The sequence below is a fragment of the Sphingomonas sp. BL-S-05 genome (assembly GCF_055521695.1).
The window spans coordinates 57672-113067 of sequence record NZ_JBVFVS010000003.1 but is presented as its reverse complement, the minus strand read 5'-3'; the positions used below and the strand labels follow the sequence as shown (position 1 = coordinate 113067).

At 62.8% G+C, this 55396-nt stretch carries 57 protein-coding genes and 2 pseudogenes (2 of these 59 only partly in view); 28 read left to right on the top strand and 31 right to left on the bottom strand.

Going from position 1 to position 55396, the window contains the following annotated elements:
* From argS to ACZ1JS_RS18770, 10 genes and pseudogenes are all read right to left on the bottom strand, one after another.
* Positions 1–306, bottom strand: partial view of an arginine--tRNA ligase gene (gene argS, locus ACZ1JS_RS18815; protein ID WP_293920477.1) — the 5' portion only. The gene continues 1440 nt to the left of window position 1, outside the view; the window shows 306 of its 1746 coding nt (coding positions 1–306); its start codon is at positions 304–306; its stop codon lies off the left edge, out of view.
* A gap of 27 nt (positions 307–333) precedes the next feature.
* Entirely contained in the window at positions 334–615 is a 282-nt protein-coding gene (locus ACZ1JS_RS18810) for a DUF427 domain-containing protein (protein WP_293920475.1), read from the bottom strand.
* A gap of 44 nt (positions 616–659) precedes the next feature.
* Positions 660–932 (bottom strand): glutaredoxin 3, encoded by a 273-nt coding sequence (gene grxC, locus ACZ1JS_RS18805; RefSeq protein WP_293920472.1) that lies wholly within the window; start codon positions 930–932, stop codon positions 660–662.
* A 58-nt stretch (positions 933–990) separates the two neighbouring features.
* Positions 991–2724, bottom strand: coding sequence for a cytochrome c biogenesis protein DipZ (locus ACZ1JS_RS18800; RefSeq protein WP_465168881.1), 1734 nt, complete (start codon positions 2722–2724; stop codon positions 991–993).
* A 118-nt stretch (positions 2725–2842) separates the two neighbouring features.
* Positions 2843–3202, bottom strand: a complete 360-nt coding sequence (locus ACZ1JS_RS18795) for a response regulator (RefSeq protein ID WP_293920467.1) — start codon at positions 3200–3202, stop codon at positions 2843–2845.
* A 16-nt stretch (positions 3203–3218) separates the two neighbouring features.
* Positions 3219–4823: a sensor histidine kinase gene (locus ACZ1JS_RS18790; RefSeq protein ID WP_293920464.1), complete on the bottom strand. Its 1605-nt coding sequence runs from the start codon at positions 4821–4823 to the stop codon at positions 3219–3221.
* A 129-nt stretch (positions 4824–4952) separates the two neighbouring features.
* Positions 4953–5429, bottom strand: a pseudogene (locus ACZ1JS_RS18785) (zinc-binding dehydrogenase); the annotation flags it as partial.
* Positions 5430–5614: 185 nt separating this feature from the next.
* Positions 5615–5941, bottom strand: coding sequence for a Rap1a/Tai family immunity protein (locus tag ACZ1JS_RS18780; RefSeq protein ID WP_223178489.1), 327 nt, complete (start codon positions 5939–5941; stop codon positions 5615–5617).
* Between the two features lie 75 nt (positions 5942–6016).
* The gene (locus ACZ1JS_RS18775) at positions 6017–6340 is read right to left on the bottom strand and encodes a PepSY domain-containing protein (RefSeq protein ID WP_202408384.1); all 324 of its coding nucleotides are present in this window, start codon (positions 6338–6340) and stop codon (positions 6017–6019) included.
* A gap of 77 nt (positions 6341–6417) precedes the next feature.
* A complete protein-coding gene (locus ACZ1JS_RS18770) occupies positions 6418–7308 on the bottom strand; it encodes a DUF1259 domain-containing protein (protein ID WP_465168880.1) in 891 nt (296 codons plus the stop codon).
* A 168-nt stretch (positions 7309–7476) separates the two neighbouring features.
* On the opposite strand from ACZ1JS_RS18770, the gene ACZ1JS_RS18765 reads away from it, so the two are divergent.
* The 4 genes from ACZ1JS_RS18765 to ACZ1JS_RS18750 all read left to right on the top strand — a co-directional run bounded on the left by ACZ1JS_RS18765 (position 7477) and on the right by ACZ1JS_RS18750 (position 11738).
* A complete protein-coding gene (locus ACZ1JS_RS18765; RefSeq protein ID WP_025160483.1) occupies positions 7477–8427 on the top strand; it encodes a chromate resistance protein ChrB domain-containing protein in 951 nt (316 codons plus the stop codon).
* A gap of 2 nt (positions 8428–8429) precedes the next feature.
* Complete coding sequence (gene chrA, locus ACZ1JS_RS18760) at positions 8430–9827, top strand: chromate efflux transporter (protein ID WP_008603799.1); 1398 nt, start codon at positions 8430–8432, stop codon at positions 9825–9827.
* A gap of 74 nt (positions 9828–9901) precedes the next feature.
* The gene (locus ACZ1JS_RS18755) at positions 9902–10570 is read left to right on the top strand and encodes a superoxide dismutase (protein WP_017184236.1); all 669 of its coding nucleotides are present in this window, start codon (positions 9902–9904) and stop codon (positions 10568–10570) included.
* 88 nt (positions 10571–10658) lie between these two features.
* Positions 10659–11738 (top strand): Cj0069 family protein, encoded by a 1080-nt coding sequence (locus ACZ1JS_RS18750; protein ID WP_157838154.1) that lies wholly within the window; start codon positions 10659–10661, stop codon positions 11736–11738.
* Positions 11739–11822: 84 nt separating this feature from the next.
* On the opposite strand, the gene ACZ1JS_RS18745 is transcribed toward ACZ1JS_RS18750, so the two are convergent.
* Complete coding sequence (locus tag ACZ1JS_RS18745; protein ID WP_017184234.1) at positions 11823–12383, bottom strand: recombinase family protein; 561 nt, start codon at positions 12381–12383, stop codon at positions 11823–11825.
* 173 nt (positions 12384–12556) lie between these two features.
* On the opposite strand from ACZ1JS_RS18745, the gene ACZ1JS_RS18740 reads away from it, so the two are divergent.
* Positions 12557–15526 (top strand): Tn3 family transposase, encoded by a 2970-nt coding sequence (locus tag ACZ1JS_RS18740; protein ID WP_008603805.1) that lies wholly within the window; start codon positions 12557–12559, stop codon positions 15524–15526.
* A gap of 57 nt (positions 15527–15583) precedes the next feature.
* Here the strand turns inward: ACZ1JS_RS18740 and ACZ1JS_RS18735 are convergent.
* From ACZ1JS_RS18735 to ACZ1JS_RS18715, 5 genes and pseudogenes are all read right to left on the bottom strand, one after another.
* Positions 15584–16174: pseudogene (locus ACZ1JS_RS18735) on the bottom strand (NADP-dependent oxidoreductase); the annotation flags it as partial.
* Positions 16175–16187: 13 nt separating this feature from the next.
* The gene (locus ACZ1JS_RS18730; RefSeq protein WP_465168879.1) at positions 16188–17453 is read right to left on the bottom strand and encodes a thiolase family protein; all 1266 of its coding nucleotides are present in this window, start codon (positions 17451–17453) and stop codon (positions 16188–16190) included.
* A 333-nt stretch (positions 17454–17786) separates the two neighbouring features.
* Positions 17787–18533 (bottom strand): ferredoxin reductase, encoded by a 747-nt coding sequence (locus ACZ1JS_RS18725; protein ID WP_465168878.1) that lies wholly within the window; start codon positions 18531–18533, stop codon positions 17787–17789.
* Positions 18526–19131 carry a sulfite oxidase-like oxidoreductase gene (locus tag ACZ1JS_RS18720; RefSeq protein ID WP_465168877.1) on the bottom strand — a complete coding sequence of 202 codons (606 nt, stop codon included), beginning with the start codon at positions 19129–19131 and terminating at the stop codon, positions 18526–18528. Before ACZ1JS_RS18720 ends, ACZ1JS_RS18725 begins: the two co-directional genes overlap by 8 nt.
* 474 nt (positions 19132–19605) lie before the next feature.
* Entirely contained in the window at positions 19606–20541 is a 936-nt protein-coding gene (locus ACZ1JS_RS18715; RefSeq protein ID WP_465168876.1) for a VPGUxxT family thioredoxin-like (seleno)protein, type 2, read from the bottom strand.
* Positions 20542–20802: 261 nt separating this feature from the next.
* Here ACZ1JS_RS18715 and ACZ1JS_RS18710 point away from each other — a divergent pair, with 261 nt between their 5' ends.
* The 3 genes from ACZ1JS_RS18710 to ACZ1JS_RS18700 all read left to right on the top strand — a co-directional run bounded on the left by ACZ1JS_RS18710 (position 20803) and on the right by ACZ1JS_RS18700 (position 23137).
* Positions 20803–21276: a peroxiredoxin family protein gene (locus tag ACZ1JS_RS18710; RefSeq protein ID WP_293921227.1), complete on the top strand. Its 474-nt coding sequence runs from the start codon at positions 20803–20805 to the stop codon at positions 21274–21276.
* Positions 21277–21279: 3 nt separating this feature from the next.
* Positions 21280–21768: a DM13 domain-containing protein gene (locus tag ACZ1JS_RS18705; RefSeq protein WP_293921225.1), complete on the top strand. Its 489-nt coding sequence runs from the start codon at positions 21280–21282 to the stop codon at positions 21766–21768.
* A 148-nt stretch (positions 21769–21916) separates the two neighbouring features.
* Positions 21917–23137 carry an MFS transporter gene (locus ACZ1JS_RS18700; RefSeq protein ID WP_465168875.1) on the top strand — a complete coding sequence of 407 codons (1221 nt, stop codon included), beginning with the start codon at positions 21917–21919 and terminating at the stop codon, positions 23135–23137.
* A 16-nt stretch (positions 23138–23153) separates the two neighbouring features.
* Here the strand turns inward: ACZ1JS_RS18700 and ACZ1JS_RS18695 are convergent, their stop codons facing one another.
* The 7 genes from ACZ1JS_RS18695 to ACZ1JS_RS18665 form a co-directional block, all read right to left on the bottom strand.
* Positions 23154–23603 (bottom strand): hypothetical protein, encoded by a 450-nt coding sequence (locus ACZ1JS_RS18695; RefSeq protein ID WP_465168904.1) that lies wholly within the window; start codon positions 23601–23603, stop codon positions 23154–23156.
* 76 nt (positions 23604–23679) lie between these two features.
* Positions 23680–24252, bottom strand: a complete 573-nt coding sequence (locus tag ACZ1JS_RS18690; protein ID WP_465168874.1) for a hypothetical protein — start codon at positions 24250–24252, stop codon at positions 23680–23682.
* Positions 24253–24346: 94 nt separating this feature from the next.
* The gene (locus tag ACZ1JS_RS18685; RefSeq protein WP_465168873.1) at positions 24347–25315 is read right to left on the bottom strand and encodes a magnesium and cobalt transport protein CorA; all 969 of its coding nucleotides are present in this window, start codon (positions 25313–25315) and stop codon (positions 24347–24349) included.
* Positions 25312–26016 (bottom strand): glutathione S-transferase N-terminal domain-containing protein, encoded by a 705-nt coding sequence (locus tag ACZ1JS_RS18680; RefSeq protein ID WP_465168872.1) that lies wholly within the window; start codon positions 26014–26016, stop codon positions 25312–25314. Before ACZ1JS_RS18680 ends, ACZ1JS_RS18685 begins: the two co-directional genes overlap by 4 nt.
* 166 nt (positions 26017–26182) lie before the next feature.
* A complete protein-coding gene (gene msrA, locus ACZ1JS_RS18675; protein WP_465168871.1) occupies positions 26183–26686 on the bottom strand; it encodes a peptide-methionine (S)-S-oxide reductase MsrA in 504 nt (167 codons plus the stop codon).
* Between the two features lies 1 nt (position 26687).
* Complete coding sequence (gene msrB, locus ACZ1JS_RS18670) at positions 26688–27131, bottom strand: peptide-methionine (R)-S-oxide reductase MsrB (RefSeq protein WP_465168870.1); 444 nt, start codon at positions 27129–27131, stop codon at positions 26688–26690.
* Positions 27132–27282: 151 nt separating this feature from the next.
* Entirely contained in the window at positions 27283–28158 is an 876-nt protein-coding gene (locus tag ACZ1JS_RS18665) for a LysR family transcriptional regulator (protein WP_465168869.1), read from the bottom strand.
* A 293-nt stretch (positions 28159–28451) separates the two neighbouring features.
* On the opposite strand from ACZ1JS_RS18665, the gene ACZ1JS_RS18660 reads away from it, so the two are divergent.
* From ACZ1JS_RS18660 to ACZ1JS_RS18650, 3 genes are all read left to right on the top strand, one after another.
* Positions 28452–29687: a bifunctional alpha/beta hydrolase/OsmC family protein gene (locus ACZ1JS_RS18660; protein WP_465168903.1), complete on the top strand. Its 1236-nt coding sequence runs from the start codon at positions 28452–28454 to the stop codon at positions 29685–29687.
* Positions 29688–29689: 2 nt separating this feature from the next.
* Complete coding sequence (msrA, locus tag ACZ1JS_RS18655; RefSeq protein ID WP_465168902.1) at positions 29690–30229, top strand: peptide-methionine (S)-S-oxide reductase MsrA; 540 nt, start codon at positions 29690–29692, stop codon at positions 30227–30229.
* Between the two features lie 101 nt (positions 30230–30330).
* Positions 30331–31110, top strand: a complete 780-nt coding sequence (locus tag ACZ1JS_RS18650) for a ZIP family metal transporter (RefSeq protein ID WP_465168868.1) — start codon at positions 30331–30333, stop codon at positions 31108–31110.
* A gap of 33 nt (positions 31111–31143) precedes the next feature.
* Here ACZ1JS_RS18650 and ACZ1JS_RS18645 read toward each other — a convergent pair whose 3' ends face one another.
* Both ACZ1JS_RS18645 and rpiA read right to left on the bottom strand, forming a co-directional pair.
* Positions 31144–31623, bottom strand: coding sequence for a MarR family winged helix-turn-helix transcriptional regulator (locus tag ACZ1JS_RS18645; RefSeq protein WP_465168867.1), 480 nt, complete (start codon positions 31621–31623; stop codon positions 31144–31146).
* Between the two features lie 307 nt (positions 31624–31930).
* The gene (gene rpiA / locus ACZ1JS_RS18640) at positions 31931–32617 is read right to left on the bottom strand and encodes a ribose-5-phosphate isomerase RpiA (RefSeq protein WP_465168901.1); all 687 of its coding nucleotides are present in this window, start codon (positions 32615–32617) and stop codon (positions 31931–31933) included.
* Positions 32618–32870: 253 nt separating this feature from the next.
* On the opposite strand from rpiA, the gene gap reads away from it, so the two are divergent.
* From gap to ACZ1JS_RS18615, 5 genes are all read left to right on the top strand, one after another.
* Positions 32871–33881 (top strand): type I glyceraldehyde-3-phosphate dehydrogenase, encoded by a 1011-nt coding sequence (gap, locus tag ACZ1JS_RS18635; protein ID WP_465168866.1) that lies wholly within the window; start codon positions 32871–32873, stop codon positions 33879–33881.
* Positions 33882–34072: 191 nt separating this feature from the next.
* Complete coding sequence (locus tag ACZ1JS_RS18630) at positions 34073–34591, top strand: MarR family winged helix-turn-helix transcriptional regulator (RefSeq protein WP_465168865.1); 519 nt, start codon at positions 34073–34075, stop codon at positions 34589–34591.
* A 46-nt stretch (positions 34592–34637) separates the two neighbouring features.
* Positions 34638–35114, top strand: a complete 477-nt coding sequence (locus ACZ1JS_RS18625; RefSeq protein ID WP_465168864.1) for a YkgB family protein — start codon at positions 34638–34640, stop codon at positions 35112–35114.
* Between the two features lie 310 nt (positions 35115–35424).
* Entirely contained in the window at positions 35425–35688 is a 264-nt protein-coding gene (locus ACZ1JS_RS18620; protein WP_465168863.1) for a hypothetical protein, read from the top strand.
* A gap of 558 nt (positions 35689–36246) precedes the next feature.
* Positions 36247–36516: a hypothetical protein gene (locus ACZ1JS_RS18615; RefSeq protein WP_465168862.1), complete on the top strand. Its 270-nt coding sequence runs from the start codon at positions 36247–36249 to the stop codon at positions 36514–36516.
* Between the two features lie 4 nt (positions 36517–36520).
* On the opposite strand, the gene ACZ1JS_RS18610 is transcribed toward ACZ1JS_RS18615, so the two are convergent.
* Together ACZ1JS_RS18610 and ACZ1JS_RS18605 are read right to left on the bottom strand one after the other, a co-directional pair.
* Positions 36521–36964, bottom strand: a complete 444-nt coding sequence (locus tag ACZ1JS_RS18610; protein ID WP_465168861.1) for a hypothetical protein — start codon at positions 36962–36964, stop codon at positions 36521–36523.
* A gap of 79 nt (positions 36965–37043) precedes the next feature.
* Entirely contained in the window at positions 37044–40010 is a 2967-nt protein-coding gene (locus ACZ1JS_RS18605) for a Tn3 family transposase (protein ID WP_018250482.1), read from the bottom strand.
* 164 nt (positions 40011–40174) lie between these two features.
* Here ACZ1JS_RS18605 and ACZ1JS_RS18600 point away from each other — a divergent pair, with 164 nt between their 5' ends.
* Both ACZ1JS_RS18600 and ACZ1JS_RS18595 read left to right on the top strand, forming a co-directional pair.
* Positions 40175–40756 (top strand): recombinase family protein, encoded by a 582-nt coding sequence (locus ACZ1JS_RS18600; RefSeq protein ID WP_007406331.1) that lies wholly within the window; start codon positions 40175–40177, stop codon positions 40754–40756.
* A 20-nt stretch (positions 40757–40776) separates the two neighbouring features.
* The gene (locus ACZ1JS_RS18595; RefSeq protein ID WP_465168860.1) at positions 40777–41601 is read left to right on the top strand and encodes a hypothetical protein; all 825 of its coding nucleotides are present in this window, start codon (positions 40777–40779) and stop codon (positions 41599–41601) included.
* A gap of 60 nt (positions 41602–41661) precedes the next feature.
* On the opposite strand, the gene ACZ1JS_RS18590 is transcribed toward ACZ1JS_RS18595, so the two are convergent.
* Together ACZ1JS_RS18590 and ACZ1JS_RS18585 are read right to left on the bottom strand one after the other, a co-directional pair.
* The gene (locus ACZ1JS_RS18590; protein ID WP_465168859.1) at positions 41662–43512 is read right to left on the bottom strand and encodes a cation-translocating P-type ATPase; all 1851 of its coding nucleotides are present in this window, start codon (positions 43510–43512) and stop codon (positions 41662–41664) included.
* On the bottom strand, positions 43506–44516 hold the full coding sequence (locus tag ACZ1JS_RS18585; RefSeq protein WP_465168858.1) for a P-loop nucleotide/nucleoside kinase family protein: 1011 nt from the start codon (positions 44514–44516) through the stop codon (positions 43506–43508). Before ACZ1JS_RS18585 ends, ACZ1JS_RS18590 begins: the two co-directional genes overlap by 7 nt.
* Before the next feature lie 140 nt (positions 44517–44656).
* On the opposite strand from ACZ1JS_RS18585, the gene traF reads away from it, so the two are divergent.
* Genes traF through ACZ1JS_RS18570 form a run of 3 tightly spaced genes read left to right on the top strand, consistent with a single transcriptional unit; the run spans position 44657 to position 50294 of the window.
* Positions 44657–45565 (top strand): conjugal transfer protein TraF, encoded by a 909-nt coding sequence (traF, locus tag ACZ1JS_RS18580; protein WP_066282994.1) that lies wholly within the window; start codon positions 44657–44659, stop codon positions 45563–45565.
* Positions 45565–47007: a conjugal transfer protein TraH gene (locus ACZ1JS_RS18575; protein ID WP_007406347.1), complete on the top strand. Its 1443-nt coding sequence runs from the start codon at positions 45565–45567 to the stop codon at positions 47005–47007. Before traF ends, ACZ1JS_RS18575 begins: the two co-directional genes overlap by 1 nt.
* Positions 47008–47030: 23 nt before the next feature.
* Positions 47031–50294, top strand: a complete 3264-nt coding sequence (locus ACZ1JS_RS18570; protein WP_064312071.1) for a conjugal transfer protein TraG N-terminal domain-containing protein — start codon at positions 47031–47033, stop codon at positions 50292–50294.
* Here ACZ1JS_RS18570 and ACZ1JS_RS18565 read toward each other — a convergent pair.
* Complete coding sequence (locus ACZ1JS_RS18565) at positions 50275–50529, bottom strand: hypothetical protein (RefSeq protein WP_029623254.1); 255 nt, start codon at positions 50527–50529, stop codon at positions 50275–50277. The two genes, ACZ1JS_RS18570 and ACZ1JS_RS18565, sit on opposite strands and share 20 nt — an antisense overlap.
* Positions 50530–50645: 116 nt before the next feature.
* Between ACZ1JS_RS18565 and ACZ1JS_RS18560 the strand changes: the two genes are divergently transcribed.
* From ACZ1JS_RS18560 to ACZ1JS_RS18545, 4 genes are all read left to right on the top strand, one after another.
* Positions 50646–51002 carry a hypothetical protein gene (locus ACZ1JS_RS18560; RefSeq protein WP_010409236.1) on the top strand — a complete coding sequence of 119 codons (357 nt, stop codon included), beginning with the start codon at positions 50646–50648 and terminating at the stop codon, positions 51000–51002.
* Between the two features lie 68 nt (positions 51003–51070).
* Positions 51071–51694 (top strand): SOS response-associated peptidase family protein, encoded by a 624-nt coding sequence (locus ACZ1JS_RS18555; RefSeq protein ID WP_010409235.1) that lies wholly within the window; start codon positions 51071–51073, stop codon positions 51692–51694.
* Between the two features lie 44 nt (positions 51695–51738).
* A complete protein-coding gene (locus tag ACZ1JS_RS18550) occupies positions 51739–52020 on the top strand; it encodes an HU family DNA-binding protein (protein ID WP_010409234.1) in 282 nt (93 codons plus the stop codon).
* A gap of 174 nt (positions 52021–52194) precedes the next feature.
* Positions 52195–52389: a hypothetical protein gene (locus ACZ1JS_RS18545; RefSeq protein ID WP_010409232.1), complete on the top strand. Its 195-nt coding sequence runs from the start codon at positions 52195–52197 to the stop codon at positions 52387–52389.
* A 382-nt stretch (positions 52390–52771) separates the two neighbouring features.
* On the opposite strand, the gene ACZ1JS_RS18540 is transcribed toward ACZ1JS_RS18545, so the two are convergent.
* On the bottom strand, positions 52772–53212 hold the full coding sequence (locus tag ACZ1JS_RS18540; RefSeq protein WP_465168900.1) for a hypothetical protein: 441 nt from the start codon (positions 53210–53212) through the stop codon (positions 52772–52774).
* A gap of 272 nt (positions 53213–53484) precedes the next feature.
* Here ACZ1JS_RS18540 and ACZ1JS_RS18535 point away from each other — a divergent pair, with 272 nt between their 5' ends.
* The 3 genes from ACZ1JS_RS18535 to ACZ1JS_RS18525 form a co-directional block, all read left to right on the top strand.
* The gene (locus tag ACZ1JS_RS18535; RefSeq protein ID WP_004213210.1) at positions 53485–54036 is read left to right on the top strand and encodes a recombinase family protein; all 552 of its coding nucleotides are present in this window, start codon (positions 53485–53487) and stop codon (positions 54034–54036) included.
* Positions 54033–54818, top strand: a complete 786-nt coding sequence (locus tag ACZ1JS_RS18530; RefSeq protein ID WP_465168899.1) for an SDR family NAD(P)-dependent oxidoreductase — start codon at positions 54033–54035, stop codon at positions 54816–54818. The genes ACZ1JS_RS18535 and ACZ1JS_RS18530 overlap by 4 nt, the downstream gene beginning before the upstream one ends.
* A gap of 324 nt (positions 54819–55142) precedes the next feature.
* Positions 55143–55396, top strand: the 5' end (the start) of a protein-coding gene (locus ACZ1JS_RS18525) for a recombinase family protein (protein WP_007015735.1). 316 nt of this gene lie beyond the right edge of the window; only the first 254 of its 570 coding nucleotides appear in the window; its start codon is at positions 55143–55145; its stop codon lies beyond the right edge, outside the window.

Genomic DNA, 55396 nt, shown 5'->3' with positions numbered 1-55396 from the left:
GCGCCACGCGTCGTCGGTCAGGTGCAGATTGATGAATCCCGGCCCAGCAACCTCGACGTCGGCCACCTCGTCGATCGCCGCCAGCCGCCGTGCCAAGGTCTCGGCGAGCCGCCGGGGGGAGACGCCTGCGACCTTGGCCAGCACCATAGCGGCATTGGTCGACAGATCGCCGTGAGCTGCGCTGTGCGGCGTTTCCAACGTCAAACCGGCCCGAGCGAGCCCAGCCGGAAGATTGCCAGACCCCTCCAGCGCATCGAGCGCAAGCTCAAGGCGCCGGTAGACGCGAGCGTGAAGCGTAGCCGGCATCAAATGCCACTCTCTGCGAAGAGCCCGCTACGCAACCTCGACGCCTTTCCAGAATGCGACGTGATCTCTGATCGCCTCGGCGTTCGCGGTCGGGTTTGGGTAAGCCCAAGCCGCGTTCAGGTTGCGCTCTCGGCCCACCCGAATGTGATAATACCGTGCACGGCCCTTTATCGGACAGACGGACGAATGATCGCTTTCCTCCAACCGGCTTTGATCGACCGTCTCAGGCGGGAAGTAGTGATTGCCCTCGACAATCACGGTCTTGTCGCTCGCTGCGATAGTGGCGTCGTTCCAAACTGCCGAGACCATTGTGTCCTCCTTCGCTCCCAGACATGGCTGAGCGGTCCCATGGATCAGGTGGCGGAGGCCTGGCCGGCGAGAAGCTTGTCGAGCCCGCCTCGGGCATCGAGCTCCAGGAGGTCATCCGAGCCCCCGATGTGCTCGCCGTTGATGAATATCTGCGGAACGCTGCTCCTGCCCGCCGCCTCAACCATTGCCTGCCGTTGAGCCGGGTCGTCCTCGATGTCGCGTTCAGTCCATTTGAGACCCTTCTCGGTGAGCAGTGCCTTCGCGCGCCTGCAGAAGGGGCACCAGCTGGTCGTGTAGAGGAGAATGTCGGGCGTCACGGCTATGTCTCCGATCGTTTGTGGTCGAGGTCGATTGCGATGCTTCCGGCACATCATCTCAGCCGAAGGTGAACGCAAAAGCCTGAGCGCCGGGGTCAAGAAACTCGATCGCGAAGGTGCGTTCACGGACGGCGCCCTTCTGCCGCACCAGCTGATAGAGACGCTGCCCTTCGATCATGCCGTTACCGGCGTCATCGATATCCGTGCCACGATCTCCCGCCGGTGGCTTGCCATCGATCGTCACGCGGAACCGTACCCGTTGGCCCGTCGCGGGAGGGCCGAGCACGAGATGCACGTCGCGGGCATGAAAGCGATAGATGATGCGAGCACCGGTCGATTGGGCCGAGCCATATTCCGATCCTACAAGCCAGTGTCCGGCCAAGGCCCACTTATTCAGAGGCAGTCGCGGCGGTGCGACATACTCGTGTACCGTGTCGCGCACGAGCCCGCCCGGCGACGCGAAACGCTCACCTCGCAGATGCCCTAGGTAAGTCTCGGCCGAGCGTACGTCGTTCCAGCTCGCGGCCGCGGAGGCTCCCTTAGTGCGTACAGTGACGGTCCGCATGTCGCCGACAGCGCGACCATTCTCGGCCAAAAGCCTTTGAATGACTTTCTCGGACTCAGCGTAATTGCCCTCACCGAAATGATGATATCGGATGCGGCCATGGCCATCGATGAAGTAGTGGGCTGGCCAATAGCTGTTGTTGAAGTCGCGCCAGATCGCATGATTGTTATCGAGTGCGACCGGGTAGGCGATGCCAAGATCACGCACAGCCTTTGCGACGTTCCCAAAATCCTTTTCGAAAGCGAACTCGGGTGCGTGCACCCCGATCACGACAAGGCCGGCCTCCCGGTACTTCGCTTCCCACGCTCTGACATAGGGCAAGGTCCGCAAACAGTTGATGCAGCTGTATGTCCAGAAGTCTATGAGCACGACCTTGCCGCGCAATGATTCACGCGAGAGCGGCGGGGAGTTCAGCCAGCCTGTCGCGCCGGAAAGCGGCGGCAACTCCCCCTCGAAGCCTAGCGGGCCATCTCCGAGGGTGCTGGTCTGCTCCGAGCGATCGTCCGGCCGGAGGCTGTCCAGAAGCCGCTGTTCGACAGTCGATGTGCCGGCGAGCGAGAGCCTGGTCAGCAGACCGGTGTCGAGTCCCAGGGCGATGGCGGCCACGGCGAGAAGCACCAGCGCGCCAAGAGAGCGGCGGAACCACTCTCCGACGCGGATCGACCGCTTCATCGCAACGAACACGCGTCCGCCGATGAGCAGCGCCAGTGCGAGCGATGTTGCTGCGCCGGCGGCGTAGGCCAGCAGCAGTAGCGATGTGCCGATAGTGGCACCTTGCAACGCGGCCCCCGTCAGTACCAACCCCAGAATAGGGCCGGCGCACGGCGCCCAGAGAAGACCGGTGGCTACCCCGAGGAGCAGTGATGCCCAGAAGCTGCCGCCAGTCCGCTCCGGGCCCGCCGCTTCCGTAAGCCGCGCGCCCAGGCTGACGATCGGTCGTGTGGCTCGATCGGCGAGCGCGGGGAACGCCAGCATCAGACCGAACAGGCCCAGTATCAGCAGCGCCACCGCTCTTCCGAGGCTGTTCGCCTGTACGGCCCAGCTGCCTCCGACGGCCGCCAGCGTCGCCACCCCCGCGAACGTCACTGCCATTCCCAGAAGAAGCGGCAAACCACTGCGCATGAACGGCTGGCCCGCTCGCGCGAACACGAAGGGGAGCACCGGCAGGATGCACGGGCTGATGATCGTCAGCACGCCGGCGAGGTAAGAGAGGGTTAGCAACAGCATGACGCGCGACCCCTCTCGGACGATCGGAGTAGCCGAGGTCGCCGGTTATGGGCGAGTCGTCCCGGCATGTTGCTCGAGCGCGCGTCGGCGTTGATGCAGAGCGCGCAGGCGCTGACCATCATGCGGCCATCTTCCGGACCGTCTCCAGCACCCGGTCCTGACGATATGGTTTCGGGAAGAAGATCACGTCCTTCGGCCGCTCGGTTTCCGCCGGCCACGGCCTGCCGGACGTGATTATGATCCGGATGTCGGGCCAGCGCTCGCGAATGCAGCTAGCGAGCATGATTCCATCGATTCCGCCCGGCATATCCACATCGGTGAAGACGACACGCACATCTAGGCGTGCTTCCAGTGTGACGATCGCCTCGGTGGCATCAGCCGCCTGCAGGACTTCGAAGCCGTCTTCTTCGATTATTTCTGAAGCGAACAGCCGAACAAGTGGCTCGTCTTCCACGACGAGAACCACAGGGCTCATCATTATGCACATCCCTCCGTCAGCCCTTCGTCAAATGGCGCATCGGGGCTTGCAGATCGGCCGCAAAGCCATCCGGTTCGTAGCGGATATCAACCCCGCCAGTGCCGACTAGACCGATGCCGATGAGCTTCGAGCCGAAGCCGCGTCGCGTCGGTGGGATGACAAGCGGTCCACCCCATTCGCGCCATTTGACCATGAGGCACTCGCCGCCATCGTTGCTCTCTATCTCCCACGTCAGCGAGACATTACCGCTCTCGCCCTTCAGGGATCCGTATTTGCAGGCGTTCGTCAGAAGCTCATGCACAATCAGGGAGAAGGACAGCGCTGCCTGTGGCCCGAGCGCGACGGGGGGCCCGTCCATCCTGACCCGGTCCATGAACCCGATCGCCTCGATTACGGTGGTCGCAATCGCTGCGAGATCAGCCTGGGCCCAGCTATTTTGGAGGAGAGCGTCATGCGCGGCGCTCAAAGCCATGAGGCGGCGCTCGAAGGAATAAACGGACTCACGGTCACTCGCGGATCGAAGCGTCTGGCTCGCGATTGCCTGAACCATGGTCAGCATATTCTTGAGCCGGTGCGCGATCTCACCATTGACGATCCGCTGCTGCTCCTCTGAGCGATGACGCGCCACGCCGGCCTCGAGCCGATCGGCGACGCTGCGGAGAAACGCGATCTCTTCTGCGAGCCAATATCTCGGGCGTGCCGAATGAACGAAGAACAGGGCGGTCGTCCGGCCAAGGTCCCGCACCGGCACATCGACAAGCGCTCGCACCCCGTTGCGCATGGCGAGCGCTAGGTTGGGAGATGTGCGTTCGTCGGCAAAGGCATCTGAGACGACCAGCGGATCGCCGTAGGAGAGAGGCTCTTGCAAGCCGTCATATTCGTCGAGCGCGTGTCGTCCGGCGACGCTGGGGATACCTGGAGCAGTCCAGTCACTTTCGACGTCGAGCATCTCCACAGCGTCATCGATCAGGCCCAAGCCGGCGCGATCTGCGCTGAGGACCCGCCCGACAATGGCGGCGGTGGCTGATGCCATCTGCCCGGCATCCTCACTATTGCGAATAGCCTCGCCGATATCGACCAAGGCGGCTTGCAACTCCGTCAGACGTTCGCTCGCCTTTGCGGTACGACGAAGTTCAAGATTCTCGCTCGCGAGGCGGGCAAGAGCTCGCAGCATCGCTCGCTCAAGCTCGTTCAACCCTTCCGGCCGCGGCTCGGTGTCGATGACGCACAGACGGCCGACGATTGCCCCTGAACGTAGAATCAGCGGTGCTCCGGCATACGCCCGAAAGTGTCGACCGCCGGTGACGAGTGGGTTGCGCTTGGTGCGCTGATCAGCGGTCAGGTCCGTGATTTCCAGCATGTCTCCACGATCGATCTCGATCTGACATACGGAGTGGTCGATTTCCGTCTCGCGAACGTCGAGGCCGTACTTGGCTTTGAACCATTGCCGATCGACGTCGAGCAGAGTGATGAGCGCGATCGGGACGTTGCAAGCTTTCGCGGCCATAAAGACGAGGTCGTCAAAGGCCGGTTCCTCAGGTGTGTCGAGAACCATCAGGTCGGCAAGGGCGCTGGCGCGTTGAGCACCCCGCGCGTTTGCGGCTTCCGCGCTGACGATCATCGGTCCGCCCTGAGCGAAGCTTGCTGTGCTGGTGCGCCGCCGATCGGGGTGTGGGTGACGCACCACATGTTCAGCGCGCGTGTGAGCCGCCGGTAGGGTCGAGGAAGGAACTGGTCAAAGGTCACCGCTTCAATGTCCGTGAATTCGCGGAGGCCAGCTCGTCGTGGCGTCCGGCTGCTTATGTCCCTGCTCCGCGTCATCGACAGTGAGCACGATCTTGCCTTGGATGTGCCCGGCCGCGGCGCGCTCGTGGGCCGCCGCCGCCTGGTCGAGCGGGAACGTGCTATCCACGGCGACGCGTATGGTGCCATCACCGAGCAAACGGCCAAGCTCGGCGAGTTGTCGGCCATTCGAGCGCACCTGCGTCGCGGATACCGTGACGCCAAGGTCAGCAGCCTCGTCGTGACCGGCGAATCCCAACGGGAAGATGGGAAACAGCGCACCGCCGCGCCGGATCGTCTGCAGAAAGCGGTTCGCTGTGGGGCCACCGACAGCATCGACAACCAGGTCCACGCCACGCACGACCTTCTCAGGCGGGGTTTTTGTGTAATCGATGAACTCGTCTGCGCCGAGATCGTGCAGGAAAGCCTCGTGACGGCCAGACGCACTGGGGCGTCACCTCAAGGTTTGTGCGCCAGACAACGATTTGGCAGACATAATGCGAACATCGGCTAATTAGCGAGCTTGAGGCGCGACATGGGATCGTTGAGCTGGCGGAATTCACCGCCAGGCGGACGCTCCGCCTGCCCTCAAAGGCAGCCGCCGGGCAGGCTACGCCGCGGGGTACGATGCTACTGACATGGCCAAGCCTTCGCTAACGAGCGTTCAGCTCCGGCCACCATATGAACACTCATAAAATAGCTATTCTGCTCCGCCCAGCGTAAATATGCCGCGCGCAGCGCCGATCGGTCATAGCGTGGAGCGCGGCATTCCGCTTTTCGCGCGACGATCATCATGTCGAGCACGCCTTGGAGGTAAGCGCCGCATCGCGGCTCATTCGCTTGACAGCTTACGAACAACGCCGAGCCCGTCGCCGACGCGGGTTCGGTTTGGCCGATCGCACTATCAGGCAGGGCGGCCAAAGCGGCGCATAACAATATCCATCGCCTTGGCCGCATTTTCGTCTCCTATTCCGCAGTATCATTTCGGAAGGGGCGCACGGCCCTCGACGGCCGGCGCCCCGTGCTGATCCATCATTCGCGGCCGAGCACCTGGCCTTCGGGCGTGACGAACAGTTCGATCGTCTTTCCGTCGCTGTTCTTGCCCTTGATTTCATAGAGCGTGCTTCCGTCCGCCTTTCGGGTGACTTGCTCCGCTTTGCTTATTGACGCGAGTTGCGCGCGTGCCGCGTTCATCGCGGCCTCGGGCACCTGAGCAAGCGGGATGTCTCGTTCGCTGTGCTTGCCGATTATCCGGTTTTCGTTCGCCTCGTGGTTTTGCGCGATCGCCACGCCCGCGATCGCCAGCGCGGCCGCGCCCACGCCTGCGACAACAGTGAGAGTTCGTTTGCTAGCCATGTTCCATTCCACTTCCTGCATAAGGGCCGTGGGGTCGGGCGGGCGGCGGTTACGGCCCAATGAGCCGTCGTCCGAGTTCAACTCCTCTGATTGTTCATCCTGTCGAGCGCCGCGCGCAGCCCACGGGCGAGCTTGGCTGCGTCGTCGTTGGCCCAGAAGTGCATGAAGAACAGCCGCGGCTCGTCGTTTAGCATATGATTATGCAGCGCCGTGACCTCGATCCCGTTCGTCCGCAGCACGCGCAGGACCGGATCGACCTCGTTTGCGACAAGTACGAAATCGCCGGTGATGGCGGCTCGGCCGTCCCCGGTTGGCTGAAAGTTGATCGCGGTCGCCGTGCCCATCGTCGGCGGAGTCTCCATATCGCCGTCCATCAGCCGCTCGGCGCGCGGAAAGCTGTATTGGAGGATGCCACCGGCCGTCTTGCCCTCACCGCCCATCAACCGGTTGAGCGCGGCCACATCGAGGTCGAGCCGCGATGCGGCTGCGCTGGCCGAAGGCGATTGCGGCGCGGCGAGCGGGGTCCGACTGGCTGATAGCGCTTGCCGGAGCGCGGCCGCGAGCTTCACCGGGTCGCCGTGGCCGGCAATGTGCATGTACATGGTCGCAGGCGAAGAGCGGAGCAGGTGATTGTGGAGCGCGGTGGTCGTAAAACCGCTTGCGAGCAGGCGGCTCAAAACGGGGTTCACCTCGTCGTGGGTCAGCACGAGATCGCCCATCACCATCGCCTCGTCGCCCATCGGCTGAAACGCCGCCCAAGAGCCGAGCGCGAGGGAGGGCTTGATCGTCACCCCATCCAGCGTGACGCTCAGGTCCGAACGCGGGAAGCTGTAGCGGTGAACGCCCCCCGGCTGTTCGGCCCCCGCTCGTCCTATCGCCCGGTCGACAGCCGACCAGTCCGGCGCTGCCCATGCCGGGCTTGCCAGCAGGAGGCTGGCGAATCCCAAGGCGATGGTCTTTTTCAGCATAATTGATCCTTCATCAGCGCACTCGACACGGAAAGCCTCACGTCATGCGAGCGCGCCGCCGGCGAGCCGCGACATTGCGCTCCGGTTTCTTTCTTCGGGATAAGCAGTCCTATGTTCATGAGGGTTGTGATGCAACCCTTACACTTGTAGGCTAGTGACGATACAACTATGACAAACACACAAGCTTCCCCTTGGTTGCTCCTGATCCCGCAGCTTCCGGCTAAGCCTGCCTATTTGCGGGTGAAGGTCTGGCGGCGTTTGCAGGCGATCGGGGCCGCGCCGCTCAAGAACGCCGTCCATGCGCTCCCCAATCGCGAGGACACGCGCGCGCTGTTCGAAGAACTGCATCGCGAGATCACCGAAAATGGCGGCGAGGCGCTGATCCTCGAAGCGCGCCTTGTCGGCGGCATGGGCGATGCGGAGCTGCGCGGAGTGTTCGACGCTGCGCGTGACGCCGACTATGAGGAGTTGGCACGCGAGGCGCGCGCGCTGTGTGAGGGCGAGTATGTCGCGGCGGCGGATGTGGGCCGCCTGCGCAAACGCCTGAACGAGGTCGCCGCGATCGACTTTTTCGGTGCGCATGGTCGGCAGGCGGCACAGGCCGCCATCACCGAGGCGGACCGCCGCTCTCACCAACATCCCGATGTGAGCGGCCCCGGTGCGCCCGAGCTGACCCCGGCGGAGCTAAAGCGCCGCGTTTGGGTGACGCGCCGCCATGTCCATGTCGATCGCATCGCGTCCGCCTGGCTCATTCGCCGCTTCATCGACCCCGAGGCGAGCTTCAAGTTCGTCGAGGGCAAAGGATATGTGCCGGAGCCTGACGAACTGAGGTTCGACATGGCGGACGCTGAGTTCACCCACGAAGGCGACCGCTGCTCCTTCGAGACCTTGGTGTTCCTCACCGGTCTCGAGACCGACCCCGCGCTGCGGGCGCTCGGCGAAATTGTTCACGACCTTGATATTGCCGATGCTCGGTTCGAGCGCCCGGAAACTCCGGGAGTGAGCGCGCTTATCGCCGGCATCTGTGCCGGCACCGACGACGACGAGGAGCGGATCGCGCGCGGATCGACCGCGCTCGACGGATTCTATGCTCACTTCACCCGGCGAAAAGAGGACTAAAGATGGAGGCCAGCGCACGCGCTGAAATCGCAGTCGAGACGCTGCACGAGCACGGCATCAGCTTTGGCGAGGCGGTGCGCGTCTGGATCAGGGTCGCGCTGCTCAGCTTCGGCGGACCGGCGGGCCAGATAGCGGTGATGCATCGCATCCTGGTCGAGGAGAAGCGCTGGATCGGCGAGGAGCGGTTCCTCCACGCGCTCAACTATTGCATGCTGCTGCCCGGCCCTGAAGCGCAACAGCTAGCTGTCTATATTGGCTGGTTGCTCCATAAGACCAAGGGCGGCCTGGTCGCGGGCGCGCTATTCGTGCTGCCCGGCTTCCTCGCGATTTTAGGGCTCAGCTATGTCTATGTGCTGCTCGGCGAAGTGGCGCTGGTCGAGGGATTGTTCTTCGGATTGAAGGCCGCCGTGCTGGCGGTGGTGCTACAGGCGGTGGTCCGGGTGGGTTCGCGTGCCTTGAAGAACAACGTCATGCGCGGTTTTGCCGCGCTGGCGTTCGTCGCGATCTTCGTGCTCGACGTGCCCTTCCCGCTGATCGTGCTTGCCGCCGCGCTGATCGGCTTCTTCGGTGGCCGCGCTGGTTACGCCGCATTCAAGGGCGGCGGCGGACATGGTCCCGCCGGCGCTGAGATAATCCACGACCGCGACACCGCTCTTGGCGAGGGCCTTCCCGACCATGCCCGGCCGAACCTCTCTTGGTCGCTGCGCATCTCCGGCGTCCTGCTGCTGCTCTGGCTCGGGCCGGTCGCAGCGCTGCTGTTCGCGTTCGGCCCCGACGACGTGTTCAGCCGCATCGCCACCTTCTTCAGCCAGATGGCGGTGGTGACCTTCGGCGGCGCCTATGCGGTGCTCGCCTATGTCGCGCAGGAGGCAGTCGAGACCTATGGCTGGCTCCAGCCCGGCGAGATGCTCGACGGGCTCGGCATGGCCGAGACCACGCCCGGGCCGCTGATCATGGTGACGCAGTTCGTCGGCTTCCTCGCGGCCTTCCGCGAAGCGACCGGGCTGCCGCCGCTCGTCGCCGCGACCTTCGGCGCAATCCTCACCACCTGGGTTACCTTCCTGCCATGCTTCCTGTGGATCTTCGCCGGCGCGCCATTCATCGAGCGGCTGCGCGGCAACCGCGCATTGTCGGCCGCGCTTTCGGCGATCACCGCCGCAGTGGTCGGCGTGATCCTCAATCTGGCGGTCTGGTTTGGTATCCACACTCTGTTCGAGCAAGTCCGCGAAGTGCCGTTCGCAGCCGGCACCATCGATCTCCCAGTCCTAACGTCCGTCAACTGGCCGGCGCTGGCGCTCGCGGTGGGTGCGATACTCGCCATGTTCCGGTTCAAGGCCGGCATGCTGCCGGTGCTCGGCGTCTGCTCGGTCCTCGGGGCCGCATATGTAATGATCATCTGAAGGAGTGACGCGTGACGATCGACCATCTTTCCCGACGCAGTGCAATCGCAACTCTTGGCATCGGAGCCGCCGCCATGACTATCAACGAAGCCTCTGCGCAGACGCCGGCCGCAGCGCCGGCGGCTGTCCCCGCCTTTGCCGGAAATCATCAGGTCAAGCCGCTCAGGTTCAATCCCGCCAGGCTTCACGGCCTCTCCGAAAGGCTGATCACATCGCACCACGAGAACAATTATGCGGGCTCGGTCAAGGCCCTGAATATGATCGAGACACGACTTGCCGCCGCGCTCGCTGACACGGACCTGCCGCCGGTGGTCTATGGCGGATTGAAGCGCGAGGAGCTGCACCGCACCGGCTCGGTCGTGCTCCATGAGGTCTATTTCGACGGGCTCGGCGGCAACGGCCAGGCAGCCGGTTCCATCCGCGACGCGCTGGGCGCGGCGTTCGGCTCGTTCGACCGCTGGGAAGCCGACTTCCGCCGTACCGGGATGAGCCTTGCCGGCGGATCGGGCTGGTGCGTGCTCGTCTACAATCTCCACACGCGCTCGCTGCACAACCATTGGGCGTGGGATCATATGCACGGTGCGATTGCCGGCGTGCCGCTGCTCGCGCTCGATATGTACGAGCACAGTTTCCACATGGATTACGGCACCGCCGCCGCCAAATATGTCGACGCCTTCTTCCGCAACATCGACTGGGAAGTGGTCGACCGGCGCTATGCCGCGGCTTTGCGCGGCGGCGGCTGAACCCGACCGCCGTGGCTTAACACCCACTGCTGCGCGACACCTGAGTTCGCGACCACAAAGGGGACAGGTCCGATGGGGAGATGCAACAATGACATCCGGCCCGAACATCGCTCTTCTTTGGCGTGGGCAAGCAGCCGAGTGGACGCATCGCTTTCATGAAGCCCGGCAGTGGCCGATAATGCAGGCCTTGCGGGCGCTCGGGGCGACCGCAAGGCCTGTACTGTACAGGGACGAGGCGGTTCGCGAGATTCGGGACGAGCTGCTGTCGTGCGACGCAGTGCTGGTCTGGGTGAATCCGTTGGACATTTCAGGCGACCGCTCGCAGCTCGATCCAATGCTGCGCGAAGTCGCGGGGTGCGGCGTTGTCGTCAGCGCGCATCCTGACGTGATCGCCAAAATCGGCGTCAAGGAAGTGCTCTACACAACGCGATCCATGGAATGGGGCAGCGATGTCGATCGATACGTGGACGCTGAAGGCCTTCGCGCTCGTTTCCCCGAACATCTTGCCGCAGGCCCGCGCGTGCTGAAGCCGAACTACGGCAACGGCGGCAGGAATGTATGGCGTGTCCAACTAGACGAAGCGGGAAACGCTCCGGCTTTGAAAACGTCGGTGAAAGTTCAAGAGGCCCGCCAAGGAAGCAAATCGGAGCGCATCAGCCTAGCCGAGTGCTTGGAAAGGTGGGTGCCGTTTCTAAACGACGGCGGCGTGCTGATCGATCAGGCTTATCAGCCGCAGTCGTCCGAGGGCATGGTCCGCTGCTACGTGTGCGGGCACCGAGTGGTTGGCTTTGGGCACAACCTGATCACTGCGCTGATGACGCCAACGGCCATTGATACAACGTCGTCAACCCCACAGCCGATGGGCCGCGCCATGTTCGGACCGGAGGTGACGCGCTTCGCAGCCTTACGGAAAGCGATGGAGGATCGCTGGATTCCAGAGATGCAAAGGTTGCTGTCGATCGTCGACCACGATCTTCCGCTTCTTTGGGACGCCGACTTCCTATTTCGCCCTGGTGAAGCCATCAGCGATGGCTCCTATGCGCTTTGCGAGATCAATGCTAGTTCGGTTGCACCATTTCCGCCAAGCGCCGTCCAGCCAGTCGCCGCAGCGGCAATCGGTCGCGCTCTTGCCATTCGTTTGACGAAGGAGACCTCCAATCCTCATTGATATGATTCAAGCAATTCAAGAGACGTGACATTGGTCGTATCAATCAGACAAGCCTAAGGGTGAGCGAGGCTGGGTGAAACCGGCTCAGGTGGCAGCGCGGAGATACTGGTAGAGGGTTTCGCGACTGATCCCCAGGTCACGGGCGATGACGGCCTTGCGCTCGCCGTCATCAACACGGCGGTGCAGCTCGGCGACCATTTCGTCGGAGAGGGAACGTTTCCGCCCGCGATAAGCACCGCGTTGTCTGGCGACCGCAATGCCTTCGCGCTGCCGCTCCCGGATCAGGGCGCGCTCGAATTCGGCGAACGCACCCATGACCGAGAGCATCAGGTTGGCCATCGGGGAATCCTCGCCCGAGAAGGCCAGGCTTTCCTTCACGAACTCGATCCGGACGCCTCTTTTGGTGAGGGACTGAACCAGTTTGCGCAGATCGTCGAGATTACGCGCCAATCGATCCATGCTGTGGACCACGACGGTGTCACCCTCGCGGGCGAAGGCGAGCATGGCATCGAGTTCGGGGCGGTTGATGTCCTTGCCCGATGCCTTGTCGGTGAAAATCCGGTCGAGCGACTGCCCGTCCAACTGGCGATCGACATTCTGATCGAATGTGCTCACCCGGACGTAACCGATCCTCTGGCCTTTCATCGCCGCCTCCGGTCAAAATGTCAGGTTGAATTCTATGACACGGCGGAACATGCGTCAATAAATGCTTGCCATAACCCTATCCTGACAGAAACCGCCGCTGCATCCTGACGTCCGGTTAGGCTATACTCCAGATTGACGCTAGCCTGTCGCTCTCGACTCGGGATGGAGGCAGGATGGCGCGGCGGCGATTATTGACCGGAGAAGAAAGGCGTCGCCTGTTCGATATCCCCCATGACGAAACCGCGATCGTCGGCCACTATACCCTTGCCGCCGAGGATCTCGAACTGGTCGGTCGCCGCTATCGCCCTGCCAACCGCCTCGGTCTGGCAACGCAGATCGCGCTTATGCGGCATCCCGGCTTCGGTTTGCAGCCCGACGTCGACGTCCCCGATGCGGTCCTTCACTATCTCGCCGCCCAGCTCTTCGTCGATGTTGATGCGTTCGCCGACTATGGCCAGCGCGCGCAAACACGTAACGATCATGCCGACATTGCGGCACGGCATCTGGGGCTACACCCTTTTCGGCGAGGGGATATACCGCTCGCGCTCGATCTCGCCGCAAGAGCTGCGGAGCGGACCGATCGGGGCGAACCTATTGTCCGCGCATTGATGGAGGGGCTGAAGCAGGAACGCTTCATTCTTCCATCGGCAGACACGCTCGAACGTGCGGGCCTCGCCGGCAGGGCACGCGCCCGCAAAGCCGCGGCGGCGCTCATTGTCGAAAGCCTGGGTCATGCCGAACTGGCGCGGATCGATGATCTGATCGTCAACAACAGCGACTTCGGCATGACGCCGCTGGCCTGGCTGCGCAATTTCGAGGAAGCGCCCACCACGGCGAACATCAACGGGCTGCTGGAACGGCTACGCTATGTGCGCGGAATCGGCATCGACCCGGCGATCGGCGCGAAAATCCCCGACTTCCGGTTCGCGCAGTTCATGCGCGAAGGTGGCGTTGCGCCGGCGTTCCTGCTCTCCGATTATAGCCTTAACAGGCGCCGCGCGACGCTGATCGCGGCGGTCATCGACCTCGATGCCAGGCTCGCCGATGGTGCGATCCAGATGTTCGACAGGCTTGTCGGAAGCCTGTTCACACGGGCGCGGCGCGGGCGGGAAAGGCGCTATCAGGACAGCATCCGCTCGGTCGGCGAACTTATGCGGCTGTTCGGCGCGACGATCGCCGCGCTGGGAGAGGCGGTCGAACATGGCGGTAATCCGCTCGAACTGATCGACGAAGCGGTAGGCTGGCACAGACTGGTCGCAGCCAAATCGCAGGTCGATGCGCTGGCCGAGCTGGCGGGCGAAGATGCGCTTGTCGCGGCGACTGGTCGCTATGCGACGCTGCGGCGGTTCAGCCCGGCTTTCCTCGATACATTCACGTTCAAGGCATCGGGGAGCGGATCGCAACTGGTCAAGGCCATCGAGGTCATCCGCGATACCAATGCCCGCAAGGCCCGCAGCCTGCCCGAGGGCGTTCCGCTCCCATTCGCCAACCGGCAGTGGAAGCGCCTCATCACCGAAGGTGGCCAGGTCGATCGCCGGCGATACGAGACGGCCATCATGGCCACGCTGCGCGATCGGTTGCGCGCCGGCGACATATGGGTCGAAGGAACCCGCAATTATCGCCGCTTCGACACCTATTTGCTGAGTCGACGCGATGCCGATAAGGTGGCCGACAGCCTGCCATTCCAGACCGATGCGGCCGCCTATCTGGAGGAGCGGGCAAGGACGCTCGACTGGCGGCTGCGCCGTTTCGCCAAGCAACTCAAGGCGAACAGGCTCGCGGGCGTGGCGCTCGAACGCGACCGGCTCAAGCTGCAACCCATGCCGGCGATCACTCCACCCGAGGCGGAGGCTCTCGATCGCAGGCTCGACGCCTTGCTTCCGCGCGTGCGGATCACCGAACTCCTGGTCGAGGTGGCCGAGCGCACCGGGTTCCTGAGCGCATTTCGCGATCTTCGGTCCGGCAAGGAGCATGACAACCCGCACGCGATCCTCGCCGCCATTCTCGCTGATGGATCGAATCTGGGTCTAGAGCGCATGGCCAACGCCAGCGACGGGGTGAGCTACGCCCAGCTTGCCTGGACCCACAACTGGTATTTGTCGCCCGAAAACTATCAGGCCGCGTTGGGGATGATCGTTGCCGCGCACCATGATCTTCCTTTCACGCGCCATTGGGGAGCCGGCACTAGTTCATCCTCCGATGGGCAGTTCTTCCGCTCGGGCCGCAACCGATCGGCGGCGGCCGACATCAATGCGAAATATGGCAGCGAGCCGGGCCTGAAGATCTACTCCCACCTGTCCGATCATTTTGCCTCGTTCGGATCGCGGATCATGTCGGCCACCGCCGGCGAGGCCCCCTACGTGCTGGATGGCCTGATGCTCGGCGCCGGCGCGCTACCGCTGCATGAGCATTACACTGATACCGGCGGCGCGACGGACCATGTCTTTGCCCTTTGCCATCTTCTCGGCTTCCGGTTCGTGCCCCGTCTGCGCGACATCGCCGACCGGAAACTCGGCTCGATCGCCGCGCCTTCGACCTACAAAGGCATCGAAAGCCTCATGGGCCGCACGATCAAGACGGCGGCGATCGAAGCCGATTGGGATGACATCGTCAGGATCGTCGCCTCCATTAAGGAAGGAGCCGTTGCGCCCTCCGCGATCCTGCGCAAGCTGGCCGCCTACAAGCGCCAGAACAGGCTGGATTTTGCGCTGGCCGAACTCGGCCGCATCGAGCGGACGCTATTTGCGCTCGACTGGCTTGAACAGCCCGACTTGCGTCGCGCCTGCCAGGCCGGCCTCAATAAAGGCGAAGCACGTCATACCCTTGCCGCCGCGATCTACACCAACCGACAGGGGCGGTTCACCGATCGCTCGATCGAGAATCAGGAATATCGGGCATCGGGCCTCAATCTGCTGATCGCGGCGATTTCTTACTGGAACACCGTCTATATGGACAGGGCCGCCCAGCATCTCCAATCATCCGGCGGCACCTTCGATGATGCGCTGCTTGCCCATCTCTCGCCGATGGGCTGGGTGCATATCAGTTTGACCGGCGACTATCTGTGGCAAAGGGCAAACCGGCTCTCCCCTGGCGAGTTCCGCACCCTCAACGATCCCATGGCCCGCCTCAAACTCGTGGCATAGCCAGTGTTCTCATTATGTCCGCCAAATCGTTGTCTGGCGCACAAACCTTGAGGTGACGCCACTGGCGATGACGCGCGCTCCTTGGAATTTTGCCAGCTGAACGGCGAGATGCCCAACACCGCCGGCCGCGCCGTTGACGAGAACGGTTCGTCCCTCGAGCGGAACCGGCTCGTGCCTTGCTGGCTGCAGCGGATTGGCCTCGTCGTGCCCTAACGCGATCAGGAACTGCCACGCCGTCAGCCCCGACATCGCTGCGGCCGAGGCGTGTATGTGATCGATCCCACGAGGCTTGATGGCGAGATCGGCGGCAGGCGCAGAGACGTACTCGGCATATCCCAGGCTGTCGCCGAAGCTGGGAAAACGGACCATTCCGAACACGCTGTCGCCGCGGGCGAAACCTTCGACACCATCGGCGACGGCCTCGACGACGCCGGAGACATCCGACCCGGGAATGACAGGGAAGGCGACCTTCGGCCGCCATTCCGGCGGCAAAGCCTTATACCCTTCCCTTAGATACCAGTCCGGCGGGTTGATCCCCGCGGCGCGGACGCGGACCAGCACCTCTCCTGGCTTGATGTCTGGTTTTGGAGCATCTTCGTACCGAAGCACGTCCGGGGCGCCGAATTCATGGAAGCGGATGGCTTTCATATGCTGGACTCCTTCAGATGCGTTCGAGAAGCGCGACGGTGCCTTGCCCGCCGTCAGCGCAGATGCTGACGATCGCGCGTGATCCGACCGGCAGCGCCCACAGCTCTTTCACCGCTTGGCTAAGGTCGCGGGCGCCGGTGGCGCCGAACGGATGCCCGATCGCCACCGAGCCGCCCATTGGATTGACGCGCTCCCAGTCGAACGGGCCCATGTCTTCCTCGACGCCTGCCTTAGCGCGTACCCAGTCCGGATCGGTGATGGCCGCGACATTCGCCAGCACCTGCGCTGCGAACGCCTCGTGGATTTCCCAGATCGCGATGTCGGAGTAGCCGAGCCGATGCCGTGCCAGCAGGCGCGGTATGCCATACGATGGCGCCATCAGCAGTCCCTCGGCGTGGAGATCGACGGCCGAGACCTCATAATCGACAAGCCGGACGTGCGGCGTACCGGGCGGCAGTCTGGCTAATCCCACTTCATTGGCGACCCAGCAGCCGGCCGCGCCATCGGTGATCGGCGAGCTGTTGCCGGCCGTAAGGCTTCCCAGCCCACTGTCCCGGTCAAAAGCCGACTTGAGCGCGGCGAGCCGCTCGGTAGACGTATCGGCACGCGGATTGGCATCGCGCGTCAGCTCAGGAAGCGGGATCACGAGATCGTCAAAGAAGCCGTCATTCCAGCCGGCAACCGCACGCTGATGGCTTTTGAGCGCCCATTCGTCCTGAGCCGCGCGCGAGATATTCCAAGCCTTCGCGGTCTCCTCCATGTGATCGCCCATGGTCCTTCCGGTGATACGGTTGGCCCAGCCCTTGGTCGGCAGGACGTAGTCACGCGGCGTGAGCGACTGCAGCTCGTCCAGCGCTGCGGCGGCGTCCCTCGCGAAAAGGTCTGTAAGCCGCTTGGAAGTCTCGGCCGTAAGCGCGAAGGACGGTCGGCTCATGACCTCGGCTCCACCGACTAGCGTCAGGTCGACTCCGGCGCCGAGCATGCCCGCCGCAGCGAAAGTCGCCGTCATGCTGGTCGAGCATGCGAGTACGATCGAGAATGCCGGCACGTTCGGATTGAGCTTGGCATCGAGCCAGACCTCGCGGGCGATGTTGCTCCAGCCCAGGTTCGGGATCACGGTTCCCCATACGAAGAGGTCGGGCTCAGCCCGCTGAGCCATCGCGTGCACCACCGGGACGGAAAGCGAGACCGCGTCGTATGCTGCCAGTGCTCCGCCTCCGCGACCAAAGGGCGTCCGAAGACCGGCAGCCAAGAAGACGGGCTTGGCGAAGCGGCTCATGATGGTCTCCTGAGATTTTGGAATTGGGTCGGAACAGTTGCACCAACCAGCGGCACGCCTAGCTCGGAAGGCGGCATGTGCCATTTGCCGCCGGCGATATGCCGACGCATTTCAGGGAGCACCTGAAGCCGACTATGGTGGTCGAGGACCTGCCGCCCATGCAAAGCGCTGAGAGAGCGCTCGACAGCCTGTAATGTGGAGCGCAGGGGCCGCCTGTCTGGGCAGGTTTCGAAATGAAGCCTGCGGACGACGATCGTCCTGGCGACAGCCCACGCCCAGCGGGCGGCGCGGTTTCGGGCCCTCGGCCCGTGGTGCAGGGAGGGATCCGCGCCGCTAGCCACCGTAGCGCTCGGTTTTGATTGCCGCGGCGTCCAGGCCGGCGAGCAGCGCGCCATCGGTCGCTATGTTGACGAAGCCGTTGGACCCACAGACAAAAACGTGCGCAGGCGTGCGGGGAAGACGACCGATGACCTCCTGGACCATTGTGCTATCGATCCGTCGTGCGAAGTCGGTCTCGCGTTTGGGCGCTTCACGAGTGATTGCCAGCGACAGCACGAAGCTGGGATCGTCGAGCTCGATCATTTGCAGCTCATCGGCAAACAGGACGTCGTGAGCAGTACGAGATGAAAGAAGCAGCGCGGTCGGCACAGTCTGCGCCGACGCGCGGCGTTGCCGGATCATCGCCATTAGCGGCACGACGCCCGAACCTGCGCCGATCAAGAGCACTGGTTCGGCGACGTCTCCCGGCCAGAGAAAGTGTCCGCCGAGCGGACCGCGAACCTCGATCTCGTCACCGACCGCCGCAACGTCGTGAAAGAAGGGCGACACCTCTCCATCGGACAAGCGTTCGATGGCGAGTTCAAGAATGCCGGATCTAGCGGGTGGCGAGGCGATCGAATAGCTCCGCATCGCCGTGTAGCCGTCAGGGGCCGTCAATCGAACGTCGACGTGCTGGCCCGCCACATGCGTGAAAGGATCGCGCAAGCGTAAGAAGAAGCTTCTTATGGCCGGCGTCTGCTGAACAATCCTATCAATAACCGACTTTTGCCACGGCGCGGTTTGCACAGCGCTGTTAATCATGAGTATATCGTTGCTCGCGCCAAGGGTCGCCGTAGATGTGGTAGCCGCGCAGTTCCCAGAAGCCGGCTTCATCGCGCGTCGTGAACTGCAGCGCCTTTACCCATTTGGCCGACTTCCAGAAGTACAGGTGGGGGACGAGCAGTCGTGCCGGGCCGCCGTGATCTCGCGGAAGCGGCTGGCCAGCATATTTGAGCGCCACCATCGCCTTATCTGAGAGCAGATCCGCCAGCGGAACGTTCGTCGAGTAGCCGTCGTAGGAATGGGCCAGGACGAAATCGGTCGGGTGCTCGAGCCCGGCATCGGCCAGGATGTCCTCGATCAATACTCCCTCCCACGCCGTATCAAGCTTAGACCAGGAAGTGACGCAGTGGATGTCCTTCTTTACCTTGGTCTGCGGCAGAGCATTGAACTGGCTCCAGTTCCAGACCTTGACGGGCTTCGGTCCGATCTTGACCGTAAAATTCCACTTCGCAGTGTCGACATCCGGGGTCGGTCCCGCCGTCAGAACCGGAAAATTCTCAACGAGATGTTGCCCTGGAGGAATCCGGCCGGACTGGTCGCCGCCCGATCCGCGTCCGGTAAAACCTCTTGTGACCATCCCAGACCCTCCTCTTCGTCACGACAGCACGGGCCTGGCTTTCCGTTCACTCTCCTGCGCTACATGCCTTTCGCACGCGAATCCGTTCGACAACGGGTTGAGAGAAGACTCGGTACCTGAGCTCTGCCAATATAAACCAAATGCGCTCCGTCATGAATCGTGACGTCTGCGTTTTGACTATACCTCTGTGGCAACTCGCTTTCCAAATACCCGGTGACTATAGTTTCAATAGCCGCGCGGGCGATCTGATTGCAGCTGCTTGTCGTCCCGGACGCAGGCTCGAGCGGGCATAAAGCCTTCGGGATCGGTCGACGGTTTTGGTTATGAGCGCTCGAAGATGCGAGCTCTTCAGCCTTGTTTGCCGACGCGCATCGTCCAAGCGGCGGGGCCTTGATCAACGCTTAGGGAGCCGCTCGGCGGCCAACGACAGCAGAGCCCAATCAAGTTTCTGAGGCTCGATGTGAACATCCCGTATCAATCCACATTGCTAGCCGCGCCAAGCCGTGCCGTCAGCACTGGCCAGCTATGGCGAATATCTCGGCCGTAAGTTTCTCCATCACTCACTCGCTGCAAGCGCGGGTCTGCGAGCCAAGCGGACTGCTGCGGGCTCAGCAAGTCGGTAATCGGGGTGCGATACGGCACGGCCAGGTTGATCTGAGTTCGCTGCGCCGCCGTCAGCGGGATATGGCGCACGGGATTCTTGCGCAGGTAGAATTGCGGCTCCCGATCCAAGCTGAAACTGCCACGCTCCACCGGATCAAAGCCTTCCGCACGAGCATAAGCGTTCAGATCGGCAAGCGTGACCACCTGCGGATCGAATTGAACCAGGACTGCTTCCTCGCCATCGACCCATCCCGCATCGGTCGTGATCACGCCCGGATGTTGAGCAAGGCTCGTCTCACCTGACCAGAAACATGGCGTCGCGTAGATGGTCCTCTCGCTGAGCCCGCCCTCCGTGAGCAGATCGCGCCCGAGCAGGTCGAAATACGCGGGCACCCTGCCATCTAGCGTCCGCAGTGCGGCGCTGAGCCTTTCGTGGAGGGCGAGCGCGTCGTAGCGATCGGCCAATCGGGGCAGCAGTTCGGCTCCATCGTGTCGGAGAAAGCGAACAACCGGGTTATCCCAGGATCGCTCGCCATAAAGGCGCAGGATGCGGGCATCGTCACCAGGATGGTTGTTGAAGACCGCCACCGGGACGAACCGGTCGGTGATTAGCTCTACCATCAGCGGATGCGTCAGAACGTCCTGCCCGAAGTGCACGCAGGTCGAGCACCCCGGCACCTCCTGGAACAGCAGAAGCATTGGTTTGCGCTGTGCGGCGGCCAGCGCCTTGCCGTCGTCATAGTCGCGCAGCCATGCGACGTTGCCGAGCTCGCGATACTCGCGATGCGAAGCTCCCGTGTCTGTCATGCCACCTATGTAGTGAGGCGAAACGGCAAATCATTGGCTGATGCTCGTGGCTATGGAAACTATAGCCCGCCGCTATTGGAAAAGGAAATGGACAAGCGTCATTGTAGAGATGCGGGAGCGTCGGCGGAACCGGAGAAGACCGTGCGGTGATCCAAAGTGCTGTAGGTCATATGCAGAAGCCGAGTTCTCACGACTGTGACCGTGAGAGCGGAAACAATTTGTGAACCCCGACCGCTGCTCCGAAGGACAATGACATTTGCAATGACCGCTGCCGAACATCTCGCCCCCGAACTCCGCGTACGGCAATGGATAGGCGTTGACGGCAAGCCGCTGGACGTCCCCGTCACGCTCTCCGATCTGGGGCAAGGACCAAAGATCCTCTTCGCCTTTCAACACTGGTGTCGCGGCTGCCATCTGCACGGCTTCCCGACGTTACAGCGCCTCCATTCCAGTCTAGCGACAAGGGGCGTCGGCTTCGCGGTGATCCAGACGGTGTTTGAGGGCGAGCAGGAGAACACCTTCGAACGGCTGCGATCGAACCAGCTGAAATATGATATGCCTGTCGTGTTTGGACATGATCCGCCCCCGACGGGTGCGCGTCTTCCGACTTTCATGGAAGATTATCGGACGCGCGGCACGCCCTGGTTCAGCGTCATCGACGCCGACGGTGCACTCGTATTTTCAGACTTTCATCTCGACGCTGACAAGCTGGTGGCGCATCTGGAACGAGGCTGACCGATGCGCCGGTGGCTCATCCTTGCCGCTACCCATGTTGCCACGCTGGCGCTGGGATTTGCTGCGGGCATCTACGCTCTTCCGATCCTGACGGCACCGCCAACGCCAGATGCAGCCGCTCTAGCAGCGACGGGGAAAGCGGCGCTCTTCACCGGACGATTTGAGCGTCGGCTGAAGGGCAGCGACTTCGTCCATTGGGGCGAGGGCAACGTGACGGTGTCGCGCAACCGTATAGCGCACATCGGGCATCTTTCTCCCGGCCCGGATTACAAGCTCTACCTCGCTCCGCGCTTCGCGGGCACGAAGGACGAGTTCCTTGCGATCAAGCACCTGTCGCGCCGGGTCGGCGACGTGAAAACCTTCGACGGCTTCATCATCTCGGTCCCGCCGGACATCGACGTCGCCGCATTCAGTACAGTCGTCATTTGGTGCGAAGCGTTCGATCAATTCATCAGTGCCGCCGAATACCAGCGACGTGCGAAAAGCACATGAAATTCAAAGCCGACGGCTGGAAGGCGGCCGAGAAGATGATCGCTGCGGTCGCCGACCGGGCTCGGCAGGTCATCCTGCGCAGTCGAACATGACCCACGTGATGGATACAATGAAGGCGGCTTGTACGCGCGGTCTCGTTCTTGCGCCCGTGGCGGCTCTGCTGTTGAGCGTGGCCTTCCTCCTGTTGGGCAACGGGTTGTTGGGCACCTTGCTGATCGTCCGGGCCGGGCAGGAGGAGTTCTCCAGCGGTAGCACCGGCGTGATGACGACCGCCTACTTCTCGGGTTTCACCATCGGTGCGGTACTGCTGCCGCGCGTCATCATATCCGTTGGCCATGTGAGGACGTTCGCCGGCTTCGCAGCCATCGCATCGATAACTGCCCTTCTTCATGCGGCGCTGGTCGAGCCGCTTGCCTGGATGCCGCTGCGCGTGGTCACCGGCCTCGCGTACGCCGGCATGATCCTATCGACCGAAAGTTGGCTCAATGCTCACGCCTTACCCTCGACGCGCGGGCAGCTTCTTTCGATTTTCGGCGTTGTGTCCATGGGCTCTTGGGCCCTCGGGCAAGCGCTCCTCAACATCGCTCCCCCGGGCGGGGTGACGTTGTTCCTGATCGTGTCGATCCTGATATCGGCGGCGGTGGTGCCAATTACCCTGCTGCCCAGTCATCCACCGGCCAAGATCGAACAGGAACCAGTCGCTATTAGGGATATCCTGTCGATTTCCCCGCTGGCCACCGTCGGGGCTTTCTTGGCGGGCTTGGCCATGGGCGGTTTCTGGGGGCTGGGGCCGACCTTCGCCCAGAGGATCGGCCTCGACATACAAGGCATCTCCGCCTTCATGGCCGCTGTCCTCGGGGGGACGCTCATTTTGCAATGGCCACTCGGCTGGCTCTCTGACCGATTGCCACGCAATCTGATCATCGCCGGCGCCGCCTTGGCGTCTGCAGCCGCCGCCCTAGGCTTAGCACTCGCGGCCGCAGCTCCCCTGCCGCTGCTACTCGTAGCAGGCGCGCTCTTTGGCGGCTTCGGCATTCCGATCTACTCGTTGTGCGTAGCCGTTGCGAACGACGGCCTTTCGGCTGGACGGCTGATAGGCACCGCGCGCGGTCTTCTGCTGATCAACGGTGTCGGGACTGCGGTAGGGCCTCTGGTCGGTGGAATTGCGATGAACCTGGCGGGTCCCGGCGGTCTCTTCCTATACGCTGCGGCGCTGCTCGTCATTCTCTCGGTGCTCGCGATCATCCGTAGATGCCCTCACCACTCCGCGAAGGCGAAGGCCACCCGGTGCCCGAGCACGCCGATGATCACGGGATCGCTCGACGCAATGATGCAGACGAACGAAAGGCGCGAGAGCGCCTCGCGTTAGAAATGCCGGTGACGACCTATGCGACCTCTTCCACCAGAAGGTCGCGGCCGTTGAACTTTACGGTCTCACCGGCTCGCGCGCCCTCGATAGCTTGATAGATCGGCGCCATCGTCGAGATCCCCATGAGCTCTTGCCCGTGGCACACGAATTTGCTCGTCGAGACCGCGATCACGAAATAGCGGCCCGACAGCTTGACCAGTGCGCCTTCTGCGACTGCGGATTTCGGTCCAAAGTCGATCAACCTGAGCCTGTCGAGCTTGTCGGCATAATCATCGAGTGTGTCGTCGAGCGCTTCCGCCAGGTCGCTCGCGACTTCGGCCTGTGCCTGTTCGTCGTTCTCGATCGTCTCGGTCCGGTCGAGACGAGCGGTGGCTACATAATCCAAGTAGTTCTCGCGAGCACTGTGCAATGCAGCCGTTTCCAGCGAGAGCATAGTTTCCCGAACGTGACCCTTATCCCAATCCATGAACACCTCGCTGATTTCGTTTATATGCACCGGACGCGCGACCACCGGCTCGATGGTGTGCTGCGTGGCGCCCGTCCTATTCGTCGGTAATCACGTCTTCTCCTTGGTACGGGATGCGGATCAGCCGTGGGTCGCGAATGATGCTCGTGACAAGCCAGACGTATGTTTGCTCTGCGGTGTCGAAGCCCAGGATGCTGAAGGCGCCGCCAAACGGACAGGCCGGAAAATCCGGGAAGCCTTCGCGCAGGACATAACGCTCGGGATCGCTGTCGAACTCGGCTTTGTAAACCTTGCGAAGGCCGTGCTTACTGGGAACGTTTTTGTCACCTGTCGGCATCGTTTCGCGGTGCTCGAGGAGGCGTTCGGCAAGATCACCGTGACATGTCTCATCAAAGACATCGAAGGCATCGATCAGCAGCCCCTTGTGTTGGGTAGCGGGATCGGTGATCGCGAAGATGTTCGAGGCGTCTTCCGCATCGTCGCCGCTTTCCAGGCGCAGAGCGGCGTCCACCTGTACGTCGCAGGCATCCAGCGTCGATCCAAGCTCGAGATCGTACAGGCGCCCGTCTTTCACACGATATTCGCGATCATAGCCCTTCGCGACGAAGGCCTGCACAGCCTCTAGGACGTCGGTCACTTGGCTTGTCATGGATGCACCTCTGCTTGTCGTTTGGTCCGAGCGGTCTCAGGGGAGTCTGCGCTGTGGCTGAGCTCGCGCTCGCGTAAGGCGCCGGACGTGATCCTCACAGCCATTTTGCCTGCTTGAAGCGGATGAACAGGAGGAGGCAGATCAACGTCATGACTCCGAGCACGACGAAGTAGCCATAGGCCGTGTCCAGTTCCGGCATGTGTTTGAAGTTCATGCCATATATGCCGGCGATCGCCGTGGGGACGGCAAGGATCGCCGCCCAGGCGGCGAGTTGTCGGGTGATGACCCCGATCCGCTGGGCTTCCAGCAGGCTGCTGAATTCAAAGACGGTGGATAGAACCTGCAGGAGGCCATCAACCATCGCCTGCACACGCGAAACATGGTCCGCGACATCGTTGAAATACGGTCGAACCTCGGCGCTTATGCAGGGGAAATGTCCCCGCACGAGCTTGCGCACCAGCTCCGCCATTGCTCCCAGCGTTCGCTGGAACCTCGTCAGCTCGCACCTCAGGCCGAAGATGCGAGCGACCTCTTCACGGCCGAGGAAGTCATCCAGTGATCGACGCTCCATTTCCAGGACGTCGTCTTCGATCATTTCAAAGATTGGCAGGTACTGATCGACGATACGATGCAGGATGGCGTGCAGGACGTAGTCGACGCCTTTGCCGAACTGCGCTGGCGCAGCCTCAAGCTGCTCCCGGAGGTTTCCCAATGCGCCGGGCGTGCCGTGCCGCACTGTAATTAGATGATTGTGCCCGGTGAAGATCGCTGTTTTGCCATAGCGTATCCGATCCCCATCGAGTTCGGCCGTATTGGCGACCACATAGAGTTCGTCGTTATAGACCTCGAGCTTCGGCGGACACTGCGGATGCATCGCATTGTCGACGGCCAACGGGTGGAGGCCGTAGGTCTCCTGGAGAGAGCGCAGCTCCTCCTTTGTCGGCTCGGACAGCCCGATCCAGCAAAAGCCCGAGCGGCTTTTTTCAGCCGCGACGCGCTCATCGATCGCCACCTCTCTTACGCGCTTCCCCTCGTTGTAATAGTAGCTTGCGATGACGGTCATGCAGTTTTCTCCGGAACGAGAAGACCGCGTTGCGCCGCCGGCCGCGCGAGCCCGCGCTTGAGCCAAGCAGATATGTTGGCGAAGCTCTCAAACTCAAGCAGTCCGCCGGCGTCATATGATGTGATGAGCGCGTTAACCCAGCCAAGCGTCGCGACATCGGCGATGGAATAGTCGCCAACGATCCAGTCGCGGCCATCCAGCTGGCGATCCAGGACAGTGAGCAGCCGCTTTGCCTCGGTCGCGAAGCGCTGCAGAGGGCGCTGGTTTTCGGAGGCTTGACCGCCCGACCGCAGGAAAAACCCTAACTGACCGAACATCGGCCCGATCGCCGACACCTGGAAAAAGACCCAGGCCAGTGTCTCGTAGCGAGCTTCAGGTGATGTCGGAATGAGCTGGCCAGTCTTCTCCGCTAGGTAGACCAGAATCGCTCCAGACTCCCACACGCCGATCGGCCTGCCGCCCGGTCCATGGGGGTCGATGATCGCCGGTATGCGCCCGTTCGGGTTAAGGGATATGAAGGCGGGGTCTTTCGACTCGTTCCCGGAGATGTCGACGAAATGCGGCTCGTAGGCCAGGCCGACCTCTTCAAGCATGATCGAGACCTTAACGCCATTTGGCGTCGGTGCCGCGTAAAGTTGTAGGCGATCCGGATGCCTGGCTGGCCATCTTCGCGCGATCGGGAACGAGGAGAGGTCTGGCATCCGGCTACAATCCTCGTGGCAATTCTACGCTGACAGGATGCCAGGTCACATCTCCCTTCGCGACCGGATCGCCCAGCGACGCGGCCACGAAGGGAACAGCTAGATTTCAGATGGAGCGTGGGCTGCGCGTTCATTCGTCCCACGCGGCACCTTCGCCCTGCGTACGCTAGGCATCCTGTCGCTTCGGAAGCACCCAATCAGGTCGCGCGAAGTGACAAGTGTACCCGCCCGGACGCTTCTCGAGATAGTCCTGATGCTCCGGCTCGGCTTCCCAGAAGTCTCCGACGGGCTCGACCTCGGTGACGACCTTTCCATTCCAGAGCCCCGATGCATCCACGTCGGCGATCGTATCTTCGGCTACGCGCTTCTGCTCGTCGTCGACGTAGTAGATGCCTGACCTGTAGGAGAGTCCGCGGTCGTTACCCTGACGATCCTTCGTGGTCGGGTCGTGGATCTGGAAGAAATATTCGAGAATGTTGCGGTAGCTCGTCACCTCGGGATCGAAGACGATCTCGATCCCTTCGGCGTGCGTGCCGTGATTGCGATAGGTGGCATTGGGGACATCGCCGCCAGTGTAGCCGACGCGGGTCGAGACGATGCCCGGCTGCTTGCGGATCAGATCCTGCATACCCCAGAAACAGCCGCCAGCGAGGACTGCGCGTTGATGCATGTTAAGACTCCTCTACCTGGTCGAGATATTCGCCATATCCTTCGGCCTCCATCTCATCGCGGGGGATGAAGCGAAGCGCCGCCGAGTTGATGCAGTACCGCAAACCGCCACGGTCGGCCGGACCATCGGGAAACACGTGGCCGAGATGGCTGTCGCCATGAACCGACCTGACCTCTGTCCGCACCATTCCGTGCGAGCTGTCCCGCACTTCGTTGACGTGCGCCGGGACGATGGGCTTGGTGAAGCTAGGCCAGCCGGAGCGCGAGTCGAACTTGTCGGTGGAAGCGAACAACGGCTCACCCGACACGACGTCGACGTAGATTCCCGGCTCCTTGTTGTCGTTGTATTCACCAGTGAAGGCCCTTTCGGTACCATGCTCCTGGGTGATACGACGCTGCTCAGGGGTAAGGCGATCGATCGCGGCCTGTGTTTTCTCGAACTTCATGATTAGACCTCCAATGCCAACTCTTAGAATACTAGGCGCACTACGATCAGCCTGACTGAACTGTCACAACGCCGACTATCGCAGTCACGCTCCCACTTATCCAATACGCCGTAAGCATAGTTTCCATAGCGTCGACGCCTTGCGTTGTGGCTCACTGCCACTCATGCCGCGCCGCAAGTTGCGCGACCTTCCGGATCTCGACCGGAGCCGTCGATCCCGAGACTGTCACGATCACCACCTCCCTCTCCAACGTGAAACCTTCGATCGGCCGCGTAACAAGGCCTGTCCCTGCGGCAGATCGTTCCGGGACGATGCAAATCGCACGACCTTCGGCGACGATGCGATGGACCCAGTCGTCTCGTTCGGAACGGATGCGAGGGCGCATTATGACGTCGCGGCGCGCGAAGTGCTCTTGTATCTGATTGCGAAACTCGCACTTTAGACGATCGACTAACGGGTATTTCGCCAGGTCCTCTCCACGAACAATGGCTGCCGTCGCCAGTGGGTGTCCGCTCGCGCAGGCGAGTACGAAGCGCTCTCGAAAGAGAGGACGGACATCCAGCTTTCGGTCCGGCCGTACTTCCCGCGGGAGAATGCAAGCGTGATACTTGCCGGATAACACCTCCGATGAATCCTCGCTTGATTGGAGTGAATGCAGTCGGATTTCTATCGACGGCACCTTGTCCAAAGCACTCTCGAAAAAGGGCGCAAACGCTTTCGGACCGACCGTAGGCGCGACGGCGATGTCCAGCACTCGGTGCCGCCCCATCGTCCAGTTTTCCGAGTGATCACGCACGCTCCTCAACGCCAAGAGCATTCGCCGAAATTCTGCTTCGACGTCCTGGCCGAGACCCGTAAGGCGGCTGTTCTTCCCGTCTCGATAGATCAGCGCACCGCCGAGCTCATCTTCCAGGCGACGGATGGCGCGAGTCAGGCTCGGCTGCGACACCCCGCTCAACCGAGCGGCTTCGGTGAAATTCAGCGTCTCAGCCAAGTTTATGAAATAGCTGACCTGATTGAGTTCCATGACCCCTCGGCCTGTGTGTCCTACGCACTCTGTCCCGTGGACCTGTCTTCAAATGACCACGCGGAAGAAGTATGCGCGGCGCATATAGTTTCCCAGTTTGCGCTTGTCTATATGCGCGACGCATATAAAAAGGATGTCTTGTGGTGATGGGTGCCGATGCGTGACGCTGCGCGGCTCAAGGTGAGGTGCAAGACGGCGACGATCGCATTGCACCTGGGCTGGCGGAGATCGTTGCTCGGCCGAGGGATGCGCCGGTTCTTGCCAGAGCGGCGCACTCATGCTTGCTGGGAGGTATCGACGTGCCGGGAAAGTCGTTCACATTCGCAAACGAACAAGGCCGGCTTCTCGCCGGATTGCTAGAGACGCCGGAAGGTACCCCTCGTGGATGGGCGATCTTTGCTCATTGCTTCACGTGCGGGAAAGAAAGCCGAGCGGCTGTCCATATATCCCGCGCGCTGTCGCGGGCAGGAATCGGCGTACTGCGATTTGACTTCGCCGGTACGGGGATCGGCGGGACGCAGGGCGAGGCAGTCAGCTTTGCCTCGGACGTCACCGATCTGAAATCCGCGGCGATGGCCATGACGGCGGCGGGAATGGCACCCTCGCTGCTCGTGGGGCATAGCCTCGGCGGCACTGCCGCACTCGTGGCGGCGGTCGATCTGCCGGATATCGCCGCCGTAGCAAGCATAGGGGCGCCGGCGGAGCTCCAGCATATCCTGAAGGTCTTCAGCACCAACGATCTGGACGCGATCAGGCGCGAAGGCGAAGCGTCGGTCGACATTGCCGGCCGGCCATTCCTCATCCGTCGCAGCTTCATCGACGCTGTTGAGGAGGTTGATGTGGAGAAGGCGGTCTCTGCGCTGCGCCGTCCCTTGCTCGTTCTGCACTCCCCTCTCGATCAGGTGGTCGCGATCGAGCATGCGTCGCGAATCTTCGGGGCTGCCCGACACCCGAAGAGCTTCGTATCGCTCGACGCTGCCGATCACCTTCTCGCCGATGCCGCCGACGCGAACTTCGCATCAGCGATGGTCGCCGCCTGGGCAAATCGCTACCTGCCGCCGCTGGTGCCCGATCTTCCACAGGTCGAGGCTGCGCACGGAGTCGAAGCGGCCGAGACGCTGGCAGGAAAATTTCAGCTCCAAGTCCGCAGCGGCAAGCATTCGATCTTTTCAGACGAGCCGACCTCGGTCGGTGGGCTGGGCAGCGGTCTATCGCCATATGAGTTGGTATCGGCCGGCCTGGCTGCCTGCACAGTGATGACGATGCGCCTGTATGCGAACCGAAAGGGCTTTCCGCTTGAACGAGCGAGGACGAGAGTCGAGCACAAGAGGGTGGCGGACATGATGCCGCCCGACAGGTTCACGCGGACGATTGTGCTCGAGGGCCCTTTGAATGAAGAGCAGCGCACCCGAATTCTCGAAATCGCTGATCGCTGCCCCGTCGATCTCACGCTCATCCGCGGTTCGGACGTTCAAACCGTTCTCGTCGACACACCCGGACCCGGACCGGGTGCTGATCCCGCCCCGTGATCATGGTGTCCGATCAGGAAGAGCAGGGTCGATCCACGAGTCAGCGAACGGAGCGAGCGATACTCGCCGGTGGCTGCTTTTGGGGGATGGAAGAGTTGATACGCCAAAGAAGGGGAGTCATCTCGACGCGTGTCGGATACATCGGCGGTGAGACGCCGGACCCGACCTACGATGATCATCACGGCCATGCGGAGGCGGTGGAGGTGGTCTTCGACCCCGCAGTGCTAAGCTATCGCTCCTTGCTCGAACTCTTCTTTCAGATCCACGATCCGACCACATATGAGCAGCAGGGCAGTGACGTTGGCCCGAGCTATCGCTCCGCCATTTTCTACACCGACAAGCGTCAGATGGATGTAGCCTTGGAAACGATCGACGAGATCGAGGCGTCAGGTCGATGGCCAGGGCCGGTATTATCCGAGATCAATCCCGAAGAGCCGTTTTGGGAAGCGGAGCCGGAGCATCAGAAGTACCTGCAACGGCATCCGAGGGGGTACAGCTGCCACTTCGCACGTCCCACCTGGCGCCTGGATAGAAGGCTGTGAGAATGGAGCAACGCCGAGAGACACTCGCGTGTCGCACCGTCCGTGGATGCGCTAGCAAGCGATCCAACGCGCCGACATCGTCTGAGAGGATATGAGCGCGTATGGACTCTGCCTTGTCTCCGATCCCCGACTTCGTCGTAGCCGGAATGTGGGGACTGGTGTCCGGAAGCGGCTTGCTTTTGGGCGCGATCGTGGCGGATGCTTTTTTCGGCAAGCTCAGCCATCGAATGGTTGCGGCTGTCATGGGCTTCGGTGGTGGCGTCTTGTTTGCCGTGATAGCGACCGAACTCGTCGTCCGACCGGATTCGGCTGGGGCGGCTCTATGGCCAACCATCGCACTGCCAGCAGGTGCGGCGGTTTTCAGCGGCATAAACTGGTATCTGGCGAGACGCGGTGCGAAGAACCGGAAGCGCTGCGGTGACTGCGTCGAGCAGCCGACCGAGGCAGAGCATCACGGCAGTGGATCTGCGATCGCAGTCGGCAGTGTGCTTGACGGTATCCCCGAGGCTCTGGTGATCGGGATGTCGGTCGCCAGTGGCGGCGCGATCAGTTTGGCTGTGATCGCGGGCTTCTTTCTAGCGAACGTGCCGCAGGGTTTGTCGAGCACCTCGGGAATGAAGCAGGCTGGCCGCTCCCGTCGGTACCTCTATACGGTATGGCTCGGGATACCGCTGCTCATCGGGGTCGCGGCCGGCGTCGGCAACATCTTGCTCGGCTCGGCATCGGCGCAGGAGCCGGCGATTCTCTCGTTCGCGGCTGGTGCCGTATTGGCCATGCTGGCCGAAGCCATGATCCCCGAAGCGTTCGAGAATGCGCCACCCTTCATCGGGCTGATCACGGTACTTGGCTTCCTTGCCGCCTACCTTATCGCGCAGCACTGAACTTACATTGCAGGATGAAGGTCGTCGCGGCTGTTACTCGCGATCCTGTCCCCGCTCGTGAAGCTCAGCGTCGATGGGACAGTCGGTACAGCCTTCATAGCAGCACAGGCGGCAGATGCGGTACGAGTGCTCCAGGTTCTCCAGGCGGTCGCGAAGGACGCGCTCGGCGATGTCGGTCAGAAACTTCATCTCGCCCTTGTTGAGGATGGACAACCCCTCGGCGATGACCTCGTCTCTCGCGGCTAGGACTGCGGCACTTGCCTGCTGACCGGCCGTTGTCAGATACAGGGATCGGACCCGCCCATCGGTTGAGGTCGCCCGGCTCTCGACCAGTCCTTGGGTGGTGAGGCGGTCCGCAAGTCGGACCGTCGCAGCGTGCGACAAGCCCACGCCGACTGCGAGCATCCGCACCGAGAGGCCGGGCTTGTGGGCAATCAGCGCCAGCGCCGAAGCGGCAGATCCTTCTTCCGGCGCCCGCGATGAACTAGCGCGAACAATGTTCTCGCTGATCATAAGCGCGAACGCCCCGAATACGTTGCGGTCTCGACATCCATCCATTCGCACCGTTATATGTGCGTGGCGCATAGACAGCAAGCTTCGGCACGCTTTGATACACACCGCAGAACGACAACGAAGCAGAGCGAAACCAAAGACTTATGCTGGCCCGGCAGCTTAGGGTGTGCGAGAATTTCCGACGAACTGGCGAAATGCGCGATACGCCGCGGCTATGACAGCAGGGTGGATGCCGGATCTCGCGGTCTGCCTTCACCTCATGGGGACGTGGTCGTGAGAGCGACTGATGCAATCCGCCGGAGTGGAATCACGAACGATCCGCGTGTCGGAGCTCAACCGTGCCGGCGCGAGCAATGATGACGGTGTCGATTTCGAAGGTGAAAAGTCCGTGCTCGGCGACGCCGGGAATGGCTGCGATTGCGAGTGCGGTCTTCCGGATGTCCGTGATCGACCCAAACGCAACGTCCAGGATGCGGTTGCCCTGATCGGTCAGGAACGGATGGCCGCCCTTCATCCGGAGGGAAACCGGAGCTGAGAGGGCAGCCAAGCGCGCTCGGACGAATTCGGTGGCGAATGGGAAGACCTCGACGGGCAGCGGAAAGCGGCCTAGTCGCGTCACGAATTTGCTGGAATCGACCACGGCTATGACGCGCGCCGACGCAGCGGCAATGACCTTTTCTCGCAGCAGGGCACCCCCTCCACCCTTAATCGCCTGCAAACTGTGATCGATCTCGTCGGCGCCATCGATCGTGAGGTCGACTGCACTGAGACCTTCGAAAGGGATCAGCGGCACCCCCAGGTCGAGGGCCAGAGCTTCGGTCGTGCGCGAGGTCGAGACCGCTTTGATGCGGAGCCCGTTGGCGATCCGTTCGCCCAGGCATTTTACCGCGTAGTTTGCCGTGCTGCCTGTCCCCAGACCGACGATCATACCGTCCTGGACTTCCTCGACCGCCCGTCGGGCCGCGAGTGCCTTTTCTGCTTCTAAGTCAGGCATCATCCAGGTTTCCCTTCTGCAATGGGGTGCTCCTCAGCGTACTGCATGCTCTCAGCGACGTGATCGCAGGAACCGCCCGGCGGACGCCTTATGTGCTCGTTCGCCGTGCCATGTTGACCCGCTTAGCATCGATCGTTAGCTATATGCGTCGCGCATACATATAGCGCTGACTTGAGGTTCAAATTCCTTGCGAACGGAAGCGGGCCTATGCCCGTTTCCAGCGGCTGTTCTTCGTCAACAGAAGGAAATGCGCATGACAGTCAGGGTCGCGATCAACGGCTTCGGACGCATCGGCAGATTAACGTTGCGCTCGGTCGTCGAACTTCGCCGTCAAGACATCCACGTGGTAGCCATAAACGATCTCGCACCGGTGGGCACCCTGGCTCACCTTCTGAAGTATGACTCCGTTCACGGTCCCTTTCCGGGGGACATCGAAATCGGCACCGACTGGATAGATGTCGGGTACGGAAAAATCGAAGTTACCAACCAGCGCGACCCTGCTGACTTGCCTCACCAGCGGTGTGGCGTTGATATCGCTCTGGAGTGTTCCGGTTTCTTCACCTCGAAGGAAAAGGCCAGCGCGCATGTTCGCGCCGGTGCCAAGCGCGTCCTCGTCTCTGCGCCCAGCGAAGGAGCCGACAAGACAATCGTTTTCAAGGTCAACCATGAGACTTTGACGCTTGAGGACGTAATCGTCTCGAACGGATCCTGCACAACCAACGTGCTTGCACCTGTGGCGAAGGTCCTGAACGATCTGTTTCGCATCGAGCGCGGCTACATGACGACGGTGCACGCCTATACCGGCGACCAGCCCACGCTAGATGCCGTCCACACGGACCCTTATCGAGGACGCGCAGCCGCGCTTTCAATGATCCCGACGTCGACGGGCGCGGCGAGTGCCATTGGTCGCGTATTGCCGGAGTTGAAAGGCAAGCTGCACGGATCCTCGATCCGTGTTCCCACGCCCAATGTGTCGGTCATCGATCTGGCTGTGTCAGCCATGCGCGACGTCACCGTGGAGGAGGTAAACGCAGCCATTCGGCAGGCTGCTGACGGACCAATGCAGGGCGTGCTCGCCGTCACGGCCGAGCCGCTGGTTTCAATCGATTTGAGCCATCGGACCGAATCGTCGATCGTGGCGCTGCCACAGACCGACGTGGTCGACCGGAGATTGGTTCGCGTTCTTGCCTGGTACGACAACGAGTGGAGCTTCGCGACCCGCATGGCGGATACAGCACTTGAGATGGCCAAACTGGACAGCTGACTTCTACGACAACGCGCTGAGTTAAGCCTGCTAATGGTAGGGCTCGCGGGTCGTCCCGGCGGCAGCAGGTTTGCGATCTCACAGCGTGCCCAGCGGCCACGCGGTCCGAGCAGCCGGTGAAACAGGCACGCGTCAAACCTCGACAGCGATCGTTCGAATGTGTATGCGTGGCGCATATACCTTGTCGAGTCATGATGATGATGGACGAGCCTTCAGATCGATTGATCAATGTCTTCGGCGCACTCGCTCAGGCTGTCTCCGATCGAGTGCGGATCGCGATCGCTCAAGCATTTACCGCGGGCGGGGAAACCGCCGCCGCGCTGATCGCGATCGGTCATGAGCCAGGAATGTCGATAGATCAGATCAGCCGGATACTGCGGCTCTCACACGCTGGAACTGTCCGCGTCGTCGAGAGGCTGGATGACCAGGGATTCGTAGGGAAGTCGCAGTCGCCGTCTGATCGTCGCGTCGCGCATATTACGCTGACGGGGCGAGGCCAGGCCGAACGAAGTAAACTTCTCGGACTCAGGAATGCAGCGGTGGCCGGCTTGTTAGTTCGGGTGAGTGCCAACGACCGCATAGTTCTGGAACGGATCGCGGACACCATCCTCACTTCCTTGCTCGATGATCCACAGAGCGCCGTGTCGACGTGTCGGTTTTGCGATCAGGCACGATGCGTGGGCTGCCCGATGGGCACGCGGCGCCATTGAGTTCCTCATGTTCCAGTATCTGGCGTAATTACCCAAGGAGCTTCGGATGCATTTCCTGAACCGTTATCGCTTTCATGTTGCCGAGGAGAACCGAAGGGACTTGGCGCTGTTGCGGTGGGCGCTCGTCCTGGTCTTTCTATGGTTCGGCGGCATGAAGTTCACCATGTACGAGGCTGAAGGGATTGCCCCGTTTATCGGCCACAGCCCGCTGATGAGCTGGCTTGGAATGTTCGGGATGCAGGGGCAGAGCTACTTCGTCGGAGTCATTGAGCTTTCGACGGCCGCGGCTCTAACCCTTGGCGCGTTTCGTCCGATCTTCTCAGCGCTTGGTGCCCTGATGTCCGCGGCCACCTACCTGATTACACTGACATTCTTCGTGACCACTCCAGGGGTCGCGGAGGCAAGCGCCGGAGGTTTCCCCGCCATTTCGGCCGCGCCGGGCCAGTTCTTGCTCAAGGATGCCGTTCTCCTAGCAGCATCGCTCGTGTTGTTCTTGAACTCGGTAGATCGGCGGCCAGCGTAGTTGGCGTAATCCGATGTTCGCCGGCGATCTGCGGAATAAGACCGTCAACCGCGTCAGCGTCTGCCGGCGGCAGAGGCATCGGATCGCCGGTGATTGCAAACCCGAGCCTTCCTCGAAGTCCAAGCGGCGCCTGTCATCTCAATCGCCAGACCTTAGGCGCCAGCGCGGAACGGCCTGGGTAATTGATCTCAGCGCGGCACGGCGGTTGAGGAGCGCTCGTCGGCAATAGTCAGACGGATGACGAGCCGGATGGATGATCCTTCATTCCCATCCTCGGCACTGATCAAGGGGAGTGTACGAAACCATGCAAGTGACGATCCTCGCCATCATAATAGAGGGCGTTCCACTCCTCAGCATTCATTCGACCCAACCCGCGGCTTGGAGCCAGCTCATCAGCTTCATCGAGGCGAGATGGCCCGACCGCATGGGATCAACTGCACCGCCTACGGATGGCGAAACAAAGGTGAGAGCGTTCTTCGGACACAATGACGACGACCTCTATGCTATTATCGACGCTGACGTGTCGGAGTTGCGCAAGGCGTTGGGGTCAGCCCGCGACCCTGTCGAACGCTAGTCTGTCGCGCCATACGCGGCAATCCGATCGCCTCAAGCGAAAAGGGGTGACCTGTGTTTGAATGCCTTATTCTGGGCGATAGCATCGGACTTGGCGCAGCGAAGGCAATCAATGAGCGGTATGCTCGGCATTGCGATGTTCAGGCGGTCGAACGTGCGACGGCCGCGCAAATCCTGCGTTGGAGGAAGCCGGACAAGAGTTACGGTAGTTGCGTCTTTGCGATGGGTTCGAACGATGCGCCAGGAGCATCTCTCGCCAGAACGCTCTACCGCATTCGCGGCAGCATCTGCTTCCGCCGTGTGATCTGGCTACTTCCCTACGCTCGCACCCAAGCTTACGTCGTCAGTTCGGTGGCGGCACGGTACGGTGATGAGACCGTCGACCTTATCCGTTTTGCCACTGTGGACCACATACATCCTCGCAGCTACTCGCAGCTGGCATCCGCGCTTCTCCGAAGGCCGTGACCAATCTCGTTATTATTTGCGGATAAGAGGCTGCGGACCGGCTCGGAACCGTGTCAATCAACAGGCATTCCTGTCGGCGTAGGCGAGGTTGACCATGGCCCATCTGAGCGAAGCCGAAATGATCAATTGGATGGCGCTCTATTCCGCGACCGCATTATGCTGTGCAATCGCGATCGCTTTGGCGATCGTCGTTCTGGCCATCCGGCTTTGGCGCGAGGAGGTCTGGACTCAGCTTCGCGGGCCCAAGGATGTGGCCCTGTTCGTCCCGAAGACCTGGTGGCGGTGGCAGAAGCTCTATCTGCTTTCGACGCCCGTGACGCTCGCGATTGTCTGCTCGTTCGGTTTGACCTTGAGCTGGAGCTAAGCGTTTATAGCGCGAGGGCGGCCGACAGCCGAGCCGCCAAGCTCCCCGCTTCCCATCCGGTGGGCGAGATGGTCAGCAGCGGCGCTATGCAGCGAAGTTTGTCGCGCTGTTGATCCTCGGGCGCCGCGAACTCCGAGACCTGCAGGACCAACTGCCTGATCTCGCCCGTCTTGCGTGAACGCGCCTCAATGAGAAAATCGGGTCGGCAGGGGCCGGCGGGGGTGAGGTGGTCAAATACCGGCTTCTCGATCAGAATATCGATTCCGTCCTCGGCTAACTGCGGTCTCGCTTTCAGAAGCGCGCGCAGGACGTCTCGTTCGAACTCGGAGTTGACCGGGATGAAGCGATGACCCGAAAGGATTGGTTGAGCATATGCGCGCAGCGGTGCGTAACCGTGCGCTTCCGGATACTCGCCAGCGACGATCATCACTAAAAACGGCCCTTTCACCGGGTTTCCAGTAAAGGGGAGCACCTCAAGGTTTGTGACACGGACAGCGGTAAGCTGAACAGGTAGCGAACAGGGCGGCTCAGGCCACCTTGGCTCCGGGTCCGCCGGCGATGTTGAGTGCGCGGTAGCCGTCTTGATCGAGCTCGGCAGCGGCGTTTTGCCAGAGGTAATCGCCGGTCAGGCTGATGTGTCGCCAGCCTAGCGGGGCTACATGGGCGAGCAGCTCGTCGGGCGCGGGCTCGCCGCTGGCGCGCAGATGCTCGACGGCGCGGCCCATGTAAAGCGTGTTCCAGTACACGATCGCGGCGGTGACCAGCGTCAGCCCGGACGCTTTCAGCGCCTGGTTCTCGAACTGCGGATCGCGCAGGCGGCCCTGTTTGTGGACGAACACGGCTTGGGCGAGCGTGTGACGCGCCTCGCCCTTGTTGAGCCCAGCCTGACACTGCTGGCGGAGCGCCCTGGATTCTAGCCAGTCGAGCGTGAACAGGGTGCGCTCGATCCGGCCCAGCTCCTGGAGCGCGAAGTCGAGCCGGTTCTGGCGACGGTACGCGGCCAGCTTCTTCAGCATGACCGACGGTAGCACCACGCCGGCCTTCACGGACGCGGCGAGCCGGACGATCTCGTCCCAGCTTTCGCGGATGGCAGCGATGTTGAACGGGCGCCCGATCAGCTTCGCGAGCGCCTCGGGGCGGGCCGTGCCCGGGAACAGGCCGAGCCGGCGATCGGCTAGATCGCGCAGGCGGGGCACGAACCGGAAGCCGAGTAGGTGCGCGAGCGCGAACACGTGGTCGGACGCGCCGCCCGTATCGGCATAGTGGGTCGCGGGTTCGATGCCGCAGCCGTGCGCGACCAGCCCGTCCAGCACATAGGGCGCCTCCGCCGCGGTCGCCGAGATCAGCCGGACATGGTAGGGCGCGTAGGTATCGGCGACATGGGCGTAGATCTTCTGCCCCGGCTCCCGGTCGTAGCGCGCGTTGGTGCTGCCGGCCGCGCCCCGCCTGCCCGAGCGGAAGAACTGCCCGTCCGAGCTCGACGCGGTGCCGTCGCCCCACACGCGCGTGAGCGGCAGCGCGGCTTGCGCGTCCACCAGATGGCGCAGCCCTGCCGCGTAATTCTCTTCCGATACGTACCAGCCATGCGTCCAGGCGAGCTGGGCGTAGGTGACGCCCTGGCTGGCGTTGGCCATGCGCTCGATGCCGAGGTTCGTCGCGTCTGCCAGGATCGCGGCGAGCACGGCCTGCGGGTTGGAGTGGGCGCGGCCCGAGCGCAGTTCCGGAAATGCGCACAGGAACCCGGTGCGGGCTTCCACCTCGGCGAGCAGCTCGGTGATGCGCACGCGGGGCATGAGCCGGTCGACGGCCGCGTCCAGCCTGTCGGCCGCAGCGGGCGTTACGGCCGCGAGCGGGCTGACCCTGAGGTTACCGCCCCGCAGCTCCACGCCGTCGAGCGTGCCGCGCTTCAGCGAGCCTGCGAACCGGCGCAACCGCCAGTCGAGCAGCCTGGCGCGCCCCTCCAAGTAGCGGCCGACGTCGGTGTCGAACGGCAGCGTGAGCGCGATCTCGGCCGCTTTGCCGGGCGGGAGCATATAGCTGTCGAAGCGCAGGTGTTCGCGCGTACCCTCCACCCACAGGTCGCCCGATTGGAGCCGCTCGCGCACGGTCGCGACCGTGGCGGTTTCGTAGCGACGGCGGTCGATGACGCCGCCCTCGGTGATCGCCGCCTTCCATTTTCTGGAAAACGGCATGGGCGCATCGGCCGGTACGTCTCGCCGCCCGGTCGCGTTCAGCGCGCGCACGACCTTGATCGCGCCGAGCACGCCGTCGCGCGAGCCTGCCGCCTTGAACCGGAACGCGTCAAAAAACGCGGGCGCGTAGCGCCGCATCGTCATGTAGCGCCCCGCCGCGCGGATCAGCGGCTCGTCGCGAGTCAGGTCGGCGATCGCGGTCGCCTCGCTCTCGGCGTCCAGAAGCCTCGTCCAGCCCACCCCGTCGTCGAGCGCCGCCCAGACGTCCAACCCGTCCTCGCGCGCGACCCGGAGTGCGCCGACCGTGGCGCCCAGCAGCCGCATGAGCCGGTTCACGTCGCGTGTGGTCGCCTCGATGCCGCGCTTCTGCGCGGCCCTGGCCCTGGCGAACAGGAGGCCGGTCTGCTTGCCGAACATCTCGATCGCGGCGTCCGCGAGCCGCGCTTCCAGGTCGATGACGGCTGCGGCGAGTGTCGCGCGCCTTCTGCGGAGCGAGTAGTCGGACAGGAGGAACGCGGGCGCGACGTGGCCTTCGCGCACGAGCTGCTCGAAGCGGTGCTCGTGGATGCGGCCGGCCATGCCCGGGTCGAGCCCGAGCCGGCGCACGTGCGCGAGCCGGGCGAGAATGCCGGCGAGATTGCGCGCGGTCGGGCTGTCCGACGTGTCGCGCAGCCACGCGAGCGGCGTCGTGCTGCGATCCTGGTCCACGATCAGCAACGCATCCAGCCCCGTCACCTGCTCCGGAGCAAGCGCATCGACCAGCGTGTCGGCCGCGAGGCGGCGCGCCATGGCGCGCCCCGCCACCCCGATCCGCTCGATACGGGCGGGCGCGGGCAGAACGATCCGGGCAGCACGCAAATGGCCCAGCACTGCCGCGGCGATCGGCTTGCCCCGTTCGGTCGCTTCCGCCGCGCGGGTGGCTGCGCCGAGCGCGCCGGGGACGTCGGCCGCCTCGAACGCGCGCAGGCGCAAACGCTCCATCGCCTCCCAGGCGTGTTCGAGCCGGGTCTGGGCGCGATGCGCGTAGCCCTCGAACGCTGTGGGCGCGATGTCGAGTTGCGCGGCCAGGTGCCGGATCAGAAAATCGGGGACGACATCGTCGTGGCGTATGCCGAAGCCGGGATGACGCAGCAGGGCGAGGTGCAGCGCGAAGCCGAGCCGGTTGGCGTCGCCGCGCTTCGCTTCGATCAGTGGCCGGTCCTCATCGGCAACCGTGTAATGCTTGGCGAGCGAGGCATGGTCGAGGGGCACGCCGAACAACGCGCGGCGTTCGTCGCCCGTTAACAGATCGCGTCTGGCCATCGATCACCCCCTGTCCGGGAGCGTATAGTTTATGGCCGACACGTGCGAGGTGTCGCGTAACTCTCAAGTTTCGCGACAGCGGCCCTGACCGGTCACGCCACGAGGGCGGACGCTGTCGCAAATGTCTGTTGCTAATCAGCCGTGTTCCAATGCACATCTGCGACATGCTCCTCGGCTATGCGCGCGTATCTACCGACGATCAGGATCTCACGCTTCAAAAGACGGCACTGAAGGCGGCCGGATGCCGGCGGACATTCGAGGAGAAGGTGTCCGGCGCCAAGCGCGCCCGACCGGAACTCGACCGGATGCTGGAGCAGCTGCGCGACGACGACGTGGTTGTGGTCACCCGGCTCGATCGCCTAGCGCGGTCGACGCGCGACCTGCTCGACATCGCCGAGAAGCTGAACGAGGCGGGAGCGGGGCTGCGCTCGCTCGCCGAGCCCTGGGCCGACACGACCACGCCTGCGGGACGCATGGTGCTCACCGTGTTCGCCGGCATCGCGGAGTTCGAGCGCGAGCTGATCCACCAGCGTACCAGTTCCGGCCGCGCGGCAGCCATGGCGCGCGGCGTGAAGTTCGGGCGTAAGCCCAAGCTCACTCCGGACCAGATCGCGCTCGGACAGCGTCTCGTCGGCGAAGGCACATCGGTGCGCGAAGCGGCGAAGCTGCTGAAGTGTCATCATGCCACGCTCTATCGGGCGCTCAACCATCCGGCGCAGATGCCCGTACATCGCTCGACACGTTGATTGAGGAGTAGGATTTCGCCATGATCTTCGCGCTTCTACTAGCGGCAAGTTCGCCGAATTCCGCGCTGGAGGCGGAGCGGGCCTACTCGGAAGCTGTACTTGCCAGTGGCCGTCAGGCAGCGGCACGCAGTTTCGGTCCACAAAGCGACCCCTGGCCAATACAACATGCGCCCGAAACCGCGCGCTCTCCATCTGTGGCCAGCATGTTGCAAGCAGCCGAGAGTAGCCGAAGGTGGTGGCTCACAATGATGAGTGTCGAGAGCCATGCCGAGCGCAGACCCGAACTTGTCTTTCCGTCCTGTGATCCGAGCGGGTCGGCAGTTGTTATCGGCGGGCTGTACGATGGCGGAAATCGAGTTGGATCATATAAGACGCTTTGGCGGAACAGTGCTGAGGGGTGGCGCTGGGAAATCGACGACTATCGTCGGGATGGATCGAAGGCATTAGCGGCAGAAAGTTTACAAGCGATCGAACCTGAGTGCTCGGCAAAACTCACCAATGAACAGCTCCAAATCCAAGCCGTTAGCGATGCGAAAGAGATCGCGTCTGTTTTGCGACAGGAGCAGGCCGGCAAACAGGTCGACTGGTTGGCTGTTCCAAGACGAAGCGTGGCCGAAGACGTTATCTTTGTCGGCAACGATGGCCGACGCATCCGCAGGCTCCCCGCCAAGCTGCCCATTCGGCGCATAGCGGGTGCGTTATCGTCCGGAAGCAGTTACGATGGAACGCTACGGTGGAGTAGCCGCGTCCTGGACGGGTCTGCACAAGCCCATAGCTTTCAGATCACCCAGTGGCGCGGTCCCAAGAATGGATGGCAGATCGTCTACTACGAGCTCCGCGGGTGAAACATCACGAGAGGTGATCCGGTAACTTCCAACTCGTCCAACCTCACAAACCCACGAAACTTAATATACTTTGCGGCAACGCTCAGGCTTTTGTTGACCATTTGTTCCGACTGCCGCTGTCCATATGACAAACCTTGAGGTGCCCCCGAATACCCGTGCGCTTCGAATCTCTCGGCCCAGCGCTTCCGGGTCGCCCGACAGTTCGGCGATGCGGCTTCCCGTCAGGGCATGGTCGCCGTCCCTCGCAAGGCCGAGCTGGCGTGCGATCGTCAGCGCCGTCTGCGGATGATCGCCCGTGACCATCCGCACGTCGATCCCGGCGTTCGCGCACCGCCTCACCGCGTCGGCCGCCTCCGGCCGCAGCGGGTCGATCAGCGCCACGCAGCCGATCAATTCGAGACCCTTAGGAGCGGCCAAGTCGATCGCGTCAAGCTGGTCTACGCGTGCGCCCGCCAGAGCGAGCACGCGATAGCCTTCGCACGCCAGCCGCCCAGCCGCCGATGCCGCAAGATCGTTCGATCTATCGCACATGGCGAGGATCGTTTCGACGGCACCTTTCGCGTAGACCTGGATCCGGTCTCCGGCCCTGACGGCCACGCTGGCGAACCGGTTGGCAGGCTCGTAGGCGAAGAGCGCCAAGCGCGTGCTTTCCTCGACATCGCCGACCTCGGCTGCGAACCGGAGCAGTGCGACATCGACGCTGTCCCCGGTCGGCTCGCCACCAGCGGTCCAACTCGCCTCGTTGCACGCTGCGGCCGCCCGGGCGACCTCGCGCGGGATGGCGTTCTCGGCTGCCAAATCCGTCGATCTCAAGGTCCGGCCGTCCGGCGCGAGGACCGCTTCCACGGATAACCGGTTCTGCGTGAGCGTACCGGTCTTGTCCGTGGCGACCAGGGTGCAGGCGCCGAGCCCCTCGACCGCTGGCAGACTCCGGACGATCACGTTCCGCGCGGCCATTCGCCGCGTCGCCACGGCCAAAGCGACGGTGACCGCGATCGGCAATCCCTCCGGGATCGCCGACACGGCGAGTGCGACTGCGAGCAGAAAGATTTCCCCCGGCGCAGTGTCCCGCGCCAGCATGGCGAGCGCCAGGATAGCGATCACCGACACCGTAGCGATGGCGATCTGCCGGGAAAGGCGCTCGAGATAGAGCATGAGCGGCGGCGGCGCGGGAGGCGCGGCGCGCAAGGAGGCGTCGATCCTCCCCAGTTCCGTGTTGGAGCCGGTCGCTACGACGACGCCGATCGCGCGACCGGAGAGGACGGTGGTGCCCGCATGCAGAATGCTCGTGCGGTCGCCCAGCGGCGCACCCGGCGACACTGCGGCTGCGTGTTTCTCGGCCGGGAGCGCCTCGCCGGTGAGCAGCGATTCATCCACCCGGATCTGGGCTGCCGACACGATGCGCAGATCGGCAGGAACACCGCCCCCTGATTCCAGGTGGACCAGGTCACCGGGCACGAGCTGCGCCGCGTCGAGCTCCAGAATGCTTCCATCGCGCTCAACCCGCGCCGTACGCTTGACCAGCCGCTGCAACGCTTCTGCACTTGCGCCTGCCCGGCCCTCCTGCACGGCGCCGATCAGCGCATTGAGCAGGAGCACCAGCGCGATAAATCCGGCATCTAGCCGCTCCCCCATCCACAGTGAAAGAGCGGTCGCAGCGACGAGCAGGTAGATCAGTGGACTGCGGAACTGACGAAGCAGCAGCTCGGCCCAGGACGGCGTTCTTGGTCGCGGAAGCTCGTTCAGCCCCCAGCGGCGTCGCCGTTCCTCCACAGCCGCAGGGTGGAGCCCACCCTTTGGCGTATCGAGCCGCGCCAGGCAGTCCTCGACCGAGAGAGCGTGCCAAGGCGCAACCTCGTCGAGCGAAGCGCCATGAACGGAACGCGGAGGGCTCGACGCGGCGCTCAGCATCGCTTCGCCCCTTGGATCGCCACCTCCGCGTCGTGGGTCACCGTGTCCAGCGATCTATGAGCATCCAGGACCGCCCAGGTCGGCGGAACGTCGGCCAACCGGCTCGCCTGCGCAGCCGCCACCTTGGTATCGGCGTCGGAGGCGTCCTTGTGGCGCGTCTCCAGCCTGTGGATGCGCTCATTCTCACCAACGCTCAGCCACAACCCGCTGAAGCGAACACCTGCCGCGACGGCGAGCGCTTCGGCCCCAGCCCTCTCGGTCGGGTACAGAAACGCCGCATCGAGGATCACCGAGGAGCCACGCCGGAGGTGCTCCTCGGCGAGCGCAAACATGTGGTCGTAGACCATTCCGCCCGCCTCCGGCGTGTAGCTGTCTTGTGGAAGGCGGGTCTCAGGCGGCACCCCGGCCAGCCGCTTACGGAGTACGTCGCTGCGCAACACGCGGGCACCCGGGCGCGGGCCGAAAGCTGAGGCGATATGTCTCGCCAGGGTAGATTTGCCGGCTCCCGATCCGCCGCCGATCGCGATCAGGCGGGCTGGCTCGTCTGCGAGCACCGTGGAAGCCAGGCGCAGGTAGTCCGACGCATCATTCGTGTCTCCAGCCGAGGCCCGGACATGAGCGCGGATCGTAGCGCGCAGCGACATGAAGAGCGGAAGGAGCGTCCAACCCGCTTCGTCCTCCGGCGACAGATCGACGTAGCGGTTGGCCAACATGCTTGCGGCGGTCGGAAGACCGACGCGCAGCAGGTCCATGATGAGGAAGGCGGTGTCGTAGAGCACATCGACCGTGGCCAGTTCCTCGCTGAACTCCAGACAGTCGAAGAGAACGGGCGCGCCATCCAGCACTGCCACGTTGGCCAGGTGGAGGTCGCCGTGGCACCGGCGCATCCGCCCGCATGCAGCCCGCGTACCCGACTGATCGGGATGCGGGACGATGCTGGGGTTGAACAGCGCTGCGGCCTCGACCGCATATTCCTCCATGAGGTAGCCGCCGATCAGCTGCATCCGCTCCGACGTCATCCTCGCAGACGACATGGCGCAGCTCGTGTCGCTTCAGGAGCCGTCGCTCCTCGGGACGCTCAAATCCTACCTCACCCGCCGCGAACAGGAAGATCGCGAAAAGCAGAAACAGAAGGACGACTGACATGCGCAAGGCCCTGACCCTCGCTCTCATCCTCTCGGTCGCGTCGCCCGTGCTGACGCCGGCGACGGCGCAGGACCTGACGCCGCTGCCGGATTCGGTGTCCTCCACCCGCGATGCCGGTGACGACGGCCGCGATGGCGGTCAGGACAGCTATGGCAGCGCGGACGATCTGGGATCGGCCGACCGCGTCGCGGCGCAGACCGGGGACGACTTCTACTGCCGCGAGCGGCGGCTCGGCACCTGGTTCTATTGCGACAAGCCGAAGGCCAGGCCCGCCGAGCAGCGATCGGCGCAGCCCGCGCGGTCCTCGGCCGAGCAGCTTGCGGCGATCTCGAAGCAGCTGGAGGAGCTGAAGGCGCGGGCGATCCTCGAGCCGACGCCCGAGAACATCAGCCATTATATCGCTTTCCAGCGCGAGCAGCTTGATCGTGCCTCCTCTTTCGCGGACATGTGGCAGCGTACGATCTGGCAGAACCCGGACCTCGACTACACGCTCCAGCGCCCGGTCAACCAGCTGGGCAAGCGGACCTGGCTCGATAGCCGTAATGCGGATCGAGAGCGCGTGCTGTCGCGGATCTCGCAGCGGTACGGCGTGTTCTATTTCTACTCGTCGGCCTGTGCTGCGTGCGAAACCTTCGGGCCGATCATGCGCAGTGTGTCGGATCGCTTCGGCCTGACCGTCATGGCAATCTCGCTCGATGGCGGGCCGACCCGCGCCTTCCCGAACTATACGGTCGACACCGGCCAGTACAAGGCGATGGGCATGCGCGGCCAGCAGGTGCCCGCGCTTGTGCTGTTCGACACTGTCACCAAGCAGCCCATGCCGATCGGCTACGGCGTGATGGCGGCCGACGAAGTGATGAACCGCATCTTCACACTGACCAGCGTCAAGCCCGGGAGTGACTTCTGATGGTCCGCTCGATCGTCCGCTTCTGCGCCGCGGTTCTCGCGCAGGCCAGCATGATCCTCGCGATTGGAGGTCTCGTCGCTACGCCGGCGATGGCCGACGTCCAGGGCGAGATGAACAGCTATTTCAACAAGTCGGGCGCGGCCGCGAACGTGACCGGCCCGACCGCTTTCCAGGGTCAGTCGGCGGGCTATTATTCGGGTGGTTCGCTGTGGAGCCGCTTTCCGCAGAAGTCGATCAACCCGGTCAGCGTCGCGCTTCCCAGCGCGCGTGGCGGCTGTGGCGGCATCGACCTGTTCGCGGGGTCGTTCTCGTTCATCAACGCCGATGAGATCGTGGCGATGCTGAAGGCGACCGCCAACAACGCGATCGGCTTCGCGTTCCAGCTCGCGATCGACAGCATCTCCGCGCAGATCGGCGGGGTGATGAAGGACATGAGCCAGCGCGTGCAGCAGCTGAACGCGTTCAACATGTCCTCTTGCGAGGCGGCGCAGCAGGCGATCGGCTCGCTGTGGCCGGCGATGGACGGGGCGTCCTCGACGATCTGTCAGCAGGTCGGCGGGGCGAAGGGCTTCTTCTCCGACGCGGCCGCGGCGCGTCACGGCTGCACCAACAAGGGCGAGCGGGAGTCGACGATCGCCAAGGCCGGTGACGATGCCGAGCTGGTCCAGTCGAAGAACTACACCTGGTATGCGCTGAACGCCAAGAGCGCGACCAAGCCGTCCCGCGAATATGCCGAGTTCCTCATGACGATGGTCGGTACGATCATCTACGATGCGACCAAGGCCAAGGACAGCATGGGCGCGTTCCAGTTCATCGCGCCGGCCAGCTGGGACACCTATCAGGCGCTGCTCGACGGCACCGCCTCGGCGCCGACTGACGTGTGGCAGTGCGACACCACTGACGACAAGGGGTGTCTGAAGCCCACGCCTACCAAGCTGAGCATCTCGACCAACGAGGCGCTGCGTACGCGCGTCCTCAAGGCGATGGACAGCATGTCGGGCAAGATCCGGTCAAATGCCGCGCTGTCGGGCGATGAGATCGCGCTGTTGGGCATGACCTCGATCCCGCTCTACAAGATCCTTGTCGTCAACGAGGCGGCGCACATGGGCCTGTCGGGCGGCGATCGCGCGACGCTCGCCGAGATGGTCGCGATCGACATGCTGATGTCGATGCTCGACCGGATGCTGGACACGATCTCGCAGGCGCAGGCGGGCGCGAAGTTCGTCTCGACCGACGAGTTCAAGGCGTGGCGCGCCCAGGTCGACAGCGTGAAGACCGAGCTGTCGCGGCGCAGCGAGAAGATGGCCGGGCAGATCTCCAATACCTACCGGGTGATCCAGTACACCCAGTTCATGGAATCCACCCTCAAGAACACCATGAGCCCGCAGTTGTCGGCTTCGCTCCGGTTCGGACGCGGCCTCAGCGCGCAGGGCTTGCGGTAAACGGCGGCAAGGGAGCGACGGCGATGGGCGGGCTCGAAGTCTTCACGATCGGCGGGGGCGAATATATCGTCAACGTCTTCAACGCGGTCGCGGCATGGACCGGGGGCGGGGGCTACCGCTCGATGCTCCAGGTCGTGATGGTGATGGGCTTCATCTACTCGCTGTTCGTCGTCGCCTTCTCGCTCGACTGGCGGGCGTGGTTCAACTGGTTCCTCCAGTCGACGCTCATCTACATGATGCTGATGGTCCCGACCGTCACGGTGAAGGTGACCGACCGGATCAACCCCGCGCTCGCGCCCTCGGTGGTCGACAACGTGCCGCTGGGCCTGGGCGTGATGGCCTCGTTTACGAGCCAGGTCGGCGACTGGATGACGCGCTCGGCCGAGACCGTGTTCGTCATGCCCAACGCGCTCGCGCTGACCAACAACGGCATGATCTACGGCGCGCGGCTGATGGACAAGGCACGCACGTTCCAGATCACCGACAGCGTGTTCCGCGCCAACCTCGATGAGCATCTGAAGCAATGCACCTTCTATGACGTGCTGCTCGGCTTCAAGGCGATGGACGACCTGACCAAGACCAGCAACCTGTGGGAGTCGATCGGGCCGGGGTCGCCGGCGCGCAGCCAGCGCTGGATCAGTTCGACCGGTCCCGGCACCACCGAAAATTCGATAATCCCGTGCAACGAAGCCTATTCGCGCATGGATGCCCAGTGGCAGACGGCCTACGACAAGGATCTGATCCCGTTCGCCAGGAACGCCTATCCTGGCATCGCCGACACGATCGCGGCGCAGCGCATTCGCGATGACCTGCCGGTGGTCGCGGCGCAGATGCACGGCACCTCGACCGATGCCTATTCGTACCTGAAACAGATCTCGATGATTGACGCGTTCCTGGCCGCGCGCGAGAGCTTCTCAGACGCCGGGTGGGACGCCTATGCGTCGCAGCGCGCGGACGCCCAGGCCAAGAACACCTACACCTCGATCGCTACGCAGGCGATGACCTGGGTGCCGCTTCTCGGCATCGTCCTGACGGTCGTATTCTACGCGATGTTCCCGGTGCTTTTCCCGCTGTTCCTGTTCCCCAGGACCGGCCTGCAGACGCTCAAGGGCTATGCGACCGGGTTCTTCTACCTCGCCTCCTGGGGGCCGCTCTACGTCATCCTGCACATGTTCGTGATGAGCAGGGCGGCGAGCCTCTATCACGCGGCGGCGCCGATCGGGCCGACGCTGCTGGTTTCGGACGGCATGGCGAGCGTCAATGAATCGATCTCGACGCTCGCCGGCTTCCTGATGATGAGCGTGCCGTTCATCGCCGGCGGGATGGCGCGCGGCGCGATGGCGATCGCGGGGCATGCGACCTCGATGTTGCAACCGGCGCACAGCGCGGCCGAACAGGCCGCGACCGAGCGCACCACCGGCAACTACTCGTACGGCAATACCTCATTCCAGAACCTGACGTCGGGCATGACCCAGGCGAACAAGTTCGACGATCAGCCCAAGTTCAATTCGGGCTATTCGGTCGGCACGTTCACCAACGCCGACGGTGGCGTGACGTACGGCTTCGCGGACGGGACCAACGCGTTCGATACCCGCCAGGGCATCTCGAACCTCGCATTCACGCCGACGCGGACCGCCGGGTTCGACAGCAGCATGAGCCGGGCGCTCTCGGACGGGCAGACGCACACCCAGTCGCTCCGCAGCGCGGCATCGCAATCCTGGAACGCGACGGCGACGACGGCGACGGATCTGTTGACGGCCGCTGAGCATCGGCGTGGTAGTTCGACCGAGACGGGGTCGGGGTTCAATAACAGCATCACCAGAATGACGGAGGCATCTCGGAGCCTTTCCACCGGACTGAGCAATCGCTTTGGTCTTAGTGAGTCCGATGCACAGCAAGTCGCCCGTGCTTCGCAGACCACAGGCGACGCGAACGCCGGCATAGAAGTTCTTAAGAAGTTGTGGGGCGTCACCGGAAGGGCTGGCCTCAGCGGTAAAATCGCATCGATCGCGACCGAAAATACGAACAGGACGCTGTCGGCCGATAACGCCTACGGGGAATTACAAGACTACATTACAAAGGAAACTAACTCGACGCAGGCCCGGGCAGCACGCGACGAATTCATGCGTGAATCTAGCACGAGCGGAGATAGCGAGGTTCGGTCGCTGTCGCAGAAGCTGGGCGTCAGCGTCGGGGAATCGCGGTCGGCGTCGTTGGAAGCAACTCGAGCCGAAGAGACGTTCCAGCGGGTCAGCAACGATGTCAGGGAGGCCTCGGCGCGGGGCTGGTCGCTCAATCGGAACGAGAGCCAGGAGTTTGTCGTGTATGCCCAGGAGCGGCTTCTCGGCGACGACACGCTGTCGCAGTTCGGGTGGACGCCAGGCATGGTCATGCCGCGCACGCCGCAACAGGAACAGGTGCGCGATATCCTGCTTGGCGAATTCATGGAGCGCCGCGTCGCATCGGTCCGCGACGAACTGGGTGTAAGCGTGCCTGAGCGTCTGTCGGGGCAGTTGCATGGCCCCGCATCGGCGACCCCGGGTGCGGTAAACCAATGGGGCAACCAGCGCGCAGCCGGTGTCAGGGCACAAGGACCGGACGTGTCGATCCGCGAAAGTTCGCGCGATCTCGACTTGGCCGGCAATGTCGCAGACGCGATCCCGAATGCGTCAGCGCGCATCACCCGTGGTGCATTCGAGGTCGGCAACGGTGTCGACGAGGCGAGAGGGACGGCGGGTCAGCTAGGTGACCATGTCCAAGAGCGCAATGATGCGTGGATCACGACGACACTTCCCGGTGTTGAGGGCGCGCGCAACTGGGTCCGTGACAATCTCGGGATCGGAGCTGGCACCAGCCATGTTTACGAAGTCCCGCGCGGTGAACGTGCGATGCTGCCGATTTCGGGGCGGCTGAGTTCGGGAATGGGTGGTCGGATCGACCCGGTCACTGGCGAGCCCGGACGGCATCACCGAGGGGTGGATATTGCCGCGCCAGCAGGGACGGAGATCCGCGCACCTGCATCGGGCCAGGTCATCCGAAACGACTTCCAGGCCAACGGGGCCGGCAATTATGTGGTCCTGCAGCACGGCGACGGGTCGCAGAGCAAATACTTCCACATGCAGGATCGGTCTGGCTTCCAGGTCGGCAGCACGGTCGAAGCTGGGGCGGTGATCGGGCGTGTTGGCAGCACCGGGAAATCGACCGGTTCGCACCTTCATTATGAATTATGGAAGGATGGCGCTCCGGTCGATCCGAGGCGGTTCCAGCTTAGGAATGGCCGGGAGTGAAGATGAAGGCGAAAGCCATTACTATTGCAATAAACACAAAGAAAAGCTTTGCATGTGAGTTGTCGCTCACTTCGGGTGGCTCAAATTCATCGTGTCTAGTGGCTTCAGCCAATGCCTCCCGGCCTACATGCGTCATTTGATCGTACATGTTGCTAGGATTGATATATCCGTTTGAAGACGAGCCACCGATTGGGAACCGATCCCAGTCCATCTGGCCAGGTTCGTGGTTCAACATGGCCGCTCCTTCCTCAATCCGTGGCTGACCGTGCTGGTCAGAATTAGGCTTGCAAAGCCTAGCATATCGGATTGAGTTTGGCGAGGATTTTCACCCGTACTGACGGAGTGGGCACGGTGGAGCAGGACGGCGAAAACCCGCGCACGATCGAACGCTACGAGGCGCTGCTGCGCGAGCATCTGCTGTTCTACGATGCGCTGCGTCTGCGCGAGCGCCGGCCGAGGAGCGCGGCGCAGCGCCAGTTCCAGGACGTGGCGTGGGGGAAGGCCGCGCCGGTCACCGATCACGAGTGCGCCTATGTCTGGCACCTGAAGGCGCGCGGGATCGCGCCGTTCAACACGCCGGCGCCGGCACCGCATATCGACGACGTGATGGCCGGATTCGACGTCGGCGCGCGGCCGGTTAGTGGCGACGTCGGCACGAAATGGGATAATGCCTGGCGCGAGTATCGTGGTGGCCGGGAGTTCTTCTAACCTGGGCACGATGAAGGAGCCGATCGATCTGCAACCGATATCGCCTGAGCGCCAAACAGGCCGCGGTGATGCGGGCGGTCGGATTCGAGCCGCCTTATCCCGAGGACGAGACCTACCCGGTGCCGCGCGAGATCTTCCCGACGGGCAAGAAGACAGCGCGCTACGGACTGGTCGTCAGGCGGGCAGGGGAGGGTAACCGTCCGCTCGAACCGGTCGCGATGGAATGGGGCTTCCCGACCAAGGTAGCGAGCAAGCGCGACCCGGCGGTCAAGCTGGACAAGTTCGTCACCAATGCGCGGAATCTCGCATCGTCGATGTGGAAGCCGTCGATCGCGAATCCCGATCGGCGCTGCCTGGTCCCGTTCACGCACTTCGCCGAGCCGCATCCCGACGGCGGGACGGGCGACGATGGCAAACCCCGCCAGATGTGGTTTTCGCTGCCCGACCAGCCCATCGCCTTCTTCGCCGGTCTGTGGCGGCCGACCGAGCGCGGCGATGCCTATGCCTTCTGCACCACCTCTCCCAACGCCACCGTCGATCCCTGGCATCCCAAGGCAATGCCGGCGATCCTTCACCCTCGCGATTTCACGGCATGGCTCGACGGCAGCTATGAAGACGCCCTGAAGCTCGTCCGCCCCTATGAGGGCGAGATGAGCGCGCAGGAGGCAACTCCCGATGGCGGCGCGACGTGAACCGGGCTAAGGCCGGTCCAATCATTCACCACCGGGACGTGTTCATGACGACGACATCCGATCTGGCCGAACAGCTCTCCAATACCCATGGCCTCGCAAAGGCGGACGCCAGGAAGGTCATCGATGCGATCCTTGCGAACATCACCGCGGCTGTCGCGACCGGCGAGGAAGTCAGCCTCAACGGGTTCGGCAAGTTCAAGCTGAAGGACACCCCAGAGCGCCAGGGGCGCAACCCGTCGACGGGCGAGGCGATCACGATCGCGGCGTCACGCAAGCTGACGTTCGCGCCGGCGAAGGCGGTCCGCGATCGGATGAACGGCAAGTGATAAACGGGCCAGGGTTTTAGAACGCTGGCCTAAACTGAGGGGACTTCATGGCCGATACCGCAGCCGACTACCGCGCGAGGGCAGCGGCCGACCTTGCCGAGGCCCAGCAGCTCGTTCTGCCCCATGCTAGGGACCGTATGCTGCATTCGGCCGATCGCTGGTCGAAGATGGCTGATGCGGCCGATCGCCGTGTCCGGTAACGAAAGCACGACGGTCGCGCTCGACGTGGCTAACTGGTCAGCGGTCCAGGCAATGGTCGAGCGTCTCGACGACAGGGCTGTGATAGCGATCTACGAGCTGGCCGAAGGCGCTGGTCCGGTCGCGGACCTCGCGGCCGCACAGATGGAAAAACGCAACCTCGACTATTGAGCCAAGTTAAGAGTTCGGCCGCTGGTTAAGCCGCTGTTGCCAAGCCGGCACAAGCCACGTTCCTGTTGTTGCCGCCAGTTAGAAAAGACACATCCTCCGCCAGATAGAAATGACACTCGTGGTGGCAGCGGGGGCAGCGTGGAGCCCCCCAAGCAGCGCAGCGCTGCCCCCGCTGAGGCGGTGACCTATCGAGTGTTTGCGTCCTTGGACCCGCTGCGGCAGCAGCGGGCTCGGACACTCAGACATTTTGTCCGAAGATTGCGGTTGGTCGATGTTCCTCTAGGTTGCAGTGTTCGTCCCGCGGCCTATACGGGCTCACGACACGAAAGTGAGGTTTTCGTACGTTAAGCGCTAACCATTGCCGAACGCCAAACATAGGTGACTAAAGACCGCGTCTGTCCTGCCCCGGCTCCCATGTATGACATTGGGCCATGTTTCGGAAAAAGTACGTAAGCCGAACGATCTGGCCGCCATCACGGCCAACTACGTCAAGTGAGACGGCCGACAAAGGGGCGGCCAGCTTGCGCCATTCGAGGTCGTACGCTTCCACGGGAGGGCGTACGCTCAAGGTCGCATAGTCTAGGTTAGGCTTGACGTGCGTAGGCTTGCCGTACTTCGTGAGCAAATTGGCTATGGATTCCCGCTTCGCTTTGGCCTCAGACCATGTTGAGTACGACTTCGTCTCTCCATAGACTGCACAAACGCCCGTGGAAGGAGTGGCCATCACCCAATAGCTTTCGAAATTGGAATTAGGCTCTGGAACCCGCACCCGATAGGTCTTCTGACCTGATTTCTCCAAAATCTTGAGGGTGGAGATGTTCATGCCCTGTCCGATCCCAAAGTGTGATGCTGTGGCTGCGGCTGGGATAAGGTAAAGGGTGAGTGCGCAAGCTAGTTTCTTCATAGGCATGACTGTAGCAGGTTAATCCTAAGGAAATCATGCCTTGAGGAATGATCCCGAGGGGCGCTTCCTGCCCTTGGCCGTCAAACGGTCCTCTGGCGGCCAACAGGAATATGTCCGTTAACTCTGGACCTGTAACGGCGATTCGGACAAGATCGCATAATGACGGGAAAACGGACAGGATCGGGCATCATGTGGCGCTGATCGGCTATGCGCGCGTCTCGACCGCAGACCAGAAGCTGTCGCTCCAGCTTGACGCGCTGAACACTGCCGGGTGCGACCGTATATTCGACGATCACGCATCCGGGGCAAAAGCCGATCGGCCTGGCCTAACCGAAGCGCTCGCCTATTTGCGCCCCGGCGACACGCTGGTGGTCTGGAAACTCGACCGCCTCGGCCGCTCGATGAGCCACCTGATCGAGAAGGTCGGCGAGCTTGCGGCGCGCGGCATCGGGTTCCGCTCACTCACCGAGAATATCGACACCACCACTTCGGGCGGCATGCTGGTGTTCAACATCTTCGGCTCGCTGGCCCAATTCGAGCGTGACCTGATCCGTGAACGCACTCATGCCGGCCTCAAGGCCGCACGCGAGCGGGGCAACAAGGGTGGTCGCCGGCCTGTCGTTACCCCCGACAAACTACGTAAAGCGCGGGCGCATATCGCAGCGGGCCTCACTGTTCGTGAGGCGGCGGCCCGGCTCAAGATCGGCAAAACCGCCCTATACAAGGCTCTGGAAAACGCGTGAAACCGCTGGCGATCAAGAACTCGTGGGTGCTGGTCACAGGGGCTTCGACCGGTTTGGGCAGAGCGTCCGCCCTCCGCTTGGCGGCATCGTACCAGGCCAAGCCCCTGATTGTTGGACGAAGGCTCGACAACTTGCGGGAGCTACAGACCGAAATTGACGAGCGGTTCAATGTGCCGTGCGAGATTATAGTGGCTGATCAACGTGAAATCGAGGGCAGGGAGAAAATCGCGGCTAAGGTTGCAGAATTGCAAGTAACAGCCGCTTTGTTGGTTGCCGGAATGACGAGCGTTGGTTCATTTGATGCAGGCCGTGCCGACACTGATGCCGAGGTAATTGAAACAAACATACTCGGTTTCACGGATTTGCTGGCTCGCCTGATTGCGATTTTCAGGGAGCAGCCGTTTGAATCCTCAGTAATCGCCGTGTCGAGCCTGGCGGGCGAAACATCCGTGCCCTTCCAAGCGGTCTACGGCGCGTCGAAAGCCTATGTGAGCACCCTCATGCGAGCGCTTTCCGTGGAGCTTGCCGGGACGGGAGTGAGTGTTGGGTCTTTTGCACCCGGTGGAATCGACACAGACATGGCTGCCCTCAGCGATTTGAAGTGGGGGAGGTTGGGTTTGATGGACGTTGACCGGTGCGCGGCCCATGCAGTCCACGCTCTGGTTTATCGGCAATCCTTCGCCATACCGGGGATGGGCAACCAGCTCACATATTTGGCGAGCAGGGTTCTACCTCGATCGTTGGTCAATCGGATTGCCGCCCTCCCATATCGGCGCCCGTAGGGCGGCACCACATAAAAGGGGCAGGAAAGCCTGCGAATAGCATCTGCTGGCATCGTACCGGATTTGTTCGCCCTTAGCGTGCAGATACGTCACTTTCGTGTAGTCACCCCGCGTCGGCGGGGGTGGCAGGGCGGATCTGATTGCGCTCGCTCTCGGTCAGGAGTTGATGCTTGCGCTTCGTCATGCCGATTCCCGTCCACAAAAGGTCAACTGCGCCTATGGACAGCCATGAGTAAAGAGACATAGTATGTGGACGGCTATGGGCGGGGTGAAGCGGTCGCCCTTCAGAGCGTCCACAGAACGACCGTTTGGGAGACACGATAGATGGGCGGCATTCTGGGCTACGCCCGCGTCAGCACCGGCGATCAGGATGTGGCGGGCCAGACCATGCGACTGGAGAATGCCGGCGCCATCAAGGTGTTCACCGATGTAATATCGGGAAAAAGCATGGAGCGGCCTGGACTGGCCGAACTGATCGCCTATGCCCGCAAGGGTGACACGCTCGCCGTGGTCCGCCTCGATCGGCTTGGGCGTTCGCTGACTGAACTGCTCGCCACAGTCGAAACTTTGCGCAGCCA

Excerpts from the sequence above, each read along its gene's own strand:
- ACZ1JS_RS18750 (WP_157838154.1), top strand. The coding sequence starts at position 10,659 with ATGACATCCGGCCCGAACATCGCTCTTCTTTGGCGTGGGCAAGCAGCC.
- ACZ1JS_RS18615 (WP_465168862.1), top strand. The coding sequence starts at position 36,247 with ATGGCCCATCTGAGCGAAGCCGAAATGATCAATTGGATGGCGCTCTAT.
- rpiA (WP_465168901.1), bottom strand. The coding sequence starts at position 32,617 with ATGCCTGACTTAGAAGCAGAAAAGGCACTCGCGGCCCGACGGGCGGTC.
- ACZ1JS_RS18590 (WP_465168859.1), bottom strand. The coding sequence starts at position 43,512 with ATGCTGAGCGCCGCGTCGAGCCCTCCGCGTTCCGTTCATGGCGCTTCG.
- ACZ1JS_RS18720 (WP_465168877.1), bottom strand. The coding sequence starts at position 19,131 with ATGGTCACAAGAGGTTTTACCGGACGCGGATCGGGCGGCGACCAGTCC.
- ACZ1JS_RS18810 (WP_293920475.1), bottom strand. The coding sequence starts at position 615 with ATGGTCTCGGCAGTTTGGAACGACGCCACTATCGCAGCGAGCGACAAG.
- ACZ1JS_RS18550 (WP_010409234.1), top strand. The coding sequence starts at position 51,739 with ATGACGACGACATCCGATCTGGCCGAACAGCTCTCCAATACCCATGGC.
- ACZ1JS_RS18710 (WP_293921227.1), top strand. The coding sequence starts at position 20,803 with ATGACCGCTGCCGAACATCTCGCCCCCGAACTCCGCGTACGGCAATGG.
- ACZ1JS_RS18765 (WP_025160483.1), top strand. The coding sequence starts at position 7,477 with ATGACAAACACACAAGCTTCCCCTTGGTTGCTCCTGATCCCGCAGCTT.
- ACZ1JS_RS18595 (WP_465168860.1), top strand. The coding sequence starts at position 40,777 with ATGATCTTCGCGCTTCTACTAGCGGCAAGTTCGCCGAATTCCGCGCTG.
- gap (WP_465168866.1), top strand. The coding sequence starts at position 32,871 with ATGACAGTCAGGGTCGCGATCAACGGCTTCGGACGCATCGGCAGATTA.
- ACZ1JS_RS18715 (WP_465168876.1), bottom strand. The coding sequence starts at position 20,541 with ATGACAGACACGGGAGCTTCGCATCGCGAGTATCGCGAGCTCGGCAAC.
- ACZ1JS_RS18575 (WP_007406347.1), top strand. The coding sequence starts at position 45,565 with ATGGTCCGCTCGATCGTCCGCTTCTGCGCCGCGGTTCTCGCGCAGGCC.
- ACZ1JS_RS18800 (WP_465168881.1), bottom strand. The coding sequence starts at position 2,724 with ATGCTGTTGCTAACCCTCTCTTACCTCGCCGGCGTGCTGACGATCATC.
- ACZ1JS_RS18685 (WP_465168873.1), bottom strand. The coding sequence starts at position 25,315 with ATGACCGTCATCGCAAGCTACTATTACAACGAGGGGAAGCGCGTAAGA.
- ACZ1JS_RS18665 (WP_465168869.1), bottom strand. The coding sequence starts at position 28,158 with ATGGAACTCAATCAGGTCAGCTATTTCATAAACTTGGCTGAGACGCTG.
- ACZ1JS_RS18600 (WP_007406331.1), top strand. The coding sequence starts at position 40,175 with ATGCTCCTCGGCTATGCGCGCGTATCTACCGACGATCAGGATCTCACG.
- ACZ1JS_RS18725 (WP_465168878.1), bottom strand. The coding sequence starts at position 18,533 with ATGATTAACAGCGCTGTGCAAACCGCGCCGTGGCAAAAGTCGGTTATT.
- ACZ1JS_RS18770 (WP_465168880.1), bottom strand. The coding sequence starts at position 7,308 with ATGCTGAAAAAGACCATCGCCTTGGGATTCGCCAGCCTCCTGCTGGCA.
- msrA (WP_465168902.1), top strand. The coding sequence starts at position 29,690 with ATGGTGTCCGATCAGGAAGAGCAGGGTCGATCCACGAGTCAGCGAACG.
- ACZ1JS_RS18645 (WP_465168867.1), bottom strand. The coding sequence starts at position 31,623 with ATGATCAGCGAGAACATTGTTCGCGCTAGTTCATCGCGGGCGCCGGAA.
- ACZ1JS_RS18555 (WP_010409235.1), top strand. The coding sequence starts at position 51,071 with ATGCGGGCGGTCGGATTCGAGCCGCCTTATCCCGAGGACGAGACCTAC.
- ACZ1JS_RS18745 (WP_017184234.1), bottom strand. The coding sequence starts at position 12,383 with ATGAAAGGCCAGAGGATCGGTTACGTCCGGGTGAGCACATTCGATCAG.
- ACZ1JS_RS18795 (WP_293920467.1), bottom strand. The coding sequence starts at position 3,202 with ATGATGAGCCCTGTGGTTCTCGTCGTGGAAGACGAGCCACTTGTTCGG.
- ACZ1JS_RS18695 (WP_465168904.1), bottom strand. The coding sequence starts at position 23,603 with ATGGATTGGGATAAGGGTCACGTTCGGGAAACTATGCTCTCGCTGGAA.
- msrA (WP_465168871.1), bottom strand. The coding sequence starts at position 26,686 with ATGCATCAACGCGCAGTCCTCGCTGGCGGCTGTTTCTGGGGTATGCAG.
- chrA (WP_008603799.1), top strand. The coding sequence starts at position 8,430 with ATGGAGGCCAGCGCACGCGCTGAAATCGCAGTCGAGACGCTGCACGAG.
- ACZ1JS_RS18605 (WP_018250482.1), bottom strand. The coding sequence starts at position 40,010 with ATGGCCAGACGCGATCTGTTAACGGGCGACGAACGCCGCGCGTTGTTC.
- ACZ1JS_RS18780 (WP_223178489.1), bottom strand. The coding sequence starts at position 5,941 with ATGCGGCCAAGGCGATGGATATTGTTATGCGCCGCTTTGGCCGCCCTG.
- ACZ1JS_RS18540 (WP_465168900.1), bottom strand. The coding sequence starts at position 53,212 with ATGAACATCTCCACCCTCAAGATTTTGGAGAAATCAGGTCAGAAGACC.
- ACZ1JS_RS18755 (WP_017184236.1), top strand. The coding sequence starts at position 9,902 with ATGACTATCAACGAAGCCTCTGCGCAGACGCCGGCCGCAGCGCCGGCG.
- ACZ1JS_RS18705 (WP_293921225.1), top strand. The coding sequence starts at position 21,280 with ATGCGCCGGTGGCTCATCCTTGCCGCTACCCATGTTGCCACGCTGGCG.
- ACZ1JS_RS18625 (WP_465168864.1), top strand. The coding sequence starts at position 34,638 with ATGCATTTCCTGAACCGTTATCGCTTTCATGTTGCCGAGGAGAACCGA.
- ACZ1JS_RS18630 (WP_465168865.1), top strand. The coding sequence starts at position 34,073 with ATGATGATGATGGACGAGCCTTCAGATCGATTGATCAATGTCTTCGGC.
- ACZ1JS_RS18545 (WP_010409232.1), top strand. The coding sequence starts at position 52,195 with ATGCGGCCGATCGCCGTGTCCGGTAACGAAAGCACGACGGTCGCGCTC.
- ACZ1JS_RS18570 (WP_064312071.1), top strand. The coding sequence starts at position 47,031 with ATGGGCGGGCTCGAAGTCTTCACGATCGGCGGGGGCGAATATATCGTC.
- traF (WP_066282994.1), top strand. The coding sequence starts at position 44,657 with ATGCGCAAGGCCCTGACCCTCGCTCTCATCCTCTCGGTCGCGTCGCCC.
- ACZ1JS_RS18740 (WP_008603805.1), top strand. The coding sequence starts at position 12,557 with ATGGCGCGGCGGCGATTATTGACCGGAGAAGAAAGGCGTCGCCTGTTC.
- ACZ1JS_RS18690 (WP_465168874.1), bottom strand. The coding sequence starts at position 24,252 with ATGACAAGCCAAGTGACCGACGTCCTAGAGGCTGTGCAGGCCTTCGTC.
- ACZ1JS_RS18650 (WP_465168868.1), top strand. The coding sequence starts at position 30,331 with ATGGACTCTGCCTTGTCTCCGATCCCCGACTTCGTCGTAGCCGGAATG.
- ACZ1JS_RS18730 (WP_465168879.1), bottom strand. The coding sequence starts at position 17,453 with ATGAGCCGCTTCGCCAAGCCCGTCTTCTTGGCTGCCGGTCTTCGGACG.
- msrB (WP_465168870.1), bottom strand. The coding sequence starts at position 27,131 with ATGAAGTTCGAGAAAACACAGGCCGCGATCGATCGCCTTACCCCTGAG.
- ACZ1JS_RS18565 (WP_029623254.1), bottom strand. The coding sequence starts at position 50,529 with ATGTTGAACCACGAACCTGGCCAGATGGACTGGGATCGGTTCCCAATC.
- ACZ1JS_RS18680 (WP_465168872.1), bottom strand. The coding sequence starts at position 26,016 with ATGCCAGACCTCTCCTCGTTCCCGATCGCGCGAAGATGGCCAGCCAGG.
- ACZ1JS_RS18585 (WP_465168858.1), bottom strand. The coding sequence starts at position 44,516 with ATGCAGCTGATCGGCGGCTACCTCATGGAGGAATATGCGGTCGAGGCC.
- ACZ1JS_RS18790 (WP_293920464.1), bottom strand. The coding sequence starts at position 4,823 with ATGATCGTCAGCGCGGAAGCCGCAAACGCGCGGGGTGCTCAACGCGCC.
- ACZ1JS_RS18775 (WP_202408384.1), bottom strand. The coding sequence starts at position 6,340 with ATGGCTAGCAAACGAACTCTCACTGTTGTCGCAGGCGTGGGCGCGGCC.